The organism is Caulobacter sp. CCNWLW153 (assembly GCF_036889365.1).
GTDB lineage: Bacteria > Pseudomonadota > Alphaproteobacteria > Caulobacterales > Caulobacteraceae > Caulobacter > Caulobacter radicis.
Genome location: NZ_JBAKFV010000002.1, coordinates 281,838 through 335,957, shown reverse-complemented (window position 1 = coordinate 335,957; position 54,120 = coordinate 281,838). Strand labels below are relative to the sequence as shown.

Genomic DNA, 54,120 nt, shown 5'->3' with positions numbered 1-54,120 from the left:
ATCTGATGCTCGCCGGGGGCCTGCTGCTGGCGCTCCAGGCCGCCGCTCCGCCGCCCGCCTCCCAGACCGTCGACGGCGTCGTCGTCACCCCCGGCGAGAAGGCCAAGGCCATGCCGCGCTGGGCCCAGAAGGTGCGTGGCGACGGCTGGCCGTTCTTCGCCGCCGGCGAGGACGGCGCGGTGCTGATGTTCGCCAAGACCGCCAGGGACAACGACGGCCTCACGCCCAAGGGCAAGGTCTGGGTCCGCCACGAGTTTCGCCAGCCGCGCACCGAGGCGGAGGCGCCGGACGCGCCGCCCTTCCTGTCCGAGAAGCTGCTGGTCGAGGTCGACTGCACGGCGGGTCGCTTCCGCAACGCCGCGGCCTTCCGCTACCCGGGCAACAACCTCGAGGGATCCGAGGACGCCTATCGCTTCGAGCAGGACTGGCAGGCCCCGGCCGCCGGGACGCTGGACGCCACGGTGGTCGAGGCCGCCTGCATGACGCCCTAGCTGGCCTGCTGGCTGGCGATCCAGGCGTCGACCTGGGTCTCCAGCACGTCGAGCGGCACAGAGCCGTTCTTCAGCACCGCGTCGTGGAAACCGCGCAGGTCGAACTTGGGGCCCAGCGTCGTCTCGGCCCGCGTGCGCAGCTCGCGGATCTTCAACTCGCCCAGCTTGTAGGCCAGGGCCTGGCCGGGCCAGGTGATGTAGCGATCGACCTCGGCCTCGATGTTGGTCCGCGACAGGGCGGTGTTGTCGAGCATGAAGGCGATGGCCTGGTCGCGGGTCCAGCCCTTGGAATGGATGCCGGTGTCGACCACCAGGCGGCAGGCGCGCCACATCTCGTAGGACAGGCGCCCCATGTCCTTCTCGGGCGTGTCGTAGAGACCCATCTCGATGCCCAGGCGCTCGGAATAGAGCCCCCAGCCCTCGACGAAGCCGGTGAAGAAGGCCGCGTTCTTGCGGAACTCCGGCAGGTCCAGTTCCTGTTGAAGCGCGATCTGGTGGTGATGGCCCGGCACGGCCTCGTGCACCGTCAGGGCCGGCATCTCGTACAGCGGCCGCTGGTCGAGGTGCGTGGTGTTGACGAAATAGACCCCGGGCGAGCCGGCGCCAGCGAAGCCGGCGTTGTAGTAGGCCGTGGTGTTGCCCTCGGCGATCTCGGCCGGGATCTCGCGCACGGTGTAGGGCAGGCGGGGCAGGGTCCCGAACAGCTTGGGCATCCAGCCGTCGATGGTCTTGGCCAGGAACGTCGCGTCGCGCATCAGCTCGGCCGGCGTCCTGGCGTAGTATTTCGGGTCGGTCCGCAGCTTGTCGATGAAGGCCTTGCGGTCGGGAGCGATGCCGCTCTTGCGGGCGACCTCGTCCATCTCGGCGCGGATGCGGGCCACTTCCGACAGGCCCAGCTGGTGGATCTCATCGGGCGTCCGGGTCGTCGTGGTCATCACCCGCACCTGGTAGGCGTACCAGGCCGGACCTTGCGGCAGGGCGGCGGCGGCCACGTCCTGGCGGCACCTGGGCGCGTAGTCCTTCTCGTAGAAGTCCGACAGCGCCTGGTAGGCGGGATTGATCTTGCCGGCGATGGTCGCCTTGGCCCGCGCCTGCATGGCGCTCCAGTCGGCGTCGGCGATCGTCGCCGGCTTCTTGCCCTTGAACGGCTTGTAGAAGGCCGAGGCCTGCGGATCCTTGGCGATGGTGGCGGTGATCGTCGCCCCGAACGCCTTCATCGGCGCGCACGGCTGGACATAGCCCTTGGAAAGGCCCTCGCGCACCGTGGCGATCGAGGCGGCGTTGTAGGCCGGATAGAGGTCCAGCCGCTTCAGGTAACTGTCGTAGTCGGCCTTGGTGAAGAACGGCAGCATGTCGGGCAGGGCGGCGAAATACTGGTGCCAGCTGCCGATGCTCGAGAACAGCATGGTGCGCTGGCCGAAGCGGTTGCCCTCGACCTGCTCGCTCAGCATGCGGTGCAGGATGGCCTTGTTGACCCGGTCGGGCTGCGAAAGGCCGGCGTCGGGAATGGCGTCGAGCCGCTTGAGGAAGGCTTGCGCCTCCGCGGCCCGGCGATCGGCGAAGGCCAGGGACGGATCGTCCAGCTGGTCGTCATAGGTCCGAACGCCCAGCAGGGTGGCCTGCACGGGCGCGCCCTTCAGCCACCAGGCCCAGTGCTCGTCGACCAAGGCCTTCAGCGCCGGCGAGGCGACGCCGGCCGAGGCGGTCGCCGTCGGAGCCTGGGCCAGGGCCGGCGACGCCTGGGTTCCGGCCAGCACGGCGGCCACGCAGGCCGCACCCATCCACCGCTTGAGCATGTTTCCCCTCCTTGCATCGCCGACAGCCGGCGCAGACAGCCATGCGTCGGGGAGCTCGCGCAAGCCACGCCCCCGTTTCGCCATTCGCCGACGCGCACTATGTCTGGCCGCAAGCAGGAGGAGTACCCATGGCCGCCTCGAGACCCGCCCGCATCGCGGCGCTCACCGCCCTGGCGCTCGCCTTCGCCTTTCCCGCCGCGGCCCAGACGCCGACCGTCGAGCTGCAACCGGCCGATCCGGGCAGCGCCGTGGTCGAGGAACTGCTCGTCGTCGCCCGCCCGCCGGGCCCGGCGTTGTGGCTGGTCGAGAAGAACGGGGCCAAGCTCTACGTGCTCGGCTCGGCCGCGCCCCTGCCGCACCAGCTGAAATGGGACAGCCCCCGCCTGAACCGCGCCCTCGACCAGGCCAGTCTCGTGCTGGTGCCGCCCGAGGCCTCGGTCGGGCCGATGCAGGTCACCAAGTTCTTCCTGACCGGCGGCGGCGGCGTGCGCCAGGGCTTCGGCAAGAAGCTGGAAGACCAGCTGCCGCCCGACCTGAAGGACCGCTTCGTCAAGGCCCGCACCCAGGCCCGCCGCACCGCGATCCCCTACAAGGACTGGAAGCCGGCCGTGGCGGGCTTCATCGTGCTGTCAGACTTCCGCCAGGCCGCCGGCCTTTCGGAAGCCAAGCCCGTCAGCACCATCGAGCGCATGGCGAAAGCCAAGGGCGTCAAGGTCAAGGCCATGAGCCAGTATCGCCTGGGTCCGGTGCTCGGCGCGGCCGGCAAGCTGTCGGAAGAGGCCAACCTCGCCTGCCTGCGCGACGCCCTCAACGAGATCGACTACGAGGCCCCGCGCTGGAACACGCTGGGGACCGACTGGGCCAACGGCGACATCGCCTCGGTGCGCGCACGCTACTCGTCCAGCGCCGCCCAGCGCTGCCTGCTGCGCGCGCCCGGCGGTGCGGGCCTGCTCAACGAACAGATCGGCCAGTCGGCCAAGGCCCTCTCCGAAGCGCTGGAGCGCCCCGGGGTGACGATCGCCGTCGTCGACCTGGCCTTCCTGCTGCCCGGCAACGGCGTGCTGGACCGGCTGAAGGCCCAGGGCGCGACGGTGACGTCGCCGGGATGAGGGCCCCCCATCAACTCCCGTCATTCCCGCCCTTGTGGCGGGAACCCCTGGTTCCGTTCGCACGGGAAGCACAAGTGGATCGCTAGCGATCCGCCCCTCACTCACCTGCGGCTGATAGAGAGGTTCCCGCCACAAGGGCGGGAATGACGGGAAGGTAAGGACTACCGCCCGATGAACCGCCGCACGACGATCAGGCCGCCGCGGTACTCGTCCTGCTGGCCGTAGCGCTCGATCAGCGGGCTGTCGGCGGCCTCGCCCAGGATGCGCTCGTAGTTGGCGAACGTGCCCACGGCGTACTTGTCGCCGATCGGGGTCATCATCAGGAAGGCCACGCCCACCTGGTTCAGGCCGCCCTTGGGGTCGTACGCGTTCAGGCTCGGCACGGCCGCAACGTCCCTGGCGGTGACGCCGTAGAAAGTGCGGTTGGTGTTTTTGTCGCCGCCGCGGGCATAGACCATCGACTGCAGAAGACCCACGGGCGTCACGTCCTGGCGCGAGACCGAGCCCCAGAAGTCCCAGCCGTCGGACACGCTGGTGACGTCGCGACCGATGCGGCCGCCGACGACGAAGTCCTTCCAGGTGCGCTTGTAGGCGTAGACGGCCAGGTCAGCGCCGGTGTCGGGGCTCTGGATGCCGCTGTCGGTGTCGTCCGGACCGCCCCAGCGCGGGCGCAGCTGGGCGCCGACGTGCAGGGTCTCGCCGTTGATGACGTTGTAGCCCAGGCCGTCCAGGCCGTTGGCGTAGATCTTTCCCTTCCAGTGGGCGCTGCCCCAGAAGGTGAAGTTGGTCTTGTGCGGATCCTTGCCGCCGGGGCTGAAGCCGTAGACGGGACCGCCGCCGACATCGACCTCCCAGGTCGAGGGCGCTTCGATGTCCTTGTAGGGCAGGGCTTGAGCCAGGGCGGCGGCGGGCAGCAGGGCGAGAGCCGCCACGGCGGCGGACAGGAGCTTGGTCGACATGGAGTCCTTGCGAGCAGACCAGACGAAACGGGACCCCAATCCCTGACCGCATCCCGTCGAACGCGTTCGATGAAGCCCTTAATCCTCCGCGGACGGAAAGGCAAAGGGCTTCGCGCGGGCGCCCGCTCCTCGGCGGGCCGCGCCCAAGCGACTCGAAATCCTTGCATTTTCCACAGCGCTCCCGCATAAGCGCGCACTTCCGGCGCTTTATCAGCAGCGCCTCCACCGTCACGACCCCGCCCCGGTAGCCCGGGACACCATGCGGACGAGGACGGCGAGGACCCCCGTCGACGTGATCGTCCACGGGGGCTGATCGCGTTTGGAGCTTTGGTTCTTACCCAGGGTTTCGCATGTTCGACGGCCTTACAGAGCGACTTTCAGGCGTCTTCGACCGCCTCGGCGGTCGCGGCGTGCTGTCCGATAAGGACATCGACGAGGCGCTGCGCGAAGTCCGCGTCGCCCTGCTGGAAGCCGACGTCGCCCTGCCGGTCGTCAAGGACTTCATCTCCAAGGCCAAGGAAAAGGCCGCGGGCGAGTCCGTCATCCGCTCGGTCAAGCCGGCCGACCAGGTGGTCAAGATCGTCTATGACGGCCTGGTCGAGATGCTGGGCGGCGACGTCCCCACCGGCCTGAACCTGGCTCTGAACCCGCCGACCATCATCCTGATGGCCGGCCTGCAGGGCTCGGGCAAGACCACCACCACCGGCAAGCTGGCCCTGCGCCTGAGCAAGACCGAGCGCAAGAAGGTGCTGGTCGCCTCGCTCGACACCCGTCGCCCGGCCGCCATGGAGCAGCTGGCGACCCTGGCCAAGCAGGTCGGCGTCGAAAGCCTGCCGATCGTGGCCGGCCAGAGCGCGCCGGACATCGCCAAGCGCGCCCTCACCGCAGCCAGGCTGAGCGGCTACGACGTCCTGATCCTCGACACCGCCGGCCGCACCACGCTGGACGAGGCGATGATGAGCGAAGCGGCGGAAATCGCCCGCATCGCCAATCCCTCCGAGACCATCCTGGTCGCCGACAGCCTGACCGGCCAGGACGCCGTGCGCACGGCCAAGGCGTTCCACGAGCGCCTGCCGCTCACGGGCCTGATCCTGACCCGCGCCGACGGCGACGGCCGCGGCGGCGCGGCGCTGTCGATGCGCCACGTCACCGGCCTGCCGATCAAGTTCCTCGGCGCCGGCGAGAAGATCGACCAGCTCGACGTCTTCGACGCCCGCCGCGTCGCCGGCCGGATCCTGGGCCAGGGCGACGTCGTGGCCCTGGTCGAGAAGGCCGCCGCCGACCTCGACGCGGCCGAAGCCGAGCGCATGGCCCGCAAGCTGGCCAAGGGCAAGTTCGACCTCGACGACCTGTCGTCCCAGCTGTCGCAGATGCAGAAGATGGGCGGCATGGAAGGCATCATGGGCCTCCTGCCGGGCGTCCAGAAGGTCAAGAAGCAGATCGCCGAAAGCGGCATCGACGACAGCATCTTCCGCCGCCAGCAGGCGATCATCAGCTCGATGACCAAGGAAGAGCGCAAGAAGCCCGACATCCTGGCGGCCTCGCGCAAGCGCCGTATCGCCGCCGGTTCGGGCGTCGACGTGGCCGAGGTCAATCGCCTGCTCAAGCAGCACCGCCAGATGGCCGACATGTTCAAGTCGATGAGCAAGGACGGCGGCAAGGGCCTGGCCCGCATGGCCGGCATGCTCGGCGGCGGCGACATGGCCCGACTGAAATCCCTCGGCGGCGGCAAGATGCCCGCCGGCGATCCCAACGCGACGGAAGGCCAAGGCCTTTCGGGGCTGCCCGGTCTGCCGGGCCTCGGGGGCGGGGCCAACCCGCTCTCCGGCCTGGGCGGCCTGCCGCCCGGCTTCAATCCGTTCAAGAAAAAATAGCTTTAGATCCAAGGACTAACGACAATGCTGAAGATCCGTCTCGCCCGTGGCGGCGCCAAGAAGCGTCCGTACTACTCGATCGTCATCGCCGACAGCCACTCGCCGCGCGATGGCCGTTTCATCGAGAAGGTCGGCACCTACAACCCGCTCCTGAAGAAGGATGACCCCGCGCGCGTCAACCTGAAGCTGGAGTCGATCCAGGAGTGGCTCAAGAAGGGCGCCCAGCCGACCGACCGCGTCGCCCGCTTCCTGGCCGCCCAAGGCGTCGGCGCCTGGACCGCCGGCAACAACCCGCAGAAGGCCGAGCCGGGCAAGAAGGCCAAGGAACGCACCGCCGAGCGCGCCCAGCGCGAAGAAGAGCGCCTGGCCGCCGAAGCCCAAGCCAAGGAAGACGCCAAGGCCGCCGCTGAAGCCGCCGCCGCGGCCGCCGCCGAAGCCGCTGCCGCCCCGGCTGCTGAGGAAGCTCCTGCTGAAGAAGCTCCGGCCGCCGAAGCGCCCGCCGAAGAAGCTTCGGAAGGCTAAGGGACACGGCGCCGCCCTCCTCGCGGGGGCGGCGCCTTTCTCTTTTCTACTCACTGCCCCGGCTTGGTCCGGAAAGACTCAAGTCGATGCCCATCTCTCCCGATGACCCGTTGATCCTGGTCGGCCGCGTGGCCGGCGGCTTCGGCGTGCGCGGCGAGATACGGATCTCGACCTATACCGAAGAGCCGATGGCCCTGAAGGGCTTCAAGCGGCTTCTGCGCCAGGACGGTTCGCCCGCCCTGTCGATCTCCCAGGCAAGAGCCGTCAAGGACGGTCTGGTCTGCCGCAGCCCCGACATCGCCACCAAGGAAGCCGCCGACGCCCTGCGCGGCCTCAAGCTCTACGTCCCCCGCTCGGCCCTGCCCGAGCCCGACGAAGACGAGTTCTACCTCACCGACCTGATCGGCATGGCCGTGCGCCACATCGCCACCGGCGAGGACCTGGGCAAGATCAAGAGCGTCCAGGATTTCGGCGCCGGCGACCTGCTCGAGATCACTCCCCCGCTCGGCGGTCAGACCTGGTACCTGCCCTTCACCCGCGCCGCCGCGCCGGAAGTGAAGCTGGCCGAACGCCTCGTGCTGGCCGACCCGCCGAACCTGGTCGGCGAGCCAGAAGGGCCGCAGTCCGACGAGGACTAAGGCTTCGCCTCGGGGTTCAGCGCGACCCCCTTCACCAGTTCTGGCCAGTTCCAGCGGATCGCCATGGTGCTGCCCGCCGTCGGCAGGCCGTCGTCGCTCTGGAGCGGGGCGCGCAGGACCGCCATCGCCGCCGCAACCGCCTTCGAGGCCTCTGGACCAACCTCGCCGGTCTTCCGACAGCCCTTCAACGCGCCGTCCGAAGCGATTTCGCAGCTCATGTTCGTCACGCTCGCAAGGGCTTCCACGCCGGCCAGGATCGTCCGGGCCTGCTCGCGGTCGGGCCGCACGGGCCACGTCACCAGGCGCGGCTCGCATTCGCCTTCGCCGTCCGGACAGGCGAAGCGGTCGGACCCGTTGCGCGGCGTATCCTCCTTGACCCGCACGATCATGATGGCGTCCTCGCCGATCGCCTTGCCGTCGGGCGTCGGCTGGTAAGCGCGCATGACGGAGCCGCCTGGCGGCCGGCCCGCGAAACTGATCGGGATCAGCCGCCGGGCGTCGTCGACGGGCTTGCCGTCGCGCATGGGCGGCACGAAGGCGAATATGACGCTCATCTTTACCGCGGCCTCGCCGAAGCCGTAGCCTTCCGGCGTTTCGGAAACCACCTTGCAGTCGTCCGCCCGACCTTCGGCGGTCAGTCGGCAGTCGATCACCGCCCTGCCCGCGATCCCCTCCTTGATAGCGCGCTCGGGATAGTATCTCGCCATACCGTTGGCGTCGGGCAGGCTGCGCCATTCGGCGCGATCGATGCGCGGGGTCTCCCGCGCATTGCAGGCGGAAACAAAAATCAAGGCGGCGCCGAGCGCCAGGACGGAACGAAGCAACATGCCGCAAGCTTAACTGGAGCAAGGTAACTGTCGACCCTCGAAGGTCGAGCTGGTCACCCGATCAGCCGCAGCAACGCCGAGCCGTGCGGCGGCAAGGTCCGCTCCACGCGGCCGCTCACCCGTCCCAGAGCCTGGCCGCTCCACAGATCCAGCGCCGACACGCCGTCGGTCAGGCCCAGCTCGCGCAAGGCTATCCCCACCGTCTTAGGCTTTCCGGTCGTGTTGAACAGCGCCAGGTAGCGCTCGCCCGGACGCCCCTCCGGCCGCGCCGACCAGATCCGCGCCCCGTCCTCGACGAAGTGGGGCTGGTTGCCGGTGCTGGCCTGGTTGACCGCCAGCACCTGGCGATTGGTCAGCAGGGCCAGGGTCGCCTCGTCCAGGTGGCGCAGGTCGCCGCCCATGATCAGCGGCGAGCGGGCGATCGACCACAGGGTCATCAGGGTCTGCTGCTCGTCGGGCGTGAACTTGCTGTCGCGCTTGCCCAGGGCCAGCCGGCCCAGCGGCAGCATGTCGGCGTCGGGCCAGGCGCCCGGGGCGCGGAAGGTGTTCCAGTTCTCCAGCCGCGTGAACTGGGCCTCCAGCATCGACCACTCGTCCCAGAAGTCGTCGGAGATGCGCCACATCTGGGCGAACCTGCGCACGTGCTCGGCGCGCGGCACAGGCGTCTCGCCCGGCGACAGGCTGAGGATCATCGGCCGGCCGGACGCCTTGATCGCCTTGTGGGCCGCCTCGATCTCGGCGGCGTGGGCGTCGTAGGGGCGGCTCATGTCGTCCATCTTCACGAAGTCGACGCCCCACTGGGCGAACAGGCGGAAGACGCTGTCGTAATAGGCCAGGGCCCCGGCCTTGCGCATGTCGACGCCGTACATGTCGGGGTTCCAGGAGCAGACGCTCGACGTGTCGGCGACGTCGGCGGCGCGGACGCTGGTCCCCAGCACCCGAAGGTTGGCCTTCACCGCCGCGCGCGGGATTCCCCGCATCAGGTGCACGCCGAACTTCAGGCCCAGCGCATGGACCTGGTCGGCCAGCGGCTTGAAGCCCAGGCCGCCGGCGCTTGACGGAAAACGATTGGGCGCCGGGACCAGGCGGCCATGGCCGTCCATCGCCGGCTGGGGATTGCGATTGTAGTCGTAGCTGGCCGCTTCGGGCTCATACCACTGGATGTCGACGGTGAAGACGTCGTAGCCGAACGGCAGCAGCCGGGCGGCCATGATCCGGGCCGTCTCCAGCGCCTGGGCCTCGTTGATCGTGGTGGCGAAGCTGTTCCAGCTGTTCCAGCCCATCGGCGGCCGTTGGGCCAGCAGCGGCTTGCCCGCCGGCGCCGCCGCGACGCCCGAACCCGCCGCCAGGCCCGCGCCCACGCCCGCCAGCAGCACCCCGCGCCGATCCATCGAGGGTCCCGTCATCGCCTGCCTCCCGCCCGCCCGGCCTTCGCGCCGTCCTCTTGGGCGACGCTATTTGTCAGACAATTTGTCCGATCGGCAAGACGCCTGCGGCAGGGGCTTGGAGCCGGACCGCCAAGGCGTCTAGGCTGGCGGCATGATCCGCCTGTTCACCGCGATCGCCATCCCCCCGGAGATCGGCGCGCCGCTCCAGTCCCGACAATCCGGCATCGAAGGCGCCCGCTGGCGGCCGCTGGAGGCGTTCCACATCACCCTGCGCTTCATCGGCGACGTGCAGGAAACGGTCGCCGCCGACCTCGACGAGGCCCTGGCCGAAATCGAGGCCCCCGCCTTCGACCTTGAACTGAAGGGCGTCGGCCATTTCGGCGAGGGCGCCGACATCCACGCCGTCTGGGCCGGGGTCGAGGACGAGCCCCTGCTGCGCCGGCTGCAGAAGGCCAACGAAAGCGCCGCCTGCAAGGCCGAGCTGAAGCCCGAACCGCGCACCTACCTGCCGCACGTCACCCTGGCCTATCTGAAGCGCGCGACCGTGCCCGAGGTCGGCGCCTGGATCCAGCGTCACAACCTGCTGCACTCGCCGCCCTTCCACGTCGACCGCTTCGGCCTCTATTCCAGCTGGCAGACCAAGGAAGGCTCGGTCTACCGGCTGGAGCGGGAATACGCGCTGAGGGGGGAAGGCTCTCCCGATACGAGGGTCGTCATCCCGGAAAGCGCGTAGCGCTTATCCTGGACCTGGGGGACCAAGCTCCTTCTTCCAGCATCGGCCGACGCGATGCGGCCGGGATGACGACGCAAGGGTGGGGGAGGTTCGATGCGTCGAACCGCAGCCGGAACATCCAAGCCCAAGCCGGGCGCTTGCGGTTTGCTCCCGGAGCGCGCCTGATCGCGGCGACGCTCGGGAGTTCTCGCATGACCCTTTACGTCCTCGCCCTGCTCATCGGCGTGATCGCCGGCCTGCGGGCCATGACCGCCCCCGCCGCCGTCGCCTGGGGCGCGCATCTCGGCTGGATCCCCCTGGCCGGCACGCCGCTGGCCTGGCTGGGCGGCAATATCGCCACCTGGATCTTCACCGCCCTGGCCGCGGTCGAGCTGATCACCGACCAGCTGCCGATGACCCCCAGCCGCAAGGTTCCGCCGCAGTTCGGCGCCCGCATCGTCGCCGGCGGCTTCTCGGGCGCGGTCATCGGCCTGGCCGGCGGCGCCTGGATCGTCGGGGCGATCCTGGGCGTCATCGGCGCGGTGATCGGCACGCTGGGCGGCGCCGAGCTGCGCGGCCGCCTGGCCAAGGCCCTCAAGCGCGACACGCCCGCGGCGCTTGTCGAAGACGTGATCGCCCTGGGCGGCGCCTATCTGATCGTCTCGGCGGTTTCGTGAGCATGACCTTCGACGCCATCATCATCGGGGCCGGCCAGGCCGGGCCCTCCCTCGCCGGACGCCTGACCGCCGCCGGCTGGAAGGTGGCCCTGGTCGAACGCAAGCTGTTCGGCGGCACCTGCGTCAACACCGGCTGCATGCCGACCAAGACCCTGGTGGCCAGCGCCTACGCCGCGCACCTGGCGCGCCGGGCGGCCGACTATGGCGTCGTGCTGCAAGGGCCTGTCGGCGTCGACATGAAGGCGGTCAAGGAACGCCAGCAAACCGTCGTCCGCAACGCCCGCGGCAATGTCGAGAAATGGCTCAAGGGCATGGACGGCCTGACGGTCTTCGAAGGCCATGCCCGCCTGACCTCGCCCACCACCGTCGAGGTCGACGGCCAGGTGCTGGAAGCCCCGAAGATCTTCCTCAATGTCGGCGGCCGGGCCAACGTCCCTGAGATGCCGGGGATCGGGGACATCTCGTATCTCACCAATGTCGGCATGATGCAGCTCGACACGCTGCCCGAGCACCTGGTGATCGTCGGCGGCAGCTATATCGGGCTGGAGTTCGCCCAGATGTACCGGCGCTTCGGCGCCCAGGTGACCGTGGTCGAGATGGGCCCGCGCCTGATCGGCCGCGAGGACCCGGAGGTTTCCGACGCCGTGCGCGAGATCCTCGAAGCCGAGGGGATCGCCGTGCGGCTGAACGCCGAGTGCATCAGCTTTTCCCCCTGTGAAGAAGGCGTCTGCGTCCACGTCACCTGCCGGGAGGGCGAACCGGCCGTGAAGGGCTCCCACACCCTGCTGGCCGTCGGCCGCAAGCCCAACACCGACGACCTGGGGCTCGAGGCGGCCGGCGTCGCCGTCGACAAGCGCGGCTACGTCACGGTGGACGAGACCCTGCGCACCAACGTCCCCTCGATCTGGGCCATGGGCGACTGCAACGGGCGCGGGGCCTTCACCCACACCGCCTACAACGACTTCGAGATCATCGCCGCCAACCTGCTCGATGACGACCCCAGGAAAGTCACCGACCGCCTGACCGCCTACGCCCTCTATACCGACCCGCCGCTGGGCCGGGTGGGGATGACCGAGGCCGAGGTCCGCAGCCAAGGCCGCCCGGCCCTGGTCGGGACGCGCCCGATGACCCGCGTCGGCCGCGCCATCGAGAAGGGCGAGACGAAAGGCTTCATGAAGGTGCTGGTCGACGCCGAGACCAAGCTGATCCTCGGCGCCACCATCCTGGGCGTCTCGGGCGACGAGGCGATCCACGGCATTCTGGACGTCATGTACGCCAAGGCGCCCTACACGGTCCTGCAGCGCACCGTGCCGATCCACCCGACGGTGTCGGAGTTGATCCCCACGGTGCTGGGCGAGCTGAAACCACTGGCGTAGGGGCGCACCTTCATCCTCGTCATTCCCGCCACGAGGGCGGGAATGACGGGAGGAAAGGGAAAGTCAGCGCCCTGTGCTTTCCTTCGCCAGACGCGCGTCCAGCCGGGCGGCGTAGCGGTCGACATAGGCGCGGCAGGCGCCGGGATCCACGAACGGATTGGGAGTCTGGCCGCCCCGGGCCCTGGCCAGTTTCTGGTCGCCGCCGGACTGGTCGGGATGGGCGCTGATCAGCACGTCGCATTTCAGGCCCCGCACGACCTCGAAGCTGCGGCGAAAGCTCGCCACGACCCCAGCGTTGTTCGGATCCGAGAACCAGTAGCCGTCGGACGACACCGGGTTGAGGCTGGAGCCGAACACCACCGCCTTGCAGTCCCGCCGCTCGCACGAGGTCCAGGTCCAGCTCATGCTGCCGGCCGTATGGCCCGGCGTGGCGCGGGCGGTGACGGCCACGTCGCCCAGACGGATGACCTCGCCGTCCTTGACCACCCGCAGCTTCTTCACCGCCGGAAAGGGGACGAGGTCGGCCAACTGGGGATCGTCGGGACCAGGCCGGCCGCGTCGCAGGGCCTCGGCCGCCGGGGCGCTGGCGACCACGGTCGCGCCGCTGTCGCGAGCCAGCGCGGCGAGGCCTCCGGCATGGTCGTAGTGCGGCTCGGTGCTGAGGATCAGCTTGATGTCGGTGACCTTGAAGCCCAGCGCCCTGATGTTGGCCTCGATGGCCGGCACGGCCTGGGGCAGGGCGGCGTCGACCAGGATCAGGCCCTGGCTGGTCTTGATCAAGCCGACGCTGAGGCCCGAGAAGCCCACAATGTAGCTATTGCCGTAGACCTTGATCGGCGCCTCGCCGCCCAGCCAGCGAGCGGCGTAAGCCGGCTCGATCGGGGCCAGCAGGGGATCATGCGCCGCCGCAGGCCCACCCGTTGCGAACAGCACTCCGGCGACGCCCAAACCCGCGATCCACTTCGTCTTCATGCCGCTCTCCCCTTCGGTTGGCGCGGCGAACCTGCCGATCGCAAGCGGCGGCGACAAAGCATCATATCTGGACGGAGCCATTAGCCTGGTTCATGTCTATGCCATGGATCGCGCTCAGCTTCCCCTCAACGCCCTGCGCGCCTTCGAGGCGGCCGCCCGGCACCTGAACTTCACCCGGGCCGCCGTCGAGCTGTGCGTCAGCCAGGGCGCCGTCAGCCACCAGGTCGCCCAGCTGGAGGCCCGCCTGGGCGTCTCGCTCTTTCGCCGCCTGCCGCGCGGGCTGGCCCTGACCGACGAGGGCCAAGCCCTGGTCCCTGTGCTGGTCGACGCCTTCGATCGCATCGGCGCGACGCTCGACCGCTACAGCGACGGACGCCTGCGCGAGGTGCTGACGCTGGGCGTGGTCGGCTCGTTCGCGACGGGCTGGCTGCTGCCTCGGCTGGAGTCCTTCCGCCGCGCCTGCCCGCAGGTCGACCTGCGGGTGATGACCAACAACAACCGCGTCGACCTGGCCGGGGAGGGACTGGATCTCGCCATCCGCTTCGGCGACGGGGCCTGGCACGGCGTGCATGCCGAGCCGATCCTGACCGCGCCGCTGACGGCCCTTTGCGCCCCGGCGGTCGCGGAACGCCTGGCCGCCCCCGCCGACCTGGCGCGCGAAACCCTGCTGCGCTCCTACCGCGCCGACGAGTGGCCGCGCTGGTTCGCCGCCGCCGGCGCCGAGGCCCCGCCGCTGCGCGGGCCGATGTTCGACAATTCGGTGCTGATGGTCGCCGCCGCCGTCGCTGGCCAGGGCGTGGCCCTGGCGCCCGCCGCCCTGTTCGCGCCCGAACTGTCGGCCGAGCGCCTGGTCCGTCCCTTCGCCGCCGAGGTGGTCACCGGCCGCTACTGGCTGACGCGGCTGCATTCGCGACCGGACGGCGCGGCCATGGCCGCCTTCCGAAGCTGGCTGCACGGCGAAATCGGATAACGGCGCGGACCGCGTTGCGGACAGGAAGGTCACGGCGCAACCTTCGACCATGCCCGCCTCCGCCGCCCTGCTTCTGGCCCTGGCCGTCGCCTCCGCCCAGGCGTCGGAGCCGCTCGATTCCTGGACCAATGTCCGCATCGAGCAGGAGATCGATGGAAGCTGCGCTGAGATCCGGGCAGGGCGGTCCGTCGACCGTCCCGCCATGATCATGGACGACGTGTGCCACGGCTGGCGGTCCGAGACCTGCGGCGACCGGATCTGGTTCCAGGCGAAGGGCGTGGTGCAGGATCAGGCCCAGGTCCTGTTCACGCGCTCGGACGGCGTTCTCGATATCGCCCGGCTGATCGACGACGAAGTCGCCCGCCGCTGGTCCGACCGCGAGGTGTTGCGTCTTGAGTTCACCAGCCTCGCCTGCGGGGCGGACGGGCTCGTCGCCCGATATGTCGGCTCGCACGTGAAGACCGAGGGCGGGCCTGCGACCGGCATGGCCGGCGAGGTGCGGATCGGCGGCCCTTACGACCACGCCCTGTCGCTGAAGGCCGGGCGCTGAGCGGCCCCGACCTCATGCCGCCAGCGGCAGCACCACGCTGAAGGCCGAGCCCTCGCCCGGCCGGCTGTCGACGCCCAGGCGCCCGCCATGGGCCTCGACGATGGCCTTGCTGATCGCCAGGCCCAGGCCGTTGCCTTGGGCGGCGGCCGCCTCGCCCTGCCAGTGGCGGTCGAACACCCGGGCGGCCTGTTCGGGGCTCATGCCCCAGCCGGTGTCGCGCACCTCGACCACCACCGCCCCGTCCGCCACCCGGCTGGACAGCGACACGGTCCCGCCCGGCTCGGTGAACTTGATGGCGTTGGACAGCAGGTTGGCCACCACCTGGCCGATGCGCCCCCCGTCGGCTTCGAGCACGGGCTCGGCCGCATCGGGCGTATAGGCGAAGTCCAGCCCCTTGCGGGCGGCCGACAGGGCGAACTGGTCGGCGATGTCGGCCAGCAGCCGACGCAGGTCGACCGTCTCCCTGGCCAGCACCAGGCCGCCGGCCTCGATCTTGGAATGGTCGAGGATGTTGCGGATCAGCCGCCGCATGGTCTCGGTCGCCAGCAGGATGGCCTCGACGCCCGAGCGCACCTTGGGCTGCTCCTCGACGCCCGGCTGGGCCAGGAGGTTCTCGCTGGCGAACAGGATGGTGGTGATCGGGTTGTTGAGGTCGTGGGCCACCACCTCGACCGCCTCCTTGCGCGCCAGCGAGATCGCCTTCTCCCGCTCGGCCAGGCGGGCGGCGACCTGGTCGTAGCTGCGCTTCTGCTCGACCAGCCGCAGCAGCAGGCGGCCGAGGAAGGCGCAAAGCACGAAGGCGCAGGCCGAGGCCAGGACCAGCACGCCGAACACGCCACGCACCACGGCCTGGTTATGGGTTCGCTCGGCCTGGTAGCGCGCCGCCGACCGCTCGGTGAAGCGGTCGATGGCCGCGTCGATACTGCTGGTCAGCGGTCCGGCGTTCTTCTGGAAGAAGGCGTTGGCGCCGCTCATGGTGCCGCCGTCGAGGCGCTGGGCGACGCCCGTCCTCTGCAGCACCAACAGCCGGCGCTGCAGGGTGGAGACCTGTCCCAGCGCCGCGCGCGTCTCGTCGTCGCGGGCTAGCGCCCGCAGGTCGCCGACGATGGCGTCGAAACGACGGTTGGAGCGCTCCAGCTCGACCAGCAGGCTCTTGTCGCCATTGATGACGATCACCGGGACCAGAGCGTTCTGGCGCATCTTCTCGCCGCGCAGGTCGTGGGCGAGGATCACGGTGCGGGTGTAGACGGCGTCCAGCCGATCCTGGGCGGCCGAAAAGCGGGCCAGGAAGAACAGCGACGCGGCCAGCAGCGGCAGGAAGGCCAGGGCGATCAGCCCCACCAGCACCAGCAGCCTGCGTTCGTAACCGACCATCCGGGACCCTTCCGGCCTTGCGCGGATCAGACCGCCGCGTGGTCCTTCAGCACCCCCAGCGACACGATGGCCAGGGTCTCTTCGTGGGTGGCCTCGAGGATGACCTGCGGGGCCATGCCGGCGTCCAGCGCCTCGCGCCAGCGGCCGGCGCACAGGCACCAGCGGTCGCCCGGCTTGAGCCCCCGGAAGGCGAACTCCGGACGCGGCGTCGACAGGTCGTTGCCGGTGGACTTTGAGAAGGCCAGGAACTCCTCGGTCATCACCGCGCAGACGGTGTGCAGGCCAAGGTCGTGCGGCCCCGTTTCGCAGCAGCCGTTGCGGTAGAAGCCGGTCACCGGGTCGAGCGAGCAGGGGATCAGTTCCCCGCCCAGCACGTTGCGGGCCGTCTCGTCGTAGCGCGTGGGGGCCGGTTGCGTGGTCATGGCGCCAGCTTAACCCCGTTTCCCCCTTTCCCGCCATGGCTTCGCCCGCCGCGAGATCGACGCTTCCCGTCCCACGCGGCGGATGCTTTACAGTAGCCGTCCCGTCAGGATGATCCCCGCCATGACCGACCTCGCCCGGCCGCGCCGCAGCGCCCTCTACATGCCCGCCTCCAACGCCAAGGCCGTGGAGAAGGCGCGCACGCTCGACGCAGACGTGATCATCCTCGACCTCGAGGACGCCGTGGCCCCGGAGATGAAGCTCGCTGCTCGCGAGGCCGCCGTGGCGGCGGTGAAGGCCGGCGGTTTCGGCCCCCGCGAGATCGTCATCCGCACCAACGGCCTGGACACCCCCTGGGGCGCCGACGACCTGAAGGCCGCCGCCGAGGCCGGCCCCGACGCAGTGCTCGTGCCCAAGGTCAACGACGCCACCGATGTCCACGCCTATGAGGCGGCCCTGCATGCGGCCCCGCTCCACACCCGCCTGTGGACCATGATCGAGACCGCCAAGGCCGCCTTCCACCTGTGGGAGATCGGCGAGGCCGCCCGGACCACCCGGCTGTCGGCCTGGGTGATGGGCGTCAACGACCTGGCCAAGGAAATGCGGGCGCGGCAGACCCCGGGCCGCGAAGCCTTCCTGCCGATCCTGTCGCTGGCGGTCGCCGCCGCGCGCGGACACGGCCTGTCGATCCTCGACGGCGTGCACAACGACATCGAGGACCTGGCCGCGCTGGAGAGCGTCTGCGGCCAGGCGGTCGACTTCGGCTTCGACGGCAAGACCCTCATCCATCCCAAGCACCTGGAAATCTGCAACCGGGCATTCTCGCCGTCGGACGACGAGATCGCCTGGAGCCGGGCGGTGATCGCCGCCTTCGCCGCGCCCGAGAACGCCGGCAAGGGCGCCCTGCGGGTCGAGGGCAAGATGGCCGAGCGGCTGCATCTGGTTCAGGCCGAACGGCTGGTCGCCGTTTCCGAGGCCATCGCCGCGAAGACGGCGGGCTGATAAGGACCCCCATGCGTCGCCTTCTCGCTGTTTCCCTGTCCGCCCTGCTGTCGTTTCCGGCCGCCGCCCTGGCCCAGGCGCCGGCCTCCGAGGTGGTGACGACCAATCCGACCGTTCCGGCCCCGGCGCAGGCGACGATCCCGCTGGTGGACGCTCCGCCGGCAAGCGGCCAACCCGCGCCGCCCGCCGCCGATCCCCTGGCCGACCTGATCGCCGCCAGCGGCCCCCAGACCACCGACGAGGAAGACGAGGCGCCGCCCACCGCGCCCGCGCCACGCCACAAGCCGACCATCCTGCCGATCCCAGCGCCCGAGACCGCCGTCCCGTCTGCGCCCGGCGCGCCGATGAGCGTCGAGCAGGCCTATGAGCTGCGGGTGAAGGGCTCGATCGCCGCAGCGCAGGGGCTGCAGGGCCCGCTGGACGGCGGCTGGATCCTGCGCGGCGGCGACGGCGTGGCCCTCTATTCGCTGCAGATCGCCGATCCGGCCGGCGGCTACGGCCCGGTCGAGGGCGCCTGGCGCGACCTGCGCCGCCCCGGCGCCGTCGGCTCCACCGGCCTCATCGACAGCATCGAGCGCACCTATGATGGCGGCGCGGCCGTGCGGTTCATGCCCCGGGCGGGCGTCGGCTCGACCCTGGCGCTGAACGTCGGTCCCGACGGGTCCTGGAGCGGTCGCCTGACCGAGGACGGCGCGGCTCCGACCAGCGTCGCCATCGAGCGCACCGGCGCGCCGGTCCTGCCGGCCGGCTACGCCGTGGCCGCGCGCGGGCCGGTGATCTGGCCGCCGCGCGCGGCCCCGACCGCCACGCGCACCGCCTCGGCCGCTCCGGCCCGCGCCGCGCCGTGTTCGACCAGGGGCAAGAAGGGCAAGGCCCTGAAAGCCGCCAAGGCCAAGTGCGCCGCCGCCGCCAAGAAGGGCGGCGGGAAGGGCAAGGCGACCGCCCGCTCGGGCAAGGCCGGCAAGGGCAAGGCGGTCAAGCCGGGCAGCCGCAAGAAGACGGCCGCAACCGGGGCGCGCAAGAAGCGGCGGTAGGATCGCCTAGCCGGCGTCGACGCCTTTAGACCCCGTCCCGTCACGCCCAAGCGCCTCGGCTTGAGACAACAGCGCCGCCAGAGCTTCGACATCGGAATCCGGCGGACCGGCCTTGACGGCGCGGCGTCGAAGTTCGTCCAGGCGCGGATGTGTGATGGGCGTGCTTTCAAAGTCGTCGCAGTCCCAGGAACCGCCCGTTCCGTCGATGAACACCCTCAGTATGCCCGCCACCTCGTCGGGTGAACGATCGACTGTCTGCTTGCCCGGCCACAGCCGCGCGAGCAGGACCACAGGCAGTAAGGCCGCCGCCAGCAGCACGCCAAGCCAGACCGGCGGGCCAGGGACGTTCTCTTCCTCCATCGACAGATCTCCCGGACCGCTCGACCGCAGCGCCGACAAAGGTGCGCCTCGCGCTAGGACGGCCTTGCGTCGCGCCGACGCAACCATTGGCGCAGCACGGCCACCGTCTCTTCCGGTCGGTCGGTGAAGGTGGCGTGGCCCGCGCCGGGGACTACCGCCAGTTCCGACCCCTTGGTCCGGCGGGAGAACGCGATGGTCGTGGCCGGCCGGGCCTCGTCGTACTGGCCGACCATGAACAGGGTGCGCGGCCCGTCGAGGCGATCGAGCAGGGGCTCGCCGTCATAGGCCTTCAGCGTGCCGGTGGCCGAGAACTCGGTCGCGCCCCACATGGTCTTGTATAGCACCGGGTTGAATCCCCGATCGCCGGCCGGCCGATAGGCGCGATGCGCCGGCGAGGGCGGCTCGCGGGTTAGGAAAGCCGTGTAGAAAGCGTCGGTCGCCGCATCGCAGGCGGCCGAGAACGCCTTGTCCCGCGGCGAAGGCGGCGTCCCTTCGCAGCGGGTCAGCTGATCCTGCACCGCAGCCGGCAGGTCGCCGCGCAGCAGGTTGGCGTCGGCGATCCAGCTGCGGGTCGAGACCAGCGGACTGGCCAGCACCAGGCCGGCCAGGGCCGGCGAGCGCCGCGCGCCGTACTCCAGGGCCACCGTACCGCCCCAGCTGTGTCCCAGCACGTGCCAGCGCGGAATCTTCAGGCCTTCGCGCACCGCTTCAAGTTCGTCGACGAAACGGCCCACGATCCAGTTGGCTGGATCCATCGGGTGGTCGGAAAGCCCGCTGTCGAGTTGGTCGTAGAGGATCACCGCCCGCTCATCCGTCAGCGCCAGGGCGTCGAGGAACCCAGAGTGCGTGCCGCCCGGCCCGCCGTGGACCATGACGATCGGCGGCCGCGCCGCGCCCGCCAGGGCCGCGTCGAGATCGCCGTTGATCCGCACATAGACCCGGCCGCCGGGAACCGGCAGACGCACCTCGCGGTCCGGCTTGGGAAAGGTCGCCAGCGCGGGCCGCGCCGCATCCGCCCGGGCCCCGCGTGTAGCGGCCGACGCCAAGGTCGTGGTTCCTGCCGCCGCCAGCAGGCCCAGCAGCTTACGTCGCTCGATCACGCGCATCACCCCCTGTGCATGCCTCACGGGCCTGCGCCGCGCCAGGCGTCCGGACACGCCGGAGCCCTGCTCCAACCGCATCCGGCCATCCAGCCGCCGGCACGGCCGAACCTTCGCCCTAGCCGCACGCCCCGCGCGCGACTGTGACACGGCGCACGCGAGCCCGCGACGCCATCCCCTGCTTCACTCAGTGCGCCTTGGCCTGGCCGGCCTCCGGCTCGTCGTCGCGCGATCGCGCCAAACCGCCCTCGATCGGCGAACTGGGACTGGCCAGTTCGTCGCGCATCGCCTCCAGCAGGACGTCGACCACCTCGACCGGATCGCGGCGATAATAGTCCGACAGGCCGCGCCCGAGATGACGCAGCAGGTCGGCCAGCATCATGCCCCAGGCCCGCGCCTCGTCGATCGGCGTCTCGTCATAGGCCCCGATGCGCAGGACGCAGTGCAGGCCGTGCTCGGCCACCCAGATTCGCGCCAGCTCCGTGGCCGCCGGATCGCGCATCGCCGCGTCCGGGATCGGCTGTTCCTTCATGCCCTCGCCCCCCCTTCTCGCCTGGTCCTGGTCAGCCGGCGCCGTCCTGGCCGCGCCGCTCCGAAGCGGCCGTGCGACGGGCCGTCCCCTCCTTCTGGCGACGCCAGTAATCGGCGCCGTCGTCGGGCTTGAACATGGTGCGCGGCGCCCCGGCACGGGTGACCACGGCGAAGACATTGCCGGCCGGGTCGTAGATCAGGGTATCGCCGTTCGACCGCTTCAAGGTCTGGACCCCGGCCGGCGGCTTGGCCACGAAGGCGTGGGTCTTGCGCACATAGTCGTCCACGTCGCGGGCCCCGAAGGCCTCGCCGAACCGTTCGAAGCCGCGCTGGGCGTTCTCTTCGGCGCTGCGCGTGCGGTTGGCGGCCCACATCGGCCGGCCGGCGATCAGACGCACCGGCGCATCGCGCGGATCAGCCGCCTGCCGGGCGCTCGCCGACGCCTCGGCGACCTCGGCCGAGACCAGCGCGCCGCCACCGCTGCTGCTGGTTCCGTCGCTCGACGCGACCTGGCCGCCTTTTGGCGCCTTTACCGCCGAAGCCCCGCCGTCGCAGGCCGCCAGCACCAAGGCTGGCAGGGCCAGAAGTCCGAAACGCCACGCTCCCGTCATGATCGCCATGTCCCGTTATTTACTACCTTAACGATTAGTGAACGAAAAAAGAACGCGAGTCGAGTCCCACCGTTAAGCTTTCCGCTCTCCGATGCGCGCCGCGATTGCCTGCGGGCGCGAGGCGCTCTATGCGCGGAGGGGAACCGGCGGACGAGAGGCCTTCAAGGTGAGCGACATCCCGGGCGGCAAGCGCGTGCTCCTGATCGTCGGCGGCGGCGTGGCGGCCTACAAGGCCCTGGAGCTGACCCGCCTGCTGCGCAAGGCCGGGATCGGCGTGCGGCCGATCCTGACCAAGGCCGGCGCCGAGTTCGTCACACCGCTGTCGCTGGCGGCGCTGTCGGAGGACAAGGTCTATGACGACCTGTTCTCGCTGACCGACGAGGCCGAGATGGGCCACATCCAGCTGTCGCGCTCGGCCGACCTGGTGGTGGTCGCCCCCGCCACCGCCGACTTGATCGGCAAGGCCGCGGGCGGCCTGGCCGGCGACCTGGCCTCGACCACCCTGCTGGCCACCGACAAGCCGGTGCTGATGGCGCCGGCCATGAACGTGCGCATGTGGCTGCACCCGGCCGTACAACGCAACGTGGCGACCCTGAAGGCCGACGGCGTGTCGTTCGTCGGGCCCGACGAAGGCGCCATGGCCTGCGGCGAGTTCGGCCCAGGGCGCCTGGCCGAGCCGCCGGAGATCTTCGAGGCCATCGTCGCCATGCTGCGGGGTCCGGCGGCGCGGCCTCTGGCCGGCAAGCACGCCTTGGTCACGGCCGGTCCGACGTTCGAGGCGATCGACCCGGTGCGCGGCATCACCAATCGCTCCAGCGGCCGCCAGGGCTACGCCATCGCCGAGGCCCTGGCCCGCCTGGGCGCGCGCGTCACCCTGGTCAGCGGCCCCGTGGCCCTGCCCACCCCGCCGGGCGTCAACCGCGTCGACGTCGAGAGCGCCCGCCAGATGCTGGCCGCATGCGAGGCCGCCCTGCCGGCCGACGTCGGCGTCTTCGTGGCCGCCGTCGCCGACTGGCGGGTCGACGAGGTGTTCGGCTCCAAGCTGAAGAAGGACAAGGGCGGCCCGCCGGCCCTGACCTTCGTCGAGAACCCCGACATCCTGGCTGCACTGGCCGCCTCCGGCCCCGACCGTCCAAAACTGGTGGTCGGCTTCGCGGCCGAGACCGACGACGTCGAGGCCCATGCCCGCGCCAAGCTGGCGCGCAAGGGCTGCGACTGGATCATCGCCAACGACGTCACCCAGCCGGGCGTCATGGGCGGAACCGAGAACGCGGTCCTGCTGATCGCCAAGGACCACACCGAACGCTGGGAGCGCGCGTCCAAGGACGCCGTCGCCCAGGCCATCGCCCAACGCATCGCGGAAGCTCTATGACCACCACGCCCCACATCCCCGTCGTCCAGCTCGCCCACGCCCACGGCCTGCCGCTGCCCGCCTACGAGACGGTCGGCGCCGCCGGCATGGACCTGCGCGCCGCCGTCGAGGAAGACGCGCCCCTGACCCTGAAGCCCGGCGCCCGGTTCATGGTCCCCACGGGCCTGGCCTTCGCCGTGCCGCAGGGCTTCGAGGCCCAGGTGCGGCCGCGCTCGGGGCTGGCCGCCAAGGCGGGCATCACCTGCCTGAACTCGCCCGGCACCATCGACAGCGACTATCGCGGCGAGGTGAAGGTGATCCTGGCCAACCTGGGTGAAGAGGACTTCGTCATCCGCCGCGGCGACCGCGTCGCCCAGCTGGTGATCGCACCGGTGGTGCAAGCGGCCTGGAGCCTGGTGGCCGCCCTGGACGACACCGATCGCGGCGCTGGCGGCTTCGGCTCGACCGGCGGGCGATAGCGCCGCCTTCCTGCATCTCGTCATTCCCGCCCTCGTGGCGGGAATGACGGGAAGACCAGAGACGCCGTCTCAGCGCGTTCCCAAACCCACGAGCAGGTAGCCGCCGAATCCGGTCGTGAAGGCGGCCGCCGCCAGCCACAGCATGGGACCGATCAGAGGCAGGGGACGAGGGGCTTCCATCGGGGCGTCCTGGCTCGGCCGAAAGCTCGGCCATGCTTGCAATACGCGCGATCCCGCCCCCCGGTTGCGACCGTGCGCCGTTCTTTATCCCACGATTCCCGCCTGGCGCGTATAGGTCGATAATTCGCCGAAATGGCGATTTCGATGCAAATACATCCGCAAGTAATCAGTATACGGATCAATACCCCTGCAATCGCGCAAGCGAGTCTATCTCTGCGGCAAGATGACGCGGGATCGCGTCGTTTCTTTCCAGAACAGCTATTTCGCAGACTCGAACAATCGAGAGTGACACCCGATGGACGCCATTCTCGCTCATGAATAACTTCCATTAATTCTATCGAGCGAAACTCTTCCCAATTCTATCCTGGGAAGTTCTCGAGATGCTCAGCAACCTCAAGGTGGCGCACAAGCTGGTGGTCGCCTTCGCCGTCCTGGTGGCGGCCGTGGCCGGCGCCGGTCTCCTGGCCTGGAACGGCCTGTCGTCGATCCAGCGCGTCACCGCCCTGAACGCCGAGAGCTACGCCTACCGGGCCACGGTCGAGAAGGCCTCGGCCGAGCTGGTCGAGCAGCAGAACGCCGCGCGCGGCTTCGTGGCCAGCCTCGATCCGTCCTTCGTCAAGAAGTACGAGGACTTCCAGGCCAGGTACGACGAGGCGCATCAAGTCCTGACCGACGGCGCCGAGCAGGAAGACCAGAAGGCCCGCCTGGCCCAGTTGGACCAGGCCGTGAGCGTGTTCCGCGCCGAGACCCGCGCCCAGATCGCCGCCGCCCAGGATCCGGCCCAACTGGACGCCGCCCGCCTCGACATCGGCAAGAGCGGTCGCCTGACCAACGTGCGCAAGGCGTTGAAGACGATCGACGAGGCCGAGAGCGCCGAGCTGGCCGCCCGCATCAAGGCCCAGGACAAGGCCTTCACCGCCGCGACCCTGGCCCTGGCGCTCGGCGGCGCGGCCGCCGTGGCCATCGCCGTGCTGATGGGCTGGTTGCTGGCGCGCAGCATCGCCACGCCGGTCGACGCCATGACCACCGCCATGCGTCGCCTGGCCGGCGGCGACAACGCCGTGGCCGTGCCGGCCCTGGGCCGCCGCGACGAGATCGGGGCGATGGCGCAGGCCGTGTCGGCCTTCAAGGACGCCGCCATCGAGAAGCTGCGCGTCGAGGGCGAAGCCGCCGAGCATCGCCGACAAGCCGAGGCCGAACGCGGCGCCAACGAGGCCGAGCGTGCCGCCGGCGCCCGCGAGCAGGCCGCCGTCGTCGCCCAGGTCGGGCAGGCCCTGGAGCGCCTGGCCGCCGGCGACCTGACCGCCCGCCTCGACCAGGCCTTCCCGCCCGCCTATCGCAAGCTGCAGAGCGACTTCAACGCCGCCATGGGCCAACTTCAGGAGACCATGACGACGATCAGCGGCGCGGTCGGCGGCATCCGCGCCGGCTCCGGCGAGATCAGCCACGCGGCCGACGACCTGTCGCGCCGCACCGAGCAGCAGGCCGCCAGCCTGGAGGAAACCGCCGCCGCCCTCGACGAGATCACCGCCACCGTCCGCCGCGCGGCCGAGGGCGCGGGTCACGCCCGCAAGTCGGTCGACGCCGCCCGCAAGGACGCCGAGGCCGGCGGCGAGGTGGTCGAACGCGCCGTCGCGGCGATGACGCAGATCGAGGCCTCCTCGCGCGAGATCGGCAACATCATCGGGGTGATCGACGAGATCGCCTTCCAGACCAACCTTCTGGCCCTCAACGCCGGCGTGGAAGCGGCGCGGGCGGGTGATGCTGGTAAAGGCTTCGCGGTCGTCGCCTCCGAGGTCCGGGCGCTGGCCCAGCGCTCGGCCGAGGCCGCCAAGGAGATCAAGAGCCTGATCGGGGCCTCCGGCCAGCAGGTCGACGCGGGCGTGTCCCTGGTCGGCCAGACCGGCGAGGCCCTGCGCCGCATCACCGCCGGCGTGCAGGACATCAACCGCACCGTCGCCGAGATCGCCGCCGGCGCCCAGGAACAGGCCACGGGCCTGGCCCAGGTCAATGTCGCGGTGAACCAGATGGACCAGGCCACCCAGCAGAACGCCGCCATGGTCGAGCAGTCGACCGCCGCCAGCCACTCGCTGTCCAACGAAGCGGCCGAACTGGCGCGACTGGTCAGCCGGTTCAAGGTCGGGGCGGGCTCCGGCGCGGTGAAGCGGGCGGCATAAAAGTCCTTCTCCCTTTGGGAGAAGGATTTCCGGGGCGGGAGGATCCTGAAAACAAAAACGCCCCGCCCGGGTGACCGGGCGGGGCGCTCTCGTTTCAGCTCAGATCAGGGACGCGATCAGGCGCCCGGGGGCACCGGGAAGCCGCGGTCGCGCATCAGGGCGCCGATCTTCACGTCGCGGCCGCGGAAGGCGCGGAACTGTTCGGCCGGGTCGACCGAGTTGCCGCGCGACATGATGGTCTTGATCAGGCGCTGGCCGGTGGGCTTGTCGTAGAAGCCGCCCGGCGCCTCCTGGAAGGCCTCGGCGACATCGGCGGTCAGGGTGTCGGCCCACAGGTAGCTGTAGTAGCCGGCCGAGTAGCCGTCGCCCGAGAACACGTGACCGAACTGCGGCGTGCGGTGCCGCATGACGATCTCCTTGGGCATCTTCAGCTTGGCCAGCTCGTCGCGCTCGAAGGCGTCCGGATCGATGTCCGCGCCGCCCGCCAGGTGCAGCTTCATGTCGATCAAGGCGCTGGCCAGGTACTCGGTGGTGTCGAAGCCCTGGTTGAAGGTCGAGGCCTTCTTGATCTTGTCGACCAGTTCCTGCGGGATCGGCTTGCCGGTCTTGTAGTGGACGCAGAACTTGTTGAGCACTTCCGGCGTCGACAGCCAGTGCTCGTTCAGCTGGCTGGGGAATTCGACATAGTCGCGAGCGACATTAGTGCCCGAGACGGTCGGATAGGTGACGTCGCTGTTGAGGCCGTGGATGGCGTGGCCGAACTCGTGGAACAGGGTGTTGGCGTCGTCCCAGGAGATCAGCACCGGCTCGCCGGGCTCGCCCTTGATGAAGTTGGAGTTGTTGGAGACGATCGTCGAGATCGGCTTCTTGAAGCGCTCCTGGTTGCGGTAGGCGTTCATCCAGGCGCCCGAGCGCTTGGTCGGACGGGCGTAGGGGTCGAAGTACCACAGGCCCACGTGCTTGCCGCCCCGCAGCACCTCGTACACGGTCATGTCGGCGTCATAGACCGGCACGCCCTCGACCTTCTTGAACTCGAAGCCGTAGACCTGGCCCGCGGCCCAGAACATGCCCTCGCGCAGCTTCTCCAGCTGCATGTACGGCTTCACCTCGTTCATATCGAGGTCGTACTTCGCCTTGCGGACCTTCTCGGCGTAGAAGCGGTAGTCCCAAGGCTCGATCTTGAAGCCGCCCTTTTCCGCGTCGACGATGGCCTGCATGTCGGCCACGTCCTTGGCGACCTGCTCGATGGCCGGCGTCCAGACGGCTTCCATCAGGGCCATGGCCTTGTCGGGCGTCTTGGCCATGGCGTTCTCGAGGCGCCAGTGGGCGTGGGTCGGATAGCCCAAGAGCTTGGCGCGTTCGGCGCGCAGCTTGAGGATCTTGGCGATCAGGGCGTTGTTGTCGGTCGCCCCGCCGTTGTCGCCGCGGTTGACGAAGGCCTTCCACACCTTCTCGCGGGTGGCGCGCACCGGCGAGTTGGTCAGGTAGGGGTCCACGCTCGAGCGCGTGTTGACGATGATGAACTTGCCCGGAAGCTTGCGCTGGGCGGCGGCCGAGGCGGTCGAGGCGCGGATCGAGTCCGGCAGGCCCGCGAGGTCGGCCTCGGTCAGCTCGATATAGGTGTTCTCGTCGGCCAGCAGGTTCTGGCTGAACTTCGTGAACAGGCCCGACAGCTCGGTGTTGATCGCCGCCACGCGGGCCTTGGCGTCCGGAGCCAGCTTCGCGCCCGAACGGACGAAGTTGGTGTAGTAGATCCAGACCAGACGCTGCTGCTCGGGGGTCAGCTTGGCCTTCTCGGGGCTGTTGTAGACCGTCTCGATGCGGGCGAAGAGGCCGGCGTTCTGGGTGATCTTGTCGCCGATTTCCGAGAACTTGGCGTCGATCGCCGGCTCGATGGCCTGGTACTCGGGCGAGCTCATGTTCGAGCCCCAGATCCCGTAGTAGCAGGCGACGTCGGCCAGGGTGCGGCCGGTGTCTTCCAGCGCCGCGATGGTGTTGGCGAAGGTCGGCGCGGCCTTGTTGGCGACGATGGCGTCGATCTCGGCCAGGTTCCGGGCCATGGCCGTGTCGACGGCCGAGGTCAGGTCGGAGACCTTCATCTTGTCGAAGGCGGGAACGCCGCCGTACGGACCGGTCCAGGGAGCGAGCAAGGGGTTGGTCTCCGCGGCGAAGGAAAGGCCGGGCGCGGCGGCGCTCGCGGCGGCGGCCGCGGCGGTCGTGAGAAGGAAGGTGCGACGTTGCACGGAAGGCTCTCCGTTGAGTGTGGCCGGACCCTAGGCCAAGGTCGCGGCCCCGTCACATGACAGGACCGTAACCTTTTCGCGAAGGCCTCCCGGCGCATGGACGGAAACGCCGACCGGGTCTAATGCTCGCCCCATGACCATCGGCGTCTTCGACTCCGGCGTGGGCGGGCTCAGCGTCCACCGCGCCCTCGTGCAGCGTCTGCCCCAGGCGGACTTCGTCTATCTGGCCGACCAGGCCAACGCCCCCTATGGCGGCCGCCCCGGCGAGGAGATCGTCGACCTGACGCGGGCCGGCTGCGAGCGCCTGTTCGAGGCCGGCGCCAGCCTGGTGGTCCTGGCCTGCAACACCGCCAGCGCCATCGCCCTTCGCCGCCTGCAGCAGACCTGGCTGCCCGGCTATCGCAAGCAGTTGGGCCGTCCGGTCAACATCCTGGGCATCATCGTGCCGACCATCGAGGCGGCCACGGGTCTGCCCTGGGAGCACGAGGCCGAGCGCCGCGGCGACAAGGTCGAGCAGCTCGACGTGCTGGGGGTGTTCTCGACCCAGGGCACGACCAATTCCCGCGTCTACGAGATCGAGATCGACAAGCGAAAGCAGGACCTGGCGGTGTTCTCGCAACCCTGTCCGGACCTGGTGCCCATGATCGAGGCCGACGCCGGCGTCGTCGAACTGGCAAAGGCCGTCGAGGGTTACGTCCAGGCGCTGAAGACCCGCATCGGCCGCTATCCCGACCGCGCCGTGCTGGGCTGCACCCACTACGAGATCATCGCCGACATCTTCCGCGCCGCCCTGCCGGCCGGCACGCCGGTGATCCACCAGCCGCAGTCCACCGCCGACTCCCTTGAGCGCTACCTCGAACGTCACCCCGAGTACGACCCGGGAACCGGCGGCAGCCGCGTCTTCCTGACCACCGGCCAGCCCGGCCCGCAGAACGGCCTCGTCCAGAGCTTCTGGGGCGGCCCGCTGGTGTTCGAGAAGGCGTAACTTCAACGGTATCTGTTGCTTGATTACCCTCTGAGCTTGTCGTCAAATTCGACCACGGAACGACCGCAAGGGAGTTGGCGTGGCGATAAGGGAGCATCCGGATACCGGGACCGTACTGATGTGCGATTTTGGTGGCGGCTTTCGCGTACCGGAGATGGTGAAGCGGCGGCCGGTTGTGGTCATCAGCCCAAGGATCAGGGGCCGACCTGGCCTCTGTACGATCGTTCCGCTGAGCACCACTGCACCGGCGCCCGCCATGGACTATCACTGCCAGATCGACCTCGACCCCCCCCTGCCTGAAAAATGGATCAGCTCGGGCCTTTGGGTGAAGGGAGACATGATTTGTTCTGTCTCACTCGATCGCCTGGACTTCATTCGAACCGGTCGTCATGAAGACGGACGCAGAAAGTACTATTTTCACAAACTGCCCAGACAAACGATTTCAGGAATTAGAGGCTGCGTCCTGGCCGGTCTAGGCCTGTCTCACTTGACAAAGCACCTCTAGAATTCTACATATGTTCTCGTTAGCGGCCCTGGTCTGACCATCCGCGTCTAAGACCCTTTTCGGAGGGCCGTCGTGGAGCGTGGCGATATCAAGCCATTTCACGACGTAGATTCAGCCCCGCCTCGTGCGGGGTTTTTTCTTGTCTCCTCTGCAACGGCGGCGCTTCATCGCGGAGTATTGATCCCGGAGACGCGCCATGAAACTCGCCGCCCCCGTCCTCGCTCTCGCCCTCCTGTTCGCCGGCGCCGCCCGCGCCGAAGTGGTCGACGCCCAGCCGAACGGCTTTGCGACCAAGCGCTCGGTGGTGATCGCCAAGCCGGCCTCCGAGGTCTGGGCGGCGCTTGTGCAGCCCGCCAAGTGGTGGAGCAGCGATCACACCTGGTCGGGATCGGCCGCCAACCTGTCGCTGGGCGCGGCCTCGGGGGCCTGCTTCTGCGAGAAGATGCCGAACGGCGGCTCGGTGCTGCACATGACCACGGTCAACGCCCAGCCCGGCAAGCAGCTGACCCTGTTCGGCGGCTTGGGACCGCTTCAGCTGTCGGGCGCTTCCGGCCACATGATCTGGGCCCTGGCCGAGAAGGACGGCAAGACCACCCTGACCTGGAGCTACGACGCCGGCGGCTACATGCGCGGCGGCCTCGACAAGATCGCCCCGATCGTCGACCAGGTGCTGGGCCAGCAGCAGGACCGCCTGAAGGCCTATCTGGAGACCGGCAAGGCCGGGTAGGACCGCTCGGGCCTCAGTGCAACCCGCGCAGCAGATCGATGCGGCGCATCGCCTTGCCGGGAAGCTGCGACATGCGGCCCAGCGGCAGGGCCTCGGCGACCTGGCGCACGCCCCAGGCGGCCGAGCGCACGAAGGTGGCGGGCGAGGGCGCGCCGTAGAAGCCGAACACAACGGTCTGGCGGGCGTTGGAGAGCTCGCGCTTGAAGCGGTAGTCCCCGGTGCCCAGGTCCAGCCGGTGGTAGGACCCGGCGTTCATGCCCTTCAGGATGTCCTGGAACAGCAGCAGGCCGGGCGAATAGCGATCGAACTTGGCGTTGTGGGCGATCAGCCAGCCATGGATCGTGTGCTTGCCGCGCAGGTGCAGGTGCACCGCCGCCAGTTCGTCGCCCAGGTGCAGGGTGTAGAGCCCGCCGCCGAAATCGCCGTCGCGGCGCTCGAACAGGTCGGTGACCAGCCGGGTGACCCAGTCGGTCTTGAAGAGGTCGGTCTGGCCGGTGGCCAGCAGCTGCTCGCGCTTCCACTCGATCAGCTGGTCGAAATCGGCGCGACTGTCCGACATCGGGGCGTAGCGGCAGGGCCCGACCTCGCGCTCGGCCTTGCGGCGCTTCTTGTCGATGTCCTTGAGCACGCCGACGCCGGCGGTCTTGCGCTCGGCGGCGTAGGCCTCGTAGCCCGCCGAGACGTCGACGATCCACGAGTCCGCCTGGCCGCGACCGTGCCGGGCCAGAGTCTCGTCGTCGGCCAGCATGTGGCAGAAGTCCAGGCGCTGGGCCTTCAGGGCCGCCAGCAGCTGACGCGGATCGACGGCCACGTCGGGCGCCGAAACCAGGGCCTGATAGTCGCACATCGGCGCGCCGGCCGGCATGGCCACGCCGGCCTTGATGCGCGCGGGCAGGAAGGCCAGGGCCTGGCCCGCCTCGCCGCGAATGATGGCCACCTTCACGCGCTCGCCCTTGTCGCCCTGGGCGACGGCGACCGCCTTGGCCCATTCGGGCGACAGGAACGGAGAATCCAGGCGCGGCTGCAGCGTCTGCAGGGCGGTCCAGCAGGCGCTGTCCTCCGGCGTAAGCTGCAGGGCCTCGACAACGTCGATCTTCACGGGCGCCCCCCGAGCGCTGACCACGGACCTCCAGAAAGGCCGAGCGTGATCATGGCGCCCAGAGATTGCAGTCCGGTTTACGGACCTTGCGTGATCAGTCCATCAGTTTGCGGGTCAGATACGTATATTCGAGCGACACCCGGCGGGCGGTCTCGGCGAGGTTGGCGCTGGCGGCATGACCGCCGTCGACGTTCTCGTAGTAGAGCACGCTGTAGCCCAGGGCCTCGAGCCTGGCCGCCGCCTTGCGGGCGTGGGCAGGGTGGACCCGGTCGTCCTTGGTCGAGGTCTCGATGAACACCTCGGGATACTTCTGGCCGGCCTTGAGGTTCTGGTAGGGCGAGTACTTCTCGATCACCGCCAGGTCGGACGGGATCTGCGGATCGCCGTACTCGCCCATCCACGACGAGCCCGCGCCGATCTGGCTGTAGCGGACCATGTCGAACAGCGGCACCTGGATGACGATGGCGTTGTAGAGCTCCGGACGCTGGGTCAGGGCCACGCCCATCAAGAGGCCGCCGTTCGACCCGCCCATGATCCCCAGCCGCCGGGGCGAGGTGATCTTGCGGGCGATCAGGTCCTCTGACACCGCGAAGAAGTCGTCGTAGACCCGCTGGCGGTTGGCCTTCAGGCCCTGCTCGTGCCAGCTGGGACCGAACTCGCCGCCGCCGCGGATGTTGGCCACCACATAGGCGCCGCCGCGCTCCAGCCACAGCTTGCCCATGGTCGGCGAGTAGCCCGGCGTCATCGACGCCTGGAAGCCGCCGTAGGCATAGAGCAGGGTCGGGGTCGAGCCGTCGTACTTGGTGTTCTTCGGACGGACCAGGAAGTACGGGATCTTAGTCCCGTCGTTCGAGGTGGCCTCGAACTGCTCGACCACATGGGTCGAGGCGTCGAACTTGGCCGGGGCGGCCTTGACCTGGTCGAGCTTGCCGTTGGCCGCGTCGGCCAGCCAGTAGGTCGTGGGGGTGAGGTACCCGGTCACGCTGACGAAGATGCGGTCGTCCTTGTCCGACGCCGAACCCAGGCTGACCGTGGAATTGGCCGGCAGGTCCAGCTTCGTCCGGGTCCAGGCGCCGCCCTTGAAGTCGTACGCATAGGCCGCGCCCTTGACGTTCTCGAACAGGGCCACGACCAGGCGGTCGCGGGTGGCGTTGACGCCCTGCACCGACTCCCGGGCCGTCGGCCGCAGGATCAGGGCGGCTTTCGCCTTGGCCGGATCGGCCTTCAGGGCGGCGAGGTCGAAGGCGGCCAGGTCGCCGGTCTTCAGGCCCTGCTGCGCCCAGTCCTGCTCGACGCTGAACACCAGCTGGCCCTTGATCAGCGCCTGGATCGACGATTTCAGCGGGAAGGGCAGCTTCACCGTCGTCTCGCCGGTCACCAGGTGGGTTTCGGCGTTGAAGGTGTCGAGCGGGCGCAGCACGAACACCGCCCGCACCACGCCGTCGTGGTCGCGCAGGGCGTAAGGGCTGACGCCATAGCCTCCGTCGTCCTTGGCGCCGCGGTAGACTTCCTTGGCGGCCGACAGGGGCTGACCGCGTTTGACCAGCTTGACCACGTAGGGATAGCCGGACGTCGTCACCTCGCCAGGGGTCCAGTCTGTGGCGACGATCAGGGTGTCCTTGTCGATCCAGTCGAACCGGTGCTTGCCCTCGGGCAGCTCGAAACCGCCGGCGACGAAGCTCTTGGTCTTGATGTCGTACTCGCGCACGACCACGGCGTCCTTGCCGCCGTTCGACAGCGAGACCAGGCAGTACCGGCTCTCCGGGGCCAGGCAGTCGGCGCCCTTCCAGACCCAGTTCTTGCCCTCGGCCTTGGCCAGGGCGTCGAGGTCGAGGATCGTCGACCAGGCCGGCTGCGCCGTGCGGTAGCTGGCCAGGGTGGTGGTGCGCCAGACGCCGCGCACATGGTCGGCGTCCTGCCAGTAGTTCCGCAGGTCGTCCTCGGCGACGAACGACACGCCGGGGATCCGGTCCTTGGCGTTGACGATGGTCAGGGCCGCGTCGTGCAGGCCGGCGTAGCGCGCATCGCCCTGCAGCACGGGCAGGGTGCGGTCGTTCTGGGCCTTCGCCCAGTCGAGCGCGCGCTGGCCCTCGATCTCCTCCATCCAGATGTAGGGATCGTCCTTGCCAAGCTCGGCCAGCGGGGTGCGGACGGCGGCGGGCGCGGTGTCGGGAGCGGCGTGGGCGGAAACGGTCATGAGGCTCGTGGCGGCGAGTAGGGCCAGGGTCAGGTTACGCATCTAGTGATCCATCAGCTGGCGCGACAGGTAGGTGTAGTGCAGCGCCCAGCGCTTGGCGTTGGCAGCCGGGTCCGCCCCGTTGGCGTGACCGCCGTCGGTGTTCTCGTAGTACATGTAGGGCTGCCCCAGATCGGCCAGGCGGGCCGAGAACTTGCGGGCGTGACCCGGGTGCACCCGGTCGTCCTTGGTCGAGGTGGTGATGTAGGCCAGCGGGTATTTCACCCCGGCCCTCAGCTTCTGGTACGGGCTGTACGTCGAGATCCAGGCCCGCTCTTCCGGCTTGTCCGGATCGCCATACTCGCCGATCCACGAGGCCCCGGCCGGCAGCTTGGTGTAGCGGATCATGTCCAGCAGCGGGCTTTCCACCACCACGGCGTTCCACAGGTCGGGCCGCTGGGTCAAAGCAACGCCCATCAGGAGGCCGCCGTTCGACCGGCCATACGCGCCCAGGTGACGCGGGCTGGTGACCTTGGTCGAGATCAGGTTCTCGGCCACGGCGAAGTAGTCGTCATAGGCCCGCTGGCGGTTGGCCTTCAGCGCCGCCTCGTGCCAGGCCGGACCGAACTCGCCGCCGCCGCGGATGTTGGCCACCGCGTAGGAACCGCCACGCTCGAGCCACAGCTTGCCGATCAGCGGGTCGTAGACCGGCAGCTTCGACAGCTGGAAGCCGCCGTAGGCGTGAAGCAGGGTCGGGGCCGAGCCGTCGAGCTTGGCGCCCTTCTGGCTGACCAGGAAGTAGGGGATCTTGGTCCCGTCCTTGGAAACGGCTTCCTTCTGCTCGACCTTGAGCCTGGAGGCGTCGAAGCGGGCCGGCAGGGTCTTGACCGTTTCGGCGTCGGTCTTGGTGGCGTCGGCCAGCTTCAGCTGCGTCGGGGTGACGAAGCCCTCGACCGTATAGAATACCTGGTCGCCGCTGTCGGCGGTGGCGACGATCGAGACGGCGGCGTTGTCCAGGCCCGGCAGGCCCTGGCCGCGCCAGCCAAACTCGCCGTGGTCGCTGAAGCTGCGGATGCCGCCTTTGACGTTGTCGTAGATCACCGCCACCACGCGGTTGTCGGTCACCGCCACCTGGTCGATCGACTGGCGCGCGCCGGGCGCGAAGATCGTGCAGGGGTCGCAGTCGTTGCTGATGGCGATGTCCCCGGCCGGCCTAGGCGGCTTGGGCAGCAGGGCCTTGGGGCTGACCGAGATCAGGGCGCCGGCCGGGAAATTGCGGCCCAGCGACGGCATCGGCTCGTAGTTCCAGGGCTCCTCGACCGTCAGGATCAGGTCACCGCCGACCATGCCGCGGATCGACGAGCGCTCGGGGATCGGCAGCTGCGTCGCCTTGCCCGCGTCGTCGAGCAGGAAGGTCTTGGTGTGGAAGAAGTCGGTGGCGCGCTCGATCAGCACCACGCGATTGCCCTTGGCGTCGCGCAGCACGTGCGGGCGGGCGCTGACATCGGCCTTCTCGCCGCGGAACACCTCTACGGCCTGGTCCAGCGACTGGCCGCGCTTGAGCGTCTTGACCACCATGCCGTAGCCGCTGTCGGTGGTCGTGCCCGCGCCCCAGTCGCGGGTCAGGATCAGGGTGTCGGCGTCCAGCCAGTCGATGGTCTGCTTGCTCTCGGGCAGGAAGAAGCCGTCCTTGACGAAGCTCTTCGTCGCCAGGTCGAACTCGCGCACCTCGACGGCGTCCTTGCCGCCGTTCGACAGGTTCACCAGGCACCGGTCATGGGTCTTGGGACGGCAGTCGGCGCCCTTCCAGATCCAGTTCTTGCCCTCGGCCTTGGCCAGGGCGTCCAGGTCGATGACCGTCTCCCACTTGGGGTCGGCCGAGCGGTAGCTCTCCAGGCTGGTGCGCCGCCAGACGCCCCGCACGTGGTCGGCGTCCTGCCAGAAATTGAACACGCTGGAGCCGACGAAGGTCGGCGTGGCGATGCGGTCCTTGGCCGCCAGCACCTTCAGCGCCGCGTCATGCAGGCCCTGGTAGCGCTTGTCGCCCGTCAGCACGGGCAGGGTCTTGGCGTTCTCGGCCTTGACCCAGTCCAGCGACGAGGGCGTCTCGACGCCTTCCAGAGCCAGGTGAGGATCGGCGGGCTCCTGGGCGCGGGCGGGGCCGGCGGCGAGGAGGGCGAGGGCCAGGGCGGCGGGCGAAACGGAGCGGAGCGTCAGCATGGCGGAGGACGTTAATGCCATTCCCGCCGCTGGCTAGGCCATTTTTGACCCTCGCGAGGGCGGATCGTTCTCTTCTCCGTAAAACCCCCGCGAAAGCCGGGGCCCAGGTGTTTTATCGTCGAGCGCCACGCGTTTCAGAAAAAGCCTGGGTCCCCGCATTCGCGGGGATTTTACGGGATCAAATGGCCTCAGGCCCCGTCATCCGGGATGCACAGCAGCTTGCCGCAGGCCTTGCAGTGCACCGCGTCCGGGTCGTGCTTGCGCAGGCCGCAGTCGGGGCAGGGGAAGGTCACCTTGTGCGGCCGCAGGATCGACTGGATCAGGCCGATGAACAGCGACACCCCGCCGATCATCACCGCCATCGACAGCAGCTTGCCCCACACCCCCGGCAGGGTGACGTCGCCATAACCCGTGGTCGTCAGGCTGGTGACGGTGAAGTAGAGGGCGTCCACATAGCCGGCTATGCCCTCGTGGCGGCCCGCGAAGCTGGAATAGACGAAGCCCGTGACCACGAAGACGAAGGTCAGCAGCGACGAGGCCGCGCGGGTGATGTCCTCGATGCGGGTGTCGTCGTAGCGCCGGGCCACCGTGCGCCAGAAGAACTCGCTGTGCACCAGCGTCCACAGCCGCAGCACCCGAAGAAAGCCGAAGTTGTAGAGCCAGGCGGGGAACATCAGCGTGGCCAGCACGAAGAGGTCGATCCAGGTGATCGGCTTCTTCAGCCAGCTCTTCATGTCGCCGTGGGCGATGGCCCGGGCCACGAGGTCGACGGCCAGGAACGTCGCGACCCCATAGTCGAGCAGGTAGAAGGTCACCCCGTGATGCTGCATCAGCGGCGCGGCCACGAAGAAGCCGATAATCAGCAGATCGATCAGGATCACCGCATAGCGGAACCGCACCGCCACGGGCGAGGCGCCGTGGTAGAGGGCCCGCAGACGGGCGCGCAGGCGCAGTTCCTCAGCCATTGTCGGCGACCAGTCGCAGCGGCGCGCGCTTGGCTTCCACCGGCGCGGGCGGAGCGCCGCCGACCAGGGTCAGGGCCGTCTCGTAGCCGCCGCCGAAGTCGACGCGGGTCATGGTGTCGAGCTGGCGCGCGGTCGGCTCGCGTTCCCAGACGGCGCCGGGATCGATGTCCTGCATCCACACCACCCCGCCCTCGACGCTGATGATCGCCCCGATGTAGCAGACCCCCGGCTTGGCGGCCTCGGCATGGACCGTGACCACCGGGAACAGGCGGCCGGCCGTCGCCAGGATGTCGCCGATGCTGTTCAGCGCCACCGCCGGCGTTTCGGGAAAGGCCTCGCCGCGCTTTTCGAGCGCCGCCTCGACGAACTCGGGGTAGGGCGCGGGCTCCAGGTTCTTGACGTCGGCCAGGCGATAGCAGCCGAAGCCGTTGTAGTGGATGTGGTCGTTGACCTCGCAGAGCATCAGGAAGGCGGGTCCGACGCCGACCACATAGCCCCTGACCCAACCGTCCTCGAAACGCCGGTGGAAGCGCACCAGCCGGCGCTCCTGCATGGCGATCGTCAGTCGTTCGCGAATATCCGTAGCCGTCATCTCACTGCGTCGTCCCGCTGCGGTGCATTCTGCGTCACTTTCGACTATATAGCCCGGCCATGAGCCGCACCTTCCTGAAGATGAACGGGCTCGGCAACGACTTCGTCGTCATCGAGACCCTCACCCAGCCGTTCGAACCCTCCGCCGAGGAGATCCGCGCGATCGCCAAACGCGGCCAGGGCGGGATCGGCTGCGACCAGGTGGTGGCCATCGATCCGCCCAAGGCGGAAGGGGCCTCGGCCTTCGTGCGCTTCTGGAACGCCGACGGCGAGCCGGCCGGCGCCTGCGGCAACGGCACCCGCTGCGTGGCCTGGCTGCTGATGCAGTCGGGCGGCAAGGACGCAGTGACCTTCGACACCAGCGCCGGGCGCCTGTCGGGCGTGATGGCCGGCGACAAGCGCGTGACGGTCGACATGGGCCAGCCGCGCCTGTCGTGGGAGCAGATCCCGCTGTCGGAGGAAATGGACACCGCCCGCGTCGAGCTGCAGGTCGGCCCGATCGACGCGCCGTGGGTGCACACCCCGGTCTGCGTCTCGATGGGCAATCCGCACGTGGTGTTCTTCGTCGACGCCCCGGTGAGCGACGAGTTCGCGCAGAAGACCGGCAGCCTGGTCGAACATCACCCGCTGTTCCCCGAAGGCGTCAATGTCGGCTTCGCCCATGTCGTCTCGCGCGACCACATCAAGCTGAAGGTCTGGGAACGGGGCGCGGGCCTCACCGCCGCCTGCGGCACCGGCGCCTGCGCCGCCCAGGTCGCCGCCGTGCGCCGCGGCCTGACCGACCGCACCGCCACCGTCGAGTTCGAGAGCGGCCCGCTGGTCATCGAATGGCGCGAGGCCGACGGCCACGTGATCATGACCGGCCCGGTCGCCCTGGAGTTCACCGGCAAGCTGCCCGAGATCGTGAGCGCATGAGCGAGCTGCACCCCGCCCTCGCCCCCGGCAAGACCGCCGTCGTCACCGGCGCGGCCGACGGCATCGGCCTGGCCGCCGCCAAGGCCTTCGTCGAGCTGGGCCTCAACGTGGTCATGGCCGACGTCACCGGTCGCAAGCTGAAACAAGAGGCCGAGGCCATCGGCGCCCTGGCCGTGCCCACCGACGTGGCCGACCGCGCCGCCGTCGAGGCCCTGCGCGATGTCGCCGTCGAGCGCTTCGGCGCCGTCGACGTGCTGATGAACAACGCCGGCGTGGGCGGCGGCGGCGACGCCTTCTCGGGCGACGACGCCTGGAAGCGCATCCTCGACGTCAACCTTTGGGGCGTGATCAACGGCGTCCAGGTGTTCGGCGAGGAGATGGCCGAAAGCGGTCGTCCGGGCCTGATCATCAACACCGGCTCCAAGCAGGGCATCACCCAGCCGCCGGGCGACACGGCCTACAACGTCTCCAAGTCGGCGGTCAAAGCCCTGACGGAGGGGCTCGCCCACACCCTGCGCGAGATCGTCGACTGCCAGGTCAGCGCCCACCTGCTGATCCCCGGCTACACCTTCACCGGCATGACCAAGCGCGGCCCGGGCGGCAAGCCCGACGCGGCCTGGACATCCGAGCAGGTGGTCCACTTCATGCTGGCCCGCATCGCCGCCGGCGACTTCTACATCCTGTGCCCGGACAACGACGTGCCGCGCGCGCTGGACGAAAAGCGCATGGCCTGGGCGATGGGCGACGTCATCGAAAACCGCCCGGCCCTGTCGCGCTGGCACGACGACTGGAAGGACGCCTTCGCGGCGTTCATAGCGTCATGAGCGTCTACACGGTCATCAAGGCCCAGCCGAAGCCCAAGCCGGAAGTCGGCGAAGAGGGCGGCCCGGCCGTGAAGGTCTCGGGTCCCGACGGCGTCGACGTCGTCACCTTCGGCTGCCGCCTGAACGCCTACGAGAGCGAGGCCATGCGCGCCCGCGCCGCCGCGGATGGTCTTTCGGACGCCGTGGTGTTCAACACCTGCGCGGTGACCAACGAGGCCGTGCGCCAGGCCCGCCAGGCGATCCGCAAGGCCCGCCGCGAGCGTCCGGGCGCGCGGATCATCGTCACCGGCTGCGCCGCACAGATCGACCCGGCCGCCTTCGCCGCCATGCCGGAGGTCGACCTGGTGCTCGGCAACGCCGAGAAGGCCGCCCCCGGCGCGCTGGTCGAGACGACGACCCGCGTGCGGGTCAACGACATCATGTCGGTCAAGGAGACCGCCGGTCACCTGATCGACGGCCTGAAGGACCGCGCCCGCGCCTATGTCGAGGTCCAGAACGGCTGCGATCACCGCTGCACCTTCTGCATCATCCCCTACGGCCGGGGGAACTCGCGCTCGGCCCCGGCCGGCGAGGTCGTCGAGCAGGTGCGCAAGCTGGCCGCCGAAGGCTATCGCGAAGTCGTCCTGACCGGCGTCGACGTCACCTCCTGGGGCGCCGACCTGCCGGGCGAGCCGACCCTGGGCCAGCTGGTGGGTCGCATCCTGCGCATGGTCCCCGACCTGCCGCGCCTGCGCCTGTCGTCCATCGACGCCGCCGAGATCGACCCCGACCTCCTGAAGCTGTTCGCCGAAGAGCCCCGGCTGATGCCGTACCTGCATCTCAGCCTGCAGGCCGGCGATGATTTGATCCTCAAGCGCATGAAGCGCCGGCACAATCGCACCGACGCGCTGAACCTGGTGGCCAGCGTGCGCGCCGTGCGCCCGGACGTCGCCTTCGGCGCCGACCTGATCGCCGGCTTCCCGACCGAGAGCGAGGAAGCGTTCGAGAACACCGTCCGCCTCGTCGAGGAGGCGGGCCTGGCCTTCCTGCACGTCTTCCCCTACAGCGCCCGCCCCGGCACGCCGGCCGCGCGGATGCCGCCAGTCAAGGGCCCGGTCATCAAGGACCGCGCCAAGCGCCTGCGCGAAGCCGGCCAGCGCGGCCTGGAACGCCATCTGGCCGCCCAGGTCGGCCGCGTGCTGCCGGGCCTGGTCGAGCGCGAGGGCCTGGCCCGCGCCGAAGACTTCACCGAGATCGCCTTCACCGGCGAAGCGCCGGCCGGCGAGATCGTGGCCTTCCGCGTCACCGGCCACGACGGAGCCCGCGTGATCGCCGAGCTGGCCGCTTGAGGCGCCTGCTCGCGGCCGTCCTCGCCGCCCTGCTCGCCGTCCCGGCGACGGCGCTGGCGCAGGACGCGCCGGTCACCTTCAGCGTCATGACCTACAACGTCGCCGGCCTGCCCTGGCCGGTGAAGAAAGGTCGCGGCGAGGCGCTGAAGAAGATCGGCGACGAGCTGGCCAGGATGCGCGCGGCCGGGACCGAGCCCGACGTCGTCCTGATCCAGGAAGGCTTCCGCAAGGAGATCGGCGAGCTGATCGACCGCTCCGGCTATCCCTATGTGGCGCGCGGCCCCAAGCGCAAGCAGCGCGACGCCAGCCTGTGGGCCAGGGGCGAGAAGCCCGACTACCGCCGCGTGGCCTACCGCTGGAAGGGCGAGGGCCTGGGCAAGTGGGGCTCCAGCGGCCTGTGGGTGCTCAGCAATCACCCGATCGAGGACGTGAAGTCGCACGCCTATCATTACTGCGCGGGCCTGGACTGCCTGGCCAACAAGGGCGTGATGCTGGTCAGCCTGAACGTGCCGGGCCTGCCGACGCCGGTCGAGGTGGCCGACACCCACCTCAATTCCAAAGGCGCCTCGCGCGTGCCCCGGTCGCGTAACCGCATGGCCCACCACCTGCAGGCCGACGAGTTCAAGCGCTTCATGGCCGCCGACCGCACGCCCGGCGCGCCGCTGATCGTCGGCGGCGACTTCAACGTCATGCACGCGCCCGACCGCTTCGACTACGTGATGGCCGACTATCCGTTCGAGGTGGTCAGCCGCTGGTGCCACAACCTGCCGGGCGCTTGCGAGACCCAGATCTCCTACGACGGCGACGCGCCCTGGCTCGACACCCAGGACCTGATCGGCTTCCTCGACGGCGACAAGGTCGATGTCACGCCGACCCGCGTGGAGGCCACCTTCGACGGCGCCCACGAGCCGGTGCTGTCGGACCACGACGGCTATCGCGTGACCTTCCAGCTGACGCCCAAGACCTAGCGGCGGCCGCCCCGGCCATTGCCGCCCTCGACGCCGCCGCGCGCGCGCAGCAGGTCGCCCACCGACGCGCCGTCGATGGTGCAGCGGGCCACCACCCGGTCGTAGGAATGCTTGATCGCCCGGCATTGCAGGTACTGCCGCCAGACCACGTCCTCGAGCATGGTCTTGGCCGCCCGGCCGCCGGGCGAGTTCAGTTCCGGCGCATAGAAGTCCGACACCCTCACCTCGATCCAGGTCGACGGGTCGCTGCTGCGGCCCACGCACAGGCTGTCGCCGTCGCCGACATAGCGAACCGGCCCATCGAAGCGGGCGCCGGGCGCGGGCAGGGCGCCCTCGCACGGATCGGCCAGCGCCACGGCCGGCGCCGCCAGGAGCGCCGTCGCCAGAACCAGTCCCCAACCCCTCATCGATGCCTCCGCCTTGCGCGAGAGGAATCGGTACGCCCTATCGAAGCGGTTGTATTTTCTCACGATTTACTAACTCGAACGCATTACTGCGTCCGTTGGACACCGCGTCGGGCCTTGCTGTCACGCGGGATCTGACCTCAGGTGCCGCCTCGGCTGTGGAGGGGATCATGGGCTTGAGCGGCGGCTGCCAGTGCGGCGCGGTGCGGTTCCGGGTGGACGGCCAGCCTGGCCGGGCCTCCATCTGCCATTGCCGGATGTGCCAGAAGGCGTTCGGCGGCCCGTTCGGGGCGCTGGTCACCGTGAACCTGGCCGACCTGACCTGGACCCGGGGCGAGCGCGCGACCTTCCAGAGCTCGGATACGATCCGCCGCGGCTTCTGCGCCACCTGCGGTACGCCGCTGACCTATGAATGGAGCCAGGAGAAGATCGACCTGGCCGTCTTCGCCTTCGACGATCCGTCGCCCGTGGAGCCCGTGGTCCAGCTGGCGACCGACAGCCGGCCGGCATGGATGGAGCATCTGGCCGACATGCCCGTGCGCCCGCCGATGGGCGGATCGGCCAGTCCGGTGGTGTCGAGGCAGCATCCGGACTTCGATACGTGAACACCAACTCCTCCCCCGTGCAACGGGGGAGGGGGACCGCAATGCGGTGGAGGGGGCCAGACTGGGCTCCGTGCCGGCCGTCGCCCCCTCCGTCACGTCGCCGGTGGCGCCGCGCCACCTCCCCCGCTTCGCGAGGGAGGTGCTAGGACTTCTCTTCCCCGCCCATGAACCCCGGCAGGCTCCAGCCGAACTTGATCGCGCAGGCCCGCAGGCCGAAGGCGGCGGCGAAGCCGGCGATGCCGGCCGGCCAGAACGGCACGCGCCACCATTGCAGGATCGCGAACACGGCCGCGCCCAGCAGGGCGGCGGTGATGTAGATCTCACGGCGCAGCAGCAGGTTGGGCTCCTCGGCCAGCACGTCGCGCACCACCCCGCCGAAGGCCGTCGTCAGCACGCCCATGATCACCGAGGTGAAGGGGTGCACGCCCAGGCTCAGGGCCTTGGCCGTGCCGACCACGGCGTAGGCGGCCATGCCCAGGGCGTCGAGCCACAGCAGGGCCCGGAACCGCCAGCCGCGCTGGCCCAGCAGCCAGATCACCAGGGCGGCGGCCAGGCAGGCCAGGATGTAGCCAGGCCGCTGGATCCAGAACACCGGCGCGCCGATCAACAGGTCGCGCAGCGTGCCGCCGCCAACGCCCGTGATCGCCGCGAAGAAACCGAAGGTGATGATGTCGTGCTTGCGCCGCGCGGCCGCCAGCGCGCCGGTCGCGCCGAACACGGCGGCGGCGGCGTAGTCGAGCCAGAAAAGAGCGGCGGCCAACGGATCCATGTTCTCTAAACGCCATGGTCGGAGCCCAAGCGCAACCGTTCCACCGCCGCCGCGCTAACCTCGAATCGTGAATCTCTTCTTCACTTTTCCCGCCGGGTCGCTACAGGAGCGCGGATGAGCGAAAAGCCCTCGCAGAAACAAGGCTGGTTCCAGCGTCTCACGGCCGGCCTCACCCGGTCGTCCCAGGCGATGACCGAGCAGGTGACCGGCGCCTTCACCAAGAAGCCGCTGGACCAGGAACAGCTCGACGCGCTGGAGGAGATGCTGATCGAGGCCGACCTCGGCCCGCAGATCGCCGCCCGCATCACCGACGCCTTCGGCAAGGCCCGCTTCGGCAAGGCCTCGAGCGACCGCGAGGTCAAGGAGGCCCTGGCCGAGCTGATCACCGCCGAGCTGGCCGACCGCGAAGGCCGCTTCGACCCGCTGGACGGTCCGCGCCCCTATGTCGTGCTGTTCATCGGCGTCAACGGCTCGGGCAAGACCACGACCCTGGGCAAGATCGCCGCCGACCTGACCGAGAAGGGCGCCCGCGTCCTGATCGCCGCCGGCGACACCTTCCGCGCCGCCGCCGTCGAGCAGCTGAAGGTGTGGGCCGACCGGGCCGGCGCCGACTTCATGTCCAAGCCCACCGGCAGCGACGCCGCCGCCCTGGCCTTCGAGGCCGTCGAGCGCGCCAAGGCCGAAGCCTACGACGTCGTGCTGATCGACACCGCCGGCCGCCTGCAGAACAAGCAGGGCCTGATGGACGAGCTGCTCAAGGTCATCCGCGTGGTCAAGAAGGTCGATCCCGACTACCCGCACGAGACCCTGCTGGTGCTCGACGCCACAGTCGGCCGCAACGCCCTGGCCCAGGAAAAGGTGTTCGGCAACAGCGTCGGCGTTTCCGGCATCGTCATGACCAAGCTGGACGGCACCGCCCGCGGCGGCGTGCTGATCCCCGTCGCCCGCGCCTCCGACAGCCCGATCAAGCTGATCGGCGTCGGCGAGGGGATCGACGACCTACAGCCGTTCGACGCCCGCGCCTTCTCGCGCTCGCTGGTCGGCCTGGAGGACTGAGCGCGTGACCGATCCCAAGTCCGAAGCCAAGAAGAAGAGCGCCTGGGTGCGCACCGCCGTCGACTACGGCGCGCCGATCGCCTTCGCCGTCACCTATTTCGTCACCAAGAACTTCCAGACCGCCACCTGGGTGCTGGTCGCCGCCTCGGCCCTGGCCCTGGTGGTCGGCTACGCCGTCGAGCGGCGCGTGGCGCTGCTGCCGCTGTTCTCGGGCGTGATGGCGCTGGTGTTCGGGGTGCTGGGCCTGGTTTTCCACAGCGACGTGTTCGTCAAGATCAAGGTCACGGTCGTCAACGGCGCCCTGGCCGCCTTCATGATCGGCGGCGTCTTCCTGGGTCGCGCGCCGCTGAAGGCGCTGATGGGCGAGGCGCTGCACATGTCCGACGCCGCTTGGCGGACCCTGACCCTGCGCTACGGCGGCTATTTCGCGGTGGCGGCCATCGCCAACGAGGTGGTGCGTCTGACCCAGGACACCCCCACCTGGGTGAAGTTCCGCATCGCCCTGCTGCCGCTGGCCATCGTCTTCTCGCTGACCCAGACGCCCTTCATCATGAAGCACATGGCCAAGCCGGACGACCAGAAGACCCCCGAGCCGCCCGACGCCGGGTTCTGATCCGCCCGCGGCGGCCCCCTTCATCGCTTCCTGACAGCTCCTCCACGGGGGAGCATCTACCGACCACGGACCATCTGTCGTCAAACCGACGCGTTGACGTGCTAGCTGGACGTCCGTCAGCGGAAATGGGGCGGACGACATGGCCAAGCACAAGAGTGACAAGGGCGCGACGCGCGAGGTCGGAGTGCTGGACCGCTCGCCCAGCCACCTGCTGCATCGGGTGCTTCAGACCGCCCTCGACATCTATGTGGAAGAGACCGGCGCCGGCGGGATCACCCAGCGCCAGTTCGCCGTGCTGGCCGCCGTGGCCCAGCACGAAGGCGTCACCCAGACGGGCCTGGTGAAGGCCACCGGCATCGACCGATCGACCCTGGCCGACATGGTCGCCCGAATGATCGCCAAGGGCCACCTGGAACGTCAGCGTTCGGAGCAGGACGCTCGCGCCAACTCCGTGCGCCTCACGCAGGCCGGCCGCCTGATCCTGGAAGAGAGCCTGCCGCGCGTGGCCGCCGCCGACGCCCGGATCCTGTCTCTGCTGAAGGCCGGCAAGCGTGACGGCTTCCTCGACCTTCTGGCCGAGATGGCCGCGGTCGACCTGACCGCGCCGCGTCCCGAGCCGAAGGCCAAGAAGCCCAAGTCGGAAAAGGCCGACAAGCCGAAGAAGGAAAAGAAGGCCAAGAAGGACAAGGACGCCAAGAAGGCGGCCTGAGCCCGCTTCGCCGCGAAACCTCCGCTGTTTGGCCGCGTTCCCTTCAGCCCCAACCTGAACGGCCCTTCATCGCAGCGCCGGAAAACGGCCGCTCCATGGCCTTTCCCGCGACGCGCGCACAGGGCAAAGGTGGAGGTGAAGGAGTTCGCATGACGCAGACCACCATGAACCGTCGCACCCTGATCGCCGCCGGCGGCGCGGGCCTGATGGCCGCCGCCTTCGGCGCGCCGGCCCTGGCCCAGGAGCTGTCGGACGAGGACAAGGCGCTGATCGCCAAGGCCACGGCCTATATTCAGGGCCTGTCCAACGCCAAGGGCCGCTTCGTCCAGACCGATCCGCGCGGCGTGACCACCCAGGGCACCCTGTGGCTGCAACGCCCGGGCAAGGCGCGGTTCGAGTATGACGGCCCCAACGGCCTGCTGGTCGTCAGCAACGGCAACAACGTCAACATCTTCGACAGCCGGCTGAAGACCTTCGAAAGCTATCCGCTGAGCCGCACGCCGCTGGCCCTGCTGCTGGCGCGCGAGGTGCGCCTGGACCGCGGGGTGAAGATCACCAGCGTGCGCAAGCTGGCCGATGGCTTCACGATCGTCGCCCAGGACGCCAAGCGGCAGACCCTGGGTCGGCTGGAGATGAACTTCAGCAGCGCGCCCGAGCTGATCGGCTGGACCATCAGCGACGTGAAGGGCGGCCAGACCCGCGTGCGCCTGTCGGGCCTCGACAAGGTAGGCGCCATCGATCCGAAGCTGTTCGTGCTGACCGATCCGCGCCGCCGCACGGGCAAGCCGGCCACCGGCTGACATCCGTGCAAGCAAGCCGGTTTGTGACATTCTCACAACATGCAATAGATAAGCGGTTTTTCGCTTGACTAAAAGTTTCGGCGTGGCACTTTTATCACGCATGGCGATGAGCGCCCGACCCGCTCTTCGCAAACCGTGCCGGATCTATCCCCTCCCGGCGGCGGCATGAGAGACCTGACTTTCGCCCGGACGCTTCGTGTGTCCGGGCGTTTTTCTTTGTGGTCCGCGAGCGGTGCAGGTAGGGGAGCGGCATGCGCCTCCGTATCGCCACCTGGAACGTCAATTCCGTCCGCCTGCGCGCCGAACAGGCTGCCCGCTTCGTCGACGAAGCCGCGCCCGATGTCCTGTGCATGCAGGAGATCAAATGCCAGGACGGCGAATTCCCGCGCGAGGCCTTCGAGGCCATGGGCCTGCCGCACATCAAGATCGCCGGCCAGAAGGGCTGGCACGGCGTGGCCATCGCCTCGCGCCTGCCGATCGAGGACGTTCCGACGCTGATGAACTGCCGCGAGGGCCATGCCCGCTGCGTGGCGGCGAAGGTGGCCGGCGTCGAGATCCAGAACTTCTACATCCCGGCCGGCGGCGACCTGCCCGACCGCGTCGCCAACCCGAAGTTCGACCACAAGCTCGATTTCTACGAGACCCTGACGGCGGCCCTGAAGACGCGCGATCCCAAGGCTCCGCTGATCGTCACCGGCGACCTCAACATCGCGCCGGGCGAGAACGATGTCTGGAGCCACCGCCAGATGCTGAAGGTGGTCAGCCACACCCCGGCCGAGCTCGAGGCTTTCGACGCCATGATCAAGTCGATGGACCTCCTGGACCTCCCGCGCCTCGCGACGCCGGAGCCGGAAAAGCTGTTCTCGTGGTGGAGCTACCGCGCCGCCGATTTCCGCAAGTCCAACCGCGGCCTGCGCCTGGACCACATTCTCGCCAGCCCCGGCCTGCGCGACGCGGCCATCGTCGACGGCAAGGTCTCGGCCCAGGTGCACGACACGGTGCGCGAATGGGAACGCCCCAGCGACCACGCGCCGGTCACGGCGGATCTGAAGGTCTGATAACGACCCTCTCCCGGAGGGGAGAGGGAGGGGCCCAGGCGACAGCCTGGGAGGGTGAGGGGTGACGGCGCCTGACGTCGTGCCGGCACGCCGTCTTCGGTTCCTAACCCCTCATCCGACCTGCTTCGCAGGCCACCTTCTCCCTCTGGGAGAAGGGTTACTCCGCCGCCGGCGCCAGCTCCGGCAGATCGAACTTCAGCCAGACGGCCTTGTCCTTCAGGGTCGACTTCACCCAGTCGGCGTGCACGGCACGCTCGGCCTCGGTCGAGCGGAAGGGCAGGGGACGGGGGCGGGCGCCGTAGCCGCCGGCGCGGGCGGCGCTGACGGCGGTGGCCGCCACCGCGTGGGTCAGTTCGAGCGCGCGCTCCTTGCCGCCCTGCAGTTCGAGATAGACCTCGGCCAGCAGGTGGGAGTCGATCAGCGCCCCGTGCTTGTCACGGCTGTCGAGGCTGATCTTGAAACGCTTACAGAGTGCGTCGAGCGAGTTGTACATGCCCGGAAAGCGCTTCTTGGCCATGGCCAGGGTATCGACCCAGCGCTCTTCCGGCAGCGGCGGACGGCCGCATTTCTCCAGCTCGAAATTGACGAAGCTGCGGTCGAACGAGGCGTTGTGGGCCACGACGACGCTGTCGCCGACGAATTCCAGGAACTTGTCGGCGATCTCGTGGAACTTCGGCTTGCCGGTCAGGAAGGCGGCCGACAGGCCGTGCACCTTCTCGGCCTCGGCCGGCATGTCGCGCAGCGGGTCACAATACTCGTGGAACGAGCGGCCGGTGGGCATGTAGTCCACCACCTCGATGCAGCCGATTTCGACCAGGCGGTCGCCCGTCTTCGGATCGAAGCCGGTGGTTTCGGTGTCGAGGATGATTTCCCGGGCCATGGTCTTTCAATGGGCCGGTTCGACTCCGGCATCAAGCTTGGGCGGAGGTTCTCAACAGGGTCAGGATGTCGCGCACCTGGTCGTGGGCGGCTTGCAGGCCCTTGCCCGTATCGACCACGAAGTCGGCGCGGGCGCGCTTCTCGGCGTCGGGCAGCTGACGGGCCAGGATCGCCTCGAACTTCTCGGCCGTCATGCCCGGCCGGGCCAGCACCCGCTCGCGCTGGACCTCGGCCGACGCGCTGACCACCACCACCTTGTGGACGTTCTTCTGGCCGCCGGTCTCGAACAGCAGCGGCACGTCGAGCACGACAATGTCGTGGCCGTCCTTTTCCGCCGTCTCGAAGAAGCCGATGCGATGGGCGCCGACCAGCGGGTGGACGATGGCCTCGAGCTTCTCCAGCGCCTCGGGATCGCCGACCACCTGGGCGCTGAGCCGGGCGCGGTCGATCGCGCCGTCTATGACGACGCCCGGAAACGCCGCCTCGACCGGCGCCACCGCCGCGCCGCCCACGGAATAGAGGGCGTGCACGGCCGCGTCGGAGTCGTAGACCGGCGCGCCCTCGGCCTCGAACATCTTGGCCGTGGTCGACTTGCCCATGCCGATGGAGCCGGTGAGGCCCAGGATGATCATTTCGCGCCTTGCCCCAGATGCGCCAAGGCGACGGCGCGGACATCGACGTCAGTCGGCGGCGCCTGGCCGAAGAAGGCTTCGAACGACGGCGCCGCCTGCAACAGCAGCATTTCCAGGCCGTCCACCGTGGGCCGGCCCGCGGCCTGCGCGCGCGCCAGGAATTCGGTGCGCAGCGGCTTGTAGACCATGTCCATCACCACGCAGCCTTGCGGAGTGAGCGCCAGGTCGGCCGCCGGCCCGTCGCCGCCGCCCAGGCCCAGCGAGGTGGCGTTGATGACCAGGCCGGCGTCGGCCAGCAGGGCGGGCAGGGCGTCCTCGCCGGCCGCCGACACCTTGTCCCCAAGGGCGTCGGCGATGGCCTGGGCCTTGGCGACCGTGCGGTTGACGATCCCCACCTTGGGCGCGCCGGCCAGCAGCAGGGCCGCCGCCGCGCCGCGCGCCGCGCCCCCGGCGCCGAGGATCACCACGGGCGCCGCCGCGACGTCGAAGTCCGGCGCCTGGGCGGCGATCGCGCCCAGAAGACCCGGTCCGTCGGTGTTGTCGGCGAAGATCGAACCGTCCTCGCGGAAACGCAGCAGATTGGCCGCGCCGGCGAGCCGGGCCAGATCGCTGGCCTCGTCGGCGCAAGCTAGCGCTCTTTCCTTGAAGGGGATGGTGACGTTGAGGCCGCGGATCACCCCGCCCCGGAAGCCGTTCACGAAGGCCTCGAACCGATCTTCCGGCGGTCCCATCGGCACATAGGCGCCGTCGATCCCCGCGGCGGCCAGCCAGGCGTTGTGCAGCAGCGGGCTCATCGAGTGGACGATCGGCTGGCCGCAGACGCCGGCCACCAGGGCCTGGCCGGTGATCTTGAAACTCATGCCTGAAGGGCTCCGTGCAGGCGCAGGAAGTCGAGCAGGCCGGTCATCGGCAGCCCGAGGATGGTGAAGTAGTCGCCGTCTATACGGTCGAACATCTGTAGGCCTTCGCCTTCCAGCATGTAGCAGCCGACAGACGACAGGATCTGCTCGCCGTTGCGCTCCAGATAGCCGTCGAGCCAGGCCTCGCTGAACGGGCGCACCGACAGCTTGGCCGTTTCGACGATGCGCCAGATCGGCTGGCCGTCGCGGGCCACGACGACGCCGGAGTGCAGCTTGTGGACTTCTCCCCGCAGCTCCAGCAGGCGGGCGCGGGCGGCCTCGACGGTGTCGACCTTGTCGAACAGCCGGCCCTTCAGCTCCAGGGTCTGGTCCGAACCGATCACCAGACCTGGCCGCCTGTGGGAAACCTTGACCGCCTTCATCTCGGCCAGGGCGTCGGCGACGTCGCGTGGCGTCACCTCTTCGGCCAGCAGGCCAGCCTTGGCGGCTTCTTCATCCACACCCGAGGCCACGGCCTCGAACGGCACGCCGGCGTTCTTGAGGATCGTCTGGCGCGTCCAGCTGGTGGAGGCCAGCACGATGGGGGGAGGGGAGACGCTCATCCCAGCACCTCGACCTGGCCGCGGCCGCCCGACAGCAGGTTGATGATCGCCGCGGCGGTTTCCTCCACCGAGCGGCGGGTGACGTCGATGATCGGCCAGCCGTTCTTTTCGAACAGGCGGCGGGCGGCGATGATCTCGGCGCGCACGCTGTCGGTGTCGATATAGTCGCTCTCTCTGTTCTCCTTGAGCGACAGAAGGCGGTTGCGGCGGATCTGGATCAGCCGCTCGGGCGTGGTCATCAGGCCCACGATCAGGGTGTTCTTCAGCTCGAACAGCTGCTCGGGCGGCGGCCGGCCCGGCACCAGCGGCACGTTGGCGGCCCGCACCCCGCGGTGGGCCAGATAGATGCAGGTCGGCGTCTTGGACGTGCGCGACACCCCAACGAGGATCACGTCGGCCTGGGTCAAGTCCTGGCCGCCCTGGCCGTCGTCGTGGGCGATGGCGTAGTCCAGGGCCTCGATGCGGTCGAAATAGTCGTTGTTCAGCGCGTGCTGCGCGCCCACGCGCGTGGAGATCTTGGCCCCCAGGTAGCGCGACATGGCGCTGACCACAGGATCCAGCGCGGCGATGCACGGCATGTCGAGCTTGCGGCAGCCTTCTTCCAGCGCCGAGCGCAGGTTCGGGTCGATGATGGTGTGCATGACCACCCCCGGCGCCCCGGCGATCTCCTCCAGGGCCCGGTCCAGCTGCCTTATGGAACGAACCAGCGCGTAGATGTGTTCGATCGGCAGGATATCGGTGAACCGTGCACAGACCGCGCGCGCCATGGCGTTCAGGGTCTCGCCCGTGGAGTCCGAAACCAGGTGGATATGGAAGTAGGTCGCGAACCGCGCGGTGTGGCGATCGGCCTCAGGCGACGCACTGTCCTGTGGATCATCCGTTAAGGGTTGCTTTACCACTCTGGGAGCCTTCTGGGGACAAGCGGGCGCCAAATGCGCCCCAGCGCGACGCTGCGCCGCGCCCCTGTGATAAACGGCCTCATTGACGCCGGACAATCCCCAGCTTGAACCTGCCCACCGGGACCTGTGCCCGAGCGTTCTCCCGCGCTTGTGGAAAGTCCTAACGGATGGTTAATTTCCCATTCACCATCGTCTGGGTTTCGTAAGGAATCCGATGGGTTGGAAGCTTGTCCACGAAGTTCACAAGGTATGACTCCCATGTGTACCAAGCTGGGGCATACCGAGTAGGGCCTGTTGGAGTTGTCCACCGGGGCGGACTTATCCCCGTGTTGCACTTGCCCTCCCCCTTCTTCCTCTCTCTCTAAGATTCTTATTTTTAAGAAGAATAAGAGGGTACGGGATCGCACGGACTTGAGTGGAACGGCTCGCCGGGATTTAACCGCCGGTATGACGAGCTCTCCGATCCCGAAGTTTCTCTCCGTGCTCGCCGGTGAAACCGCCGAGCGTCCCCCAGTCTGGTTCATGCGCCAGGCGGGACGGTATCTTCCCGAGTATCGCGCCGTGCGGGCGACGACCCCGGACTTCATCAGCTTCTGCCTGAACCCGGAGAAGGCGGCCGAGGTCACCCTGCAGCCGCTGCGCCGCTTTCCGTATGACGCGGCGATCGTCTTCGCCGACATCCTGCTGATCCCCGGCGCGCTGGGCCAGAAGGTCTGGTTCGAGGCCGGCGAAGGTCCCAAGCTCGGCGAGCTGCCCGATCTCGACGCCATGGCCGACAAGACCCAGCAGGCCGGCGAGGCCCTGAAGGCGGTCGGCGAGACGCTGTCACGGGTTCGGGCCGACATCGATCCTTCGAAGGCGCTGATCGGCTTCGCCGGCGCGCCGTGGACGGTGGCGACCTACATGATCGAAGGCGGCTCCAGCGATCGCTCGGGCGCGCGCACCTTCGCCTACCAGCACGCCGACAAGCTGGACCGACTGATCCAGATCCTGGTCGACGCCACGGTCGATTATCTGGCCATGCAGGCCGCTTCCGGCGCCCAGGCGCTGAAGCTGTTCGAGAGCTGGGCCGAAGGCCTCTCCGAGCCGCTTTTCGAGCGCCTGGTGACCAAGCCCCATATCGCCATCGTCGAGGGCCTTCGGGCGCGCGGCGTGACCGTGCCCCTCATCGGCTTCCCCCGCGGGGCTGGAACGCTCGTCGAAGCCTACGCGCAGGCCGTGCCGGTCGACGGCGTGGCGCTCGACACCTCGGCCTCGGCGAAGCTGGGCCAGAGCATCCAGAAGACCAAGACCATCCAAGGCGCGCTGGATCCGCTGCTGCTGCGGGCGGGCGGGTCGGCGCTGGACGAACGCGTCGAGCAGATGCTCGAGCAGTGGGGGCAGGGCCCCTATATCTTCAACCTGGGTCACGGCATCCTGCCCGACACGCCGATCGCTCATGTCGAGCAGGTGCTGAAGCGGGTGACCGGCCTGTGAGCGAAGTGAAGAGCGGCCCGCAGGCCGGGCGAAGGATCGCCGTCGTCCTGTTCAATCTCGGCGGGCCCGATGGCCAGGCGGCGGTGCGGCCGTTCCTGTTCAACCTGTTTCGCGACCCGGCGATCATCCAGGCGCCGTTCTTCGTTCGCTATCCGGTCGCGGCGCTGATCTCGACCACCCGGGCCAAGTCGGCGCGCGCCAACTACGCGCTGATGGGCGGCGGCTCGCCGCTGCTGCCGGAAACCGAGAAACAGGCGAGAGCGCTGGAGGCGGTGCTGGCGCAGCGCCTGCCGGGCGATAACGTCAAGGCGTTCGTGGCCATGCGCTACTGGGATCCGCTGACCGGCGAGACAGCCAAGGCGGTGAAGGCCTGGAAGCCCAACGAGGTCGTGCTGCTGCCGCTCTATCCGCAGTACTCGACGACCACGACGGCCTCGTCGCTGAAGGCCTGGAAGAAGGCCTACCGCAAGGGTCCGGGCCGGACGACGACGCTGTGCTGTTATCCGACGGCCGAGGGTTTCGTGCAGGCGCACGCGGATCTGATCCGAGCCGAGTACGTCAAGGCGGGTTCGCCCAAACCGGCGCGGATCCTGTTCTCGGCGCACGGCCTGCCGGAGAAGGTGATTGCCGCCGGCGACCCCTACCAGCGCCAGGTCGAGGCGACGGCCGCCGCTGTCGTCGAAAAGCTCGGCGACATCCTGGGCGAGGGCGTCGACTGGAAGATCTGCTACCAGAGCCGGGTCGGCCCGCTGAAATGGATCGGCCCGTCCACCGACGACGAGGTCAAGGCCGCCGCCGACGCGGGCCTGGCGCTGGTGGTCACGCCGATCGCCTTCGTCTCCGAGCACATCGAGACCCTGGTCGAGCTGGATGTCGAGTATCGGGAACTGGCCTACGAGCACGGCGGCTCGATCTATGCCCGCGTCCCGGCGCTTGGCGTATCGGCCGCGTTCATCGATTGTTTGGGGACTCTCGTGACTGAGGCGCTTTCTTCGGAAGCGCCGCAGGTCTGCGGTAGCGACCGACCCTGCCCCCAAACCCGCCCGGGAGCCCGCGCGTGACCGATTTCCTGGTCGAGCATTTCAACCTGATCCGCGGCCTGCACATCCTGGCCGTGATCGCCTGGATGGCGGGGATGCTCTACCTGCCGCGCCTCTACGTCTATCACACGGGCGCCACGCTGGGTTCGGAGATGGACGCGACCTTCAAGGTCATGGAGCGGCGGCTGCTACGCGGGATCATCAATCCGGCGATGATCGCCGCCCTGGTCTTCGGCCTAGCCCTGATCATGGCCGACGGCGCCATCCGCGGCTGGGACTTCCTGCTGAAGCCCTGGATGCTGGCCAAGTTGGCCGGGGTGTTCTTCCTGTTCGGCTGGCACGGCTTCCTGTCGAAGGCTCGCAAGGCGTTCGAGGCTGGCCAGAACACCCGTTCGGAGAAGTTCTGGCGCGCGACCAACGAACTGCCTTTCGTGGCGGCGATCGTCATCGTGCTGTCGGTGACGACCAAGTACCTGAACTAGCGGGGAGGGGCCGAAGCGTCCCGCGTTCTCCCCGCCTTATCCCCCGCCAGGCGATGGAGTCCCACAGGACTCCATCGGTAGCGCTTGACCCCGAACCCGCCTTGTGGTTCCCGTCTTGGTCAGACGTTGCGGTCATACCGCAGCGTTCCCGTCTTTCACGGATCGCGCCCGTCCTGGAGCGCCCCATGATCCGTTCCCCTGATCGATCCG

The 54,120-nt window shown here is 69.1% G+C and carries 56 protein-coding genes (1 of these 56 cut by a window edge); 31 read left to right on the top strand and 25 right to left on the bottom strand.

From position 1 onward, the window contains the following. On the top strand, nucleotides 1-491 hold the 3' portion of the coding sequence (locus V6S85_RS05275) for a surface-adhesin E family protein (RefSeq protein ID WP_334348260.1). It extends 13 nt beyond the left edge of the window; only the last 491 of its 504 coding nucleotides appear in the window; its start codon lies beyond the left edge, outside the window; its stop codon occupies nucleotides 489-491. On the opposite strand, the gene V6S85_RS05270 is transcribed toward V6S85_RS05275, so the two are convergent. Further along, nucleotides 488-2,287 carry a DUF885 domain-containing protein gene (locus tag V6S85_RS05270; protein WP_334348259.1) on the bottom strand — a complete coding sequence of 600 codons (1,800 nt, stop codon included), beginning with the start codon at nucleotides 2,285-2,287 and terminating at the stop codon, nucleotides 488-490. The two genes, V6S85_RS05275 and V6S85_RS05270, sit on opposite strands and share 4 nt — an antisense overlap. Before the next feature lie 128 nt (nucleotides 2,288-2,415). On the opposite strand from V6S85_RS05270, the gene V6S85_RS05265 reads away from it, so the two are divergent. Further along, nucleotides 2,416-3,396, top strand: a complete 981-nt coding sequence (locus tag V6S85_RS05265) for a TraB/GumN family protein (protein ID WP_334348258.1) — start codon at nucleotides 2,416-2,418, stop codon at nucleotides 3,394-3,396. A 161-nt stretch (nucleotides 3,397-3,557) separates the two neighbouring features. On the opposite strand, the gene V6S85_RS05260 is transcribed toward V6S85_RS05265, so the two are convergent. Next, nucleotides 3,558-4,355: a MipA/OmpV family protein gene (locus V6S85_RS05260; RefSeq protein WP_334348257.1), complete on the bottom strand. Its 798-nt coding sequence runs from the start codon at nucleotides 4,353-4,355 to the stop codon at nucleotides 3,558-3,560. 350 nt (nucleotides 4,356-4,705) lie between these two features. Here V6S85_RS05260 and ffh point away from each other — a divergent pair, with 350 nt between their 5' ends. The 3 genes from ffh to rimM all read left to right on the top strand — a co-directional run bounded on the left by ffh (nucleotide 4,706) and on the right by rimM (nucleotide 7,389). Further along, on the top strand, nucleotides 4,706-6,229 hold the full coding sequence (gene ffh / locus V6S85_RS05255) for a signal recognition particle protein (RefSeq protein WP_116569296.1): 1,524 nt from the start codon (nucleotides 4,706-4,708) through the stop codon (nucleotides 6,227-6,229). A gap of 24 nt (nucleotides 6,230-6,253) precedes the next feature. Further along, nucleotides 6,254-6,751, top strand: coding sequence for a 30S ribosomal protein S16 (rpsP, locus tag V6S85_RS05250; RefSeq protein ID WP_116569297.1), 498 nt, complete (start codon nucleotides 6,254-6,256; stop codon nucleotides 6,749-6,751). A gap of 86 nt (nucleotides 6,752-6,837) precedes the next feature. Continuing rightward, complete coding sequence (gene rimM, locus V6S85_RS05245) at nucleotides 6,838-7,389, top strand: ribosome maturation factor RimM (protein WP_116490938.1); 552 nt, start codon at nucleotides 6,838-6,840, stop codon at nucleotides 7,387-7,389. On the opposite strand, the gene V6S85_RS05240 is transcribed toward rimM, so the two are convergent. Continuing rightward, nucleotides 7,386-8,216 (bottom strand): energy transducer TonB, encoded by an 831-nt coding sequence (locus tag V6S85_RS05240; protein ID WP_334348256.1) that lies wholly within the window; start codon nucleotides 8,214-8,216, stop codon nucleotides 7,386-7,388. The two genes, rimM and V6S85_RS05240, sit on opposite strands and share 4 nt — an antisense overlap. A 53-nt stretch (nucleotides 8,217-8,269) precedes the next feature. Beyond that, nucleotides 8,270-9,622: a glycoside hydrolase family 27 protein gene (locus V6S85_RS05235; protein ID WP_334348255.1), complete on the bottom strand. Its 1,353-nt coding sequence runs from the start codon at nucleotides 9,620-9,622 to the stop codon at nucleotides 8,270-8,272. 133 nt (nucleotides 9,623-9,755) lie between these two features. On the opposite strand from V6S85_RS05235, the gene thpR reads away from it, so the two are divergent. From thpR to V6S85_RS05220, 3 genes are all read left to right on the top strand, one after another. Further along, a complete protein-coding gene (gene thpR, locus V6S85_RS05230; protein ID WP_334348254.1) occupies nucleotides 9,756-10,337 on the top strand; it encodes an RNA 2',3'-cyclic phosphodiesterase in 582 nt (193 codons plus the stop codon). A 191-nt stretch (nucleotides 10,338-10,528) separates the two neighbouring features. After that, entirely contained in the window at nucleotides 10,529-10,993 is a 465-nt protein-coding gene (locus V6S85_RS05225; RefSeq protein ID WP_116490935.1) for a DUF4126 domain-containing protein, read from the top strand. 2 nt (nucleotides 10,994-10,995) lie between these two features. After that, nucleotides 10,996-12,369, top strand: a complete 1,374-nt coding sequence (locus V6S85_RS05220) for an FAD-containing oxidoreductase (protein ID WP_334348253.1) — start codon at nucleotides 10,996-10,998, stop codon at nucleotides 12,367-12,369. Nucleotides 12,370-12,432: 63 nt separating this feature from the next. Here the strand turns inward: V6S85_RS05220 and bla are convergent, their stop codons facing one another. Further along, on the bottom strand, nucleotides 12,433-13,341 hold the full coding sequence (gene bla, locus V6S85_RS05215; RefSeq protein ID WP_334348252.1) for a subclass B3 metallo-beta-lactamase: 909 nt from the start codon (nucleotides 13,339-13,341) through the stop codon (nucleotides 12,433-12,435). Between the two features lie 103 nt (nucleotides 13,342-13,444). Between bla and V6S85_RS05210 the strand changes: the two genes are divergently transcribed. Beyond that, on the top strand, nucleotides 13,445-14,311 hold the full coding sequence (locus V6S85_RS05210; RefSeq protein WP_116569305.1) for a LysR family transcriptional regulator: 867 nt from the start codon (nucleotides 13,445-13,447) through the stop codon (nucleotides 14,309-14,311). A 49-nt stretch (nucleotides 14,312-14,360) separates the two neighbouring features. Continuing rightward, nucleotides 14,361-14,861 carry a hypothetical protein gene (locus tag V6S85_RS05205; RefSeq protein ID WP_334348251.1) on the top strand — a complete coding sequence of 167 codons (501 nt, stop codon included), beginning with the start codon at nucleotides 14,361-14,363 and terminating at the stop codon, nucleotides 14,859-14,861. Nucleotides 14,862-14,873: 12 nt separating this feature from the next. On the opposite strand, the gene V6S85_RS05200 is transcribed toward V6S85_RS05205, so the two are convergent. Both V6S85_RS05200 and V6S85_RS05195 read right to left on the bottom strand, forming a co-directional pair. After that, nucleotides 14,874-16,235 (bottom strand): sensor histidine kinase, encoded by a 1,362-nt coding sequence (locus tag V6S85_RS05200; protein ID WP_116569307.1) that lies wholly within the window; start codon nucleotides 16,233-16,235, stop codon nucleotides 14,874-14,876. Between the two features lie 26 nt (nucleotides 16,236-16,261). After that, nucleotides 16,262-16,657 (bottom strand): DUF2237 family protein, encoded by a 396-nt coding sequence (locus V6S85_RS05195; RefSeq protein WP_116490931.1) that lies wholly within the window; start codon nucleotides 16,655-16,657, stop codon nucleotides 16,262-16,264. Nucleotides 16,658-16,778: 121 nt separating this feature from the next. On the opposite strand from V6S85_RS05195, the gene V6S85_RS05190 reads away from it, so the two are divergent. Both V6S85_RS05190 and V6S85_RS05185 read left to right on the top strand, forming a co-directional pair. Continuing rightward, nucleotides 16,779-17,657 carry an HpcH/HpaI aldolase/citrate lyase family protein gene (locus tag V6S85_RS05190; protein ID WP_334348250.1) on the top strand — a complete coding sequence of 293 codons (879 nt, stop codon included), beginning with the start codon at nucleotides 16,779-16,781 and terminating at the stop codon, nucleotides 17,655-17,657. Between the two features lie 11 nt (nucleotides 17,658-17,668). Next, entirely contained in the window at nucleotides 17,669-18,691 is a 1,023-nt protein-coding gene (locus V6S85_RS05185) for a hypothetical protein (protein ID WP_334348249.1), read from the top strand. 6 nt (nucleotides 18,692-18,697) lie between these two features. Here V6S85_RS05185 and V6S85_RS05180 read toward each other — a convergent pair whose 3' ends face one another. The 4 genes from V6S85_RS05180 to V6S85_RS05165 all read right to left on the bottom strand — a co-directional run bounded on the left by V6S85_RS05180 (nucleotide 18,698) and on the right by V6S85_RS05165 (nucleotide 21,302). Beyond that, complete coding sequence (locus V6S85_RS05180; protein WP_334348248.1) at nucleotides 18,698-19,051, bottom strand: hypothetical protein; 354 nt, start codon at nucleotides 19,049-19,051, stop codon at nucleotides 18,698-18,700. A gap of 53 nt (nucleotides 19,052-19,104) precedes the next feature. Continuing rightward, nucleotides 19,105-20,151, bottom strand: a complete 1,047-nt coding sequence (locus V6S85_RS05175) for a proline iminopeptidase-family hydrolase (RefSeq protein ID WP_334348247.1) — start codon at nucleotides 20,149-20,151, stop codon at nucleotides 19,105-19,107. Between the two features lie 187 nt (nucleotides 20,152-20,338). Then, nucleotides 20,339-20,683, bottom strand: coding sequence for a DUF5076 domain-containing protein (locus V6S85_RS05170; protein WP_116569311.1), 345 nt, complete (start codon nucleotides 20,681-20,683; stop codon nucleotides 20,339-20,341). A 31-nt stretch (nucleotides 20,684-20,714) separates the two neighbouring features. Then, a complete protein-coding gene (locus tag V6S85_RS05165; protein WP_334348246.1) occupies nucleotides 20,715-21,302 on the bottom strand; it encodes a hypothetical protein in 588 nt (195 codons plus the stop codon). 166 nt (nucleotides 21,303-21,468) lie between these two features. Between V6S85_RS05165 and coaBC the strand changes: the two genes are divergently transcribed. Both coaBC and dut read left to right on the top strand, forming a co-directional pair. Beyond that, nucleotides 21,469-22,665, top strand: coding sequence for a bifunctional phosphopantothenoylcysteine decarboxylase/phosphopantothenate--cysteine ligase CoaBC (coaBC, locus tag V6S85_RS05160; RefSeq protein ID WP_243410654.1), 1,197 nt, complete (start codon nucleotides 21,469-21,471; stop codon nucleotides 22,663-22,665). After that, nucleotides 22,662-23,123 (top strand): dUTP diphosphatase, encoded by a 462-nt coding sequence (gene dut, locus V6S85_RS05155; RefSeq protein ID WP_116569314.1) that lies wholly within the window; start codon nucleotides 22,662-22,664, stop codon nucleotides 23,121-23,123. Before coaBC ends, dut begins: the two co-directional genes overlap by 4 nt. A 69-nt stretch (nucleotides 23,124-23,192) precedes the next feature. Here the strand turns inward: dut and V6S85_RS05150 are convergent, their stop codons facing one another. Then, entirely contained in the window at nucleotides 23,193-23,303 is a 111-nt protein-coding gene (locus V6S85_RS05150) for a hypothetical protein (RefSeq protein ID WP_334348245.1), read from the bottom strand. Between the two features lie 380 nt (nucleotides 23,304-23,683). Between V6S85_RS05150 and V6S85_RS05145 the strand changes: the two genes are divergently transcribed. Continuing rightward, a complete protein-coding gene (locus V6S85_RS05145; RefSeq protein ID WP_334348244.1) occupies nucleotides 23,684-25,480 on the top strand; it encodes a methyl-accepting chemotaxis protein in 1,797 nt (598 codons plus the stop codon). Between the two features lie 116 nt (nucleotides 25,481-25,596). Here V6S85_RS05145 and V6S85_RS05140 read toward each other — a convergent pair whose 3' ends face one another. Then, on the bottom strand, nucleotides 25,597-27,723 hold the full coding sequence (locus tag V6S85_RS05140; RefSeq protein WP_116569316.1) for a M3 family metallopeptidase: 2,127 nt from the start codon (nucleotides 27,721-27,723) through the stop codon (nucleotides 25,597-25,599). Between the two features lie 133 nt (nucleotides 27,724-27,856). Here V6S85_RS05140 and V6S85_RS05135 point away from each other — a divergent pair, with 133 nt between their 5' ends. The 3 genes from V6S85_RS05135 to V6S85_RS05125 all read left to right on the top strand — a co-directional run bounded on the left by V6S85_RS05135 (nucleotide 27,857) and on the right by V6S85_RS05125 (nucleotide 29,940). Further along, nucleotides 27,857-28,708: a glutamate racemase gene (locus V6S85_RS05135; protein ID WP_334348243.1), complete on the top strand. Its 852-nt coding sequence runs from the start codon at nucleotides 27,857-27,859 to the stop codon at nucleotides 28,706-28,708. 118 nt (nucleotides 28,709-28,826) lie between these two features. Further along, nucleotides 28,827-29,213 (top strand): type II toxin-antitoxin system PemK/MazF family toxin, encoded by a 387-nt coding sequence (locus tag V6S85_RS05130; RefSeq protein ID WP_334348242.1) that lies wholly within the window; start codon nucleotides 28,827-28,829, stop codon nucleotides 29,211-29,213. 196 nt (nucleotides 29,214-29,409) lie between these two features. Further along, on the top strand, nucleotides 29,410-29,940 hold the full coding sequence (locus tag V6S85_RS05125) for an SRPBCC family protein (RefSeq protein WP_334348241.1): 531 nt from the start codon (nucleotides 29,410-29,412) through the stop codon (nucleotides 29,938-29,940). A 13-nt stretch (nucleotides 29,941-29,953) separates the two neighbouring features. On the opposite strand, the gene V6S85_RS05120 is transcribed toward V6S85_RS05125, so the two are convergent. The 5 genes from V6S85_RS05120 to V6S85_RS05100 form a co-directional block, all read right to left on the bottom strand. After that, nucleotides 29,954-31,039 carry a GNAT family N-acetyltransferase gene (locus tag V6S85_RS05120; protein WP_116569320.1) on the bottom strand — a complete coding sequence of 362 codons (1,086 nt, stop codon included), beginning with the start codon at nucleotides 31,037-31,039 and terminating at the stop codon, nucleotides 29,954-29,956. A 94-nt stretch (nucleotides 31,040-31,133) separates the two neighbouring features. After that, complete coding sequence (locus tag V6S85_RS05115; protein ID WP_334348240.1) at nucleotides 31,134-33,278, bottom strand: prolyl oligopeptidase family serine peptidase; 2,145 nt, start codon at nucleotides 33,276-33,278, stop codon at nucleotides 31,134-31,136. Then, nucleotides 33,279-35,435: a prolyl oligopeptidase family serine peptidase gene (locus V6S85_RS05110; protein ID WP_334348239.1), complete on the bottom strand. Its 2,157-nt coding sequence runs from the start codon at nucleotides 35,433-35,435 to the stop codon at nucleotides 33,279-33,281. It abuts the gene before it with no gap. A gap of 188 nt (nucleotides 35,436-35,623) precedes the next feature. Continuing rightward, complete coding sequence (locus tag V6S85_RS05105; RefSeq protein ID WP_116569322.1) at nucleotides 35,624-36,400, bottom strand: ion channel; 777 nt, start codon at nucleotides 36,398-36,400, stop codon at nucleotides 35,624-35,626. Beyond that, nucleotides 36,393-36,992: a hypothetical protein gene (locus V6S85_RS05100; protein ID WP_334348238.1), complete on the bottom strand. Its 600-nt coding sequence runs from the start codon at nucleotides 36,990-36,992 to the stop codon at nucleotides 36,393-36,395. The genes V6S85_RS05105 and V6S85_RS05100 overlap by 8 nt, the downstream gene beginning before the upstream one ends. A gap of 59 nt (nucleotides 36,993-37,051) precedes the next feature. Here V6S85_RS05100 and dapF point away from each other — a divergent pair, with 59 nt between their 5' ends. Genes dapF through V6S85_RS05080 form a run of 4 tightly spaced genes read left to right on the top strand, consistent with a single transcriptional unit; the run spans nucleotide 37,052 to nucleotide 41,026 of the window. Further along, the gene (dapF, locus tag V6S85_RS05095) at nucleotides 37,052-37,906 is read left to right on the top strand and encodes a diaminopimelate epimerase (RefSeq protein ID WP_334348237.1); all 855 of its coding nucleotides are present in this window, start codon (nucleotides 37,052-37,054) and stop codon (nucleotides 37,904-37,906) included. After that, complete coding sequence (locus tag V6S85_RS05090) at nucleotides 37,819-38,730, top strand: SDR family NAD(P)-dependent oxidoreductase (RefSeq protein WP_334348236.1); 912 nt, start codon at nucleotides 37,819-37,821, stop codon at nucleotides 38,728-38,730. The genes dapF and V6S85_RS05090 overlap by 88 nt, the downstream gene beginning before the upstream one ends. After that, entirely contained in the window at nucleotides 38,727-40,058 is a 1,332-nt protein-coding gene (mtaB, locus tag V6S85_RS05085) for a tRNA (N(6)-L-threonylcarbamoyladenosine(37)-C(2))-methylthiotransferase MtaB (RefSeq protein ID WP_116569326.1), read from the top strand. Before V6S85_RS05090 ends, mtaB begins: the two co-directional genes overlap by 4 nt. Continuing rightward, on the top strand, nucleotides 40,055-41,026 hold the full coding sequence (locus V6S85_RS05080; RefSeq protein ID WP_334348235.1) for an endonuclease/exonuclease/phosphatase family protein: 972 nt from the start codon (nucleotides 40,055-40,057) through the stop codon (nucleotides 41,024-41,026). Before mtaB ends, V6S85_RS05080 begins: the two co-directional genes overlap by 4 nt. Here the strand turns inward: V6S85_RS05080 and V6S85_RS05075 are convergent. Further along, nucleotides 41,023-41,433, bottom strand: coding sequence for a thermonuclease family protein (locus V6S85_RS05075; RefSeq protein WP_116569327.1), 411 nt, complete (start codon nucleotides 41,431-41,433; stop codon nucleotides 41,023-41,025). The genes V6S85_RS05080 and V6S85_RS05075 overlap by 4 nt on opposite strands. 167 nt (nucleotides 41,434-41,600) lie before the next feature. Here V6S85_RS05075 and V6S85_RS05070 point away from each other — a divergent pair, with 167 nt between their 5' ends. Beyond that, nucleotides 41,601-42,035 carry a GFA family protein gene (locus tag V6S85_RS05070; RefSeq protein ID WP_334348234.1) on the top strand — a complete coding sequence of 145 codons (435 nt, stop codon included), beginning with the start codon at nucleotides 41,601-41,603 and terminating at the stop codon, nucleotides 42,033-42,035. A gap of 142 nt (nucleotides 42,036-42,177) precedes the next feature. Here V6S85_RS05070 and V6S85_RS05065 read toward each other — a convergent pair whose 3' ends face one another. Next, the gene (locus tag V6S85_RS05065) at nucleotides 42,178-42,804 is read right to left on the bottom strand and encodes a trimeric intracellular cation channel family protein (RefSeq protein ID WP_116490910.1); all 627 of its coding nucleotides are present in this window, start codon (nucleotides 42,802-42,804) and stop codon (nucleotides 42,178-42,180) included. Nucleotides 42,805-42,918: 114 nt separating this feature from the next. Between V6S85_RS05065 and ftsY the strand changes: the two genes are divergently transcribed. The 5 genes from ftsY to V6S85_RS05040 all read left to right on the top strand — a co-directional run bounded on the left by ftsY (nucleotide 42,919) and on the right by V6S85_RS05040 (nucleotide 47,040). After that, nucleotides 42,919-43,860, top strand: coding sequence for a signal recognition particle-docking protein FtsY (ftsY, locus tag V6S85_RS05060; protein ID WP_334348233.1), 942 nt, complete (start codon nucleotides 42,919-42,921; stop codon nucleotides 43,858-43,860). Nucleotides 43,861-43,864: 4 nt separating this feature from the next. Next, entirely contained in the window at nucleotides 43,865-44,473 is a 609-nt protein-coding gene (locus V6S85_RS05055) for an inner membrane-spanning protein YciB (RefSeq protein ID WP_334348232.1), read from the top strand. Nucleotides 44,474-44,612: 139 nt separating this feature from the next. Then, nucleotides 44,613-45,182: a MarR family winged helix-turn-helix transcriptional regulator gene (locus V6S85_RS05050; RefSeq protein ID WP_116569329.1), complete on the top strand. Its 570-nt coding sequence runs from the start codon at nucleotides 44,613-44,615 to the stop codon at nucleotides 45,180-45,182. A gap of 149 nt (nucleotides 45,183-45,331) precedes the next feature. Continuing rightward, nucleotides 45,332-45,982, top strand: a complete 651-nt coding sequence (locus tag V6S85_RS05045) for an outer-membrane lipoprotein carrier protein LolA (protein ID WP_116490907.1) — start codon at nucleotides 45,332-45,334, stop codon at nucleotides 45,980-45,982. 251 nt (nucleotides 45,983-46,233) lie between these two features. After that, nucleotides 46,234-47,040: an exodeoxyribonuclease III gene (locus V6S85_RS05040; protein WP_334348231.1), complete on the top strand. Its 807-nt coding sequence runs from the start codon at nucleotides 46,234-46,236 to the stop codon at nucleotides 47,038-47,040. Between the two features lie 157 nt (nucleotides 47,041-47,197). Here the strand turns inward: V6S85_RS05040 and dnaQ are convergent, their stop codons facing one another. Genes dnaQ through V6S85_RS05015 form a run of 5 tightly spaced genes read right to left on the bottom strand, consistent with a single transcriptional unit; the run spans nucleotide 47,198 to nucleotide 50,912 of the window. Further along, complete coding sequence (dnaQ, locus tag V6S85_RS05035; protein WP_116490905.1) at nucleotides 47,198-47,920, bottom strand: DNA polymerase III subunit epsilon; 723 nt, start codon at nucleotides 47,918-47,920, stop codon at nucleotides 47,198-47,200. A 31-nt stretch (nucleotides 47,921-47,951) separates the two neighbouring features. Next, the gene (coaE, locus tag V6S85_RS05030) at nucleotides 47,952-48,551 is read right to left on the bottom strand and encodes a dephospho-CoA kinase (RefSeq protein ID WP_116569332.1); all 600 of its coding nucleotides are present in this window, start codon (nucleotides 48,549-48,551) and stop codon (nucleotides 47,952-47,954) included. Next, a complete protein-coding gene (gene aroE / locus V6S85_RS05025) occupies nucleotides 48,548-49,411 on the bottom strand; it encodes a shikimate dehydrogenase (RefSeq protein WP_334348230.1) in 864 nt (287 codons plus the stop codon). Before aroE ends, coaE begins: the two co-directional genes overlap by 4 nt. Then, nucleotides 49,408-50,013, bottom strand: coding sequence for a Maf family protein (locus V6S85_RS05020; protein ID WP_334348229.1), 606 nt, complete (start codon nucleotides 50,011-50,013; stop codon nucleotides 49,408-49,410). Before V6S85_RS05020 ends, aroE begins: the two co-directional genes overlap by 4 nt. Beyond that, a complete protein-coding gene (locus V6S85_RS05015; protein ID WP_101720414.1) occupies nucleotides 50,010-50,912 on the bottom strand; it encodes a pyruvate, water dikinase regulatory protein in 903 nt (300 codons plus the stop codon). The genes V6S85_RS05020 and V6S85_RS05015 overlap by 4 nt, the downstream gene beginning before the upstream one ends. Before the next feature lie 447 nt (nucleotides 50,913-51,359). Here V6S85_RS05015 and hemE point away from each other — a divergent pair, with 447 nt between their 5' ends. The 3 genes from hemE to V6S85_RS05000 are packed head-to-tail and all read left to right on the top strand — an operon-like array spanning nucleotide 51,360 to nucleotide 53,910. Beyond that, entirely contained in the window at nucleotides 51,360-52,388 is a 1,029-nt protein-coding gene (hemE, locus tag V6S85_RS05010; protein WP_334348228.1) for a uroporphyrinogen decarboxylase, read from the top strand. 5 nt (nucleotides 52,389-52,393) lie between these two features. Continuing rightward, nucleotides 52,394-53,449 (top strand): ferrochelatase, encoded by a 1,056-nt coding sequence (gene hemH / locus V6S85_RS05005; protein WP_334348321.1) that lies wholly within the window; start codon nucleotides 52,394-52,396, stop codon nucleotides 53,447-53,449. Next, the gene (locus V6S85_RS05000) at nucleotides 53,416-53,910 is read left to right on the top strand and encodes a CopD family protein (RefSeq protein WP_279325514.1); all 495 of its coding nucleotides are present in this window, start codon (nucleotides 53,416-53,418) and stop codon (nucleotides 53,908-53,910) included. The genes hemH and V6S85_RS05000 overlap by 34 nt, the downstream gene beginning before the upstream one ends. The last annotated feature ends 210 nt before the right edge of the window (nucleotides 53,911-54,120 follow it).

Bases quoted from the DNA above. Each gene is read 5' to 3' on its own strand.
- V6S85_RS05270 (WP_334348259.1), bottom strand. From the start codon at position 2,287: ATGCTCAAGCGGTGGATGGGTGCGGCCTGCGTGGCCGCCGTGCTGGCC.
- V6S85_RS05265 (WP_334348258.1), top strand. From the start codon at position 2,416: ATGGCCGCCTCGAGACCCGCCCGCATCGCGGCGCTCACCGCCCTGGCG.
- V6S85_RS05260 (WP_334348257.1), bottom strand. From the start codon at position 4,355: ATGTCGACCAAGCTCCTGTCCGCCGCCGTGGCGGCTCTCGCCCTGCTG.
- ffh (WP_116569296.1), top strand. From the start codon at position 4,706: ATGTTCGACGGCCTTACAGAGCGACTTTCAGGCGTCTTCGACCGCCTC.
- rpsP (WP_116569297.1), top strand. From the start codon at position 6,254: ATGCTGAAGATCCGTCTCGCCCGTGGCGGCGCCAAGAAGCGTCCGTAC.
- rimM (WP_116490938.1), top strand. From the start codon at position 6,838: ATGCCCATCTCTCCCGATGACCCGTTGATCCTGGTCGGCCGCGTGGCC.
- V6S85_RS05240 (WP_334348256.1), bottom strand. From the start codon at position 8,216: ATGTTGCTTCGTTCCGTCCTGGCGCTCGGCGCCGCCTTGATTTTTGTT.
- V6S85_RS05235 (WP_334348255.1), bottom strand. From the start codon at position 9,622: ATGACGGGACCCTCGATGGATCGGCGCGGGGTGCTGCTGGCGGGCGTG.
- thpR (WP_334348254.1), top strand. From the start codon at position 9,756: ATGATCCGCCTGTTCACCGCGATCGCCATCCCCCCGGAGATCGGCGCG.
- V6S85_RS05225 (WP_116490935.1), top strand. From the start codon at position 10,529: ATGACCCTTTACGTCCTCGCCCTGCTCATCGGCGTGATCGCCGGCCTG.
- V6S85_RS05220 (WP_334348253.1), top strand. From the start codon at position 10,996: ATGACCTTCGACGCCATCATCATCGGGGCCGGCCAGGCCGGGCCCTCC.
- bla (WP_334348252.1), bottom strand. From the start codon at position 13,341: ATGAAGACGAAGTGGATCGCGGGTTTGGGCGTCGCCGGAGTGCTGTTC.
- V6S85_RS05210 (WP_116569305.1), top strand. From the start codon at position 13,445: ATGGATCGCGCTCAGCTTCCCCTCAACGCCCTGCGCGCCTTCGAGGCG.
- V6S85_RS05205 (WP_334348251.1), top strand. From the start codon at position 14,361: ATGCCCGCCTCCGCCGCCCTGCTTCTGGCCCTGGCCGTCGCCTCCGCC.
- V6S85_RS05200 (WP_116569307.1), bottom strand. From the start codon at position 16,235: ATGGTCGGTTACGAACGCAGGCTGCTGGTGCTGGTGGGGCTGATCGCC.
- V6S85_RS05195 (WP_116490931.1), bottom strand. From the start codon at position 16,657: ATGACCACGCAACCGGCCCCCACGCGCTACGACGAGACGGCCCGCAAC.
- V6S85_RS05190 (WP_334348250.1), top strand. From the start codon at position 16,779: ATGACCGACCTCGCCCGGCCGCGCCGCAGCGCCCTCTACATGCCCGCC.
- V6S85_RS05185 (WP_334348249.1), top strand. From the start codon at position 17,669: ATGCGTCGCCTTCTCGCTGTTTCCCTGTCCGCCCTGCTGTCGTTTCCG.
- V6S85_RS05180 (WP_334348248.1), bottom strand. From the start codon at position 19,051: ATGGAGGAAGAGAACGTCCCTGGCCCGCCGGTCTGGCTTGGCGTGCTG.
- V6S85_RS05170 (WP_116569311.1), bottom strand. From the start codon at position 20,683: ATGAAGGAACAGCCGATCCCGGACGCGGCGATGCGCGATCCGGCGGCC.
- V6S85_RS05165 (WP_334348246.1), bottom strand. From the start codon at position 21,302: ATGGCGATCATGACGGGAGCGTGGCGTTTCGGACTTCTGGCCCTGCCA.
- dut (WP_116569314.1), top strand. From the start codon at position 22,662: ATGACCACCACGCCCCACATCCCCGTCGTCCAGCTCGCCCACGCCCAC.
- V6S85_RS05150 (WP_334348245.1), bottom strand. From the start codon at position 23,303: ATGGAAGCCCCTCGTCCCCTGCCTCTGATCGGTCCCATGCTGTGGCTG.
- V6S85_RS05145 (WP_334348244.1), top strand. From the start codon at position 23,684: ATGCTCAGCAACCTCAAGGTGGCGCACAAGCTGGTGGTCGCCTTCGCC.
- V6S85_RS05135 (WP_334348243.1), top strand. From the start codon at position 27,857: ATGACCATCGGCGTCTTCGACTCCGGCGTGGGCGGGCTCAGCGTCCAC.
- V6S85_RS05130 (WP_334348242.1), top strand. From the start codon at position 28,827: ATGTGCGATTTTGGTGGCGGCTTTCGCGTACCGGAGATGGTGAAGCGG.
- V6S85_RS05125 (WP_334348241.1), top strand. From the start codon at position 29,410: ATGAAACTCGCCGCCCCCGTCCTCGCTCTCGCCCTCCTGTTCGCCGGC.
- V6S85_RS05115 (WP_334348240.1), bottom strand. From the start codon at position 33,278: ATGCGTAACCTGACCCTGGCCCTACTCGCCGCCACGAGCCTCATGACC.
- V6S85_RS05110 (WP_334348239.1), bottom strand. From the start codon at position 35,435: ATGCTGACGCTCCGCTCCGTTTCGCCCGCCGCCCTGGCCCTCGCCCTC.
- V6S85_RS05105 (WP_116569322.1), bottom strand. From the start codon at position 36,400: ATGGCTGAGGAACTGCGCCTGCGCGCCCGTCTGCGGGCCCTCTACCAC.
- V6S85_RS05100 (WP_334348238.1), bottom strand. From the start codon at position 36,992: ATGACGGCTACGGATATTCGCGAACGACTGACGATCGCCATGCAGGAG.
- dapF (WP_334348237.1), top strand. From the start codon at position 37,052: ATGAGCCGCACCTTCCTGAAGATGAACGGGCTCGGCAACGACTTCGTC.
- V6S85_RS05090 (WP_334348236.1), top strand. From the start codon at position 37,819: ATGGCGCGAGGCCGACGGCCACGTGATCATGACCGGCCCGGTCGCCCT.
- mtaB (WP_116569326.1), top strand. From the start codon at position 38,727: ATGAGCGTCTACACGGTCATCAAGGCCCAGCCGAAGCCCAAGCCGGAA.
- V6S85_RS05075 (WP_116569327.1), bottom strand. From the start codon at position 41,433: ATGAGGGGTTGGGGACTGGTTCTGGCGACGGCGCTCCTGGCGGCGCCG.
- V6S85_RS05070 (WP_334348234.1), top strand. From the start codon at position 41,601: ATGGGCTTGAGCGGCGGCTGCCAGTGCGGCGCGGTGCGGTTCCGGGTG.
- V6S85_RS05065 (WP_116490910.1), bottom strand. From the start codon at position 42,804: ATGGATCCGTTGGCCGCCGCTCTTTTCTGGCTCGACTACGCCGCCGCC.
- ftsY (WP_334348233.1), top strand. From the start codon at position 42,919: ATGAGCGAAAAGCCCTCGCAGAAACAAGGCTGGTTCCAGCGTCTCACG.
- V6S85_RS05050 (WP_116569329.1), top strand. From the start codon at position 44,613: ATGGCCAAGCACAAGAGTGACAAGGGCGCGACGCGCGAGGTCGGAGTG.
- V6S85_RS05045 (WP_116490907.1), top strand. From the start codon at position 45,332: ATGACGCAGACCACCATGAACCGTCGCACCCTGATCGCCGCCGGCGGC.
- V6S85_RS05040 (WP_334348231.1), top strand. From the start codon at position 46,234: ATGCGCCTCCGTATCGCCACCTGGAACGTCAATTCCGTCCGCCTGCGC.
- dnaQ (WP_116490905.1), bottom strand. From the start codon at position 47,920: ATGGCCCGGGAAATCATCCTCGACACCGAAACCACCGGCTTCGATCCG.
- coaE (WP_116569332.1), bottom strand. From the start codon at position 48,551: ATGATCATCCTGGGCCTCACCGGCTCCATCGGCATGGGCAAGTCGACC.
- aroE (WP_334348230.1), bottom strand. From the start codon at position 49,411: ATGAGTTTCAAGATCACCGGCCAGGCCCTGGTGGCCGGCGTCTGCGGC.
- V6S85_RS05020 (WP_334348229.1), bottom strand. From the start codon at position 50,013: ATGAGCGTCTCCCCTCCCCCCATCGTGCTGGCCTCCACCAGCTGGACG.
- hemE (WP_334348228.1), top strand. From the start codon at position 51,360: ATGACGAGCTCTCCGATCCCGAAGTTTCTCTCCGTGCTCGCCGGTGAA.